This window comes from Saccharopolyspora sp. NPDC045839 (genome assembly GCF_056431645.1).
Window position 1 is genome coordinate 1 of record NZ_JBWKKH010000047.1, and the last position, 57,671, is coordinate 57,671.

A 57,671-nucleotide genomic window follows, 5' to 3' on the forward strand; every position below is an offset into this window, starting at 1 on the left:
GGAAGCCCACGACTTCATGCACGACGCCTTCCTCCAGCTAGGACACTGCATGATCCTCGCCCGCAAACTCACCCCATTCTGAAACGACCCCTTAGTGTCGTCAGAGCAGCACAAAGTACGCACGGGTCCTGAACCGCACCCGGGCGATGCTGGGCATGGGCAAGCTCGACATCGCGGCCCTGGAGGCCGCCGCCGAGGGCTGACCCCGCCGATCCGCGCATTCCTCCCCCGAAGTGGTGTCCGCTGCTGGCACACTGCCGGTGGCCGACACGAGGTGAGGGATGAGCGAGATTTCCGGGGAAGTGCGCGATCTCGGCGACATCGACCTGCTCCGGCGCCGCTGCGAGTTCGACGCGGCGCAACAGGCCGCCGACGCGGCCCTCGCCTTGGCGGACAGCGCCGAACTGCGCATCCTGCGGGGCCGGGTGGCGCTGGACCGGATCGCCGTCGGAACCGCGTTGATCGAGTTCGAGCGGGCGGTCGAACTCGAGCCGGATTCCGAACGCGCGCACGCCTGGCGCGTCGCCGCGTTGGCACGCGACTACCGCTACGACGAGGCGCTGGAATTCGCCGAATCCGGGATTGAGCGCTTCCCGGACGGCGTGGTCGTCCGTGTGGCGCTCGGACGCCTGCTCGTGGGGATGGAGCGCCCGGACGACGCGATGCGGCACCTGGAGAAGGCACTCGCGATCGCTCCGGATGACGTCAACGCCATCGAATGGCGATGCCTGGCATTGCATGCGGCCGGCGAGCTCGACGCCGCCGTGGCGGCGATGCGCGAAGCACTGCGACGGCTTCCCGACGAGGCGGATCTCCTGGATTCGCTGGCTTACCTGGAGATCGAGCAGCTCAGCTACGAGTCGGGGTTGCGCACCCTGGATCGCGCGCTCGAAGCCGACCCGTGGCACGCGCTCGCGCACGAGCGCAAGATCTCGCTCCTGAGGCTGCTGATCAGGTTCGAGGCGGCCGAACAAGCGGCCGCCGAAGCGCTCGCCCGGCTTCCGCGCTCGCCGGACCTGCTGATCGAGCACGCCCTGATCGCAAGCCGGCGAGGCCAGGACGAACTGGCCGTCGAGCGCATCGAGCGGGCCGTCGCGGTCGCCGCGGGCAACCCGCTCGTCGCGGACTGGCACGCGACGTTCCTCCGGGACGCGAAGCGGACCGAAGACGCCGAAACCGTGCTGGACGCGGCCCTGGCCGTGAACCCGGAATCGCCCCGGCTGCTCCTGGAACTCGCGTGGCTGCGCACCTCCCAGGACCGGCACGATGAGGCGGTCGAGTTGGCGCGGACCGCGGTGCGGATCGATCCGTACCGGACGTACGCCCGCGCCGTGGAGATCGGCGTGCTGCGCGGCGCGGGCCGGTTGGAGGATGCGGAGGAGGCGGCACGGTCCGCACTGCGGCAGTTGCCCTCCGGCGAGGACATCCGGCTCGATTTGGTCAACGTGCTCGGTTCGCAGGGCCGAAACGAGGAGGCGTTGCAGGAGTGCCTCCGCTTCCTGGACGACAACCCGCACAACGTCGACCTGATCTCCGCCAGGTGCAACCTGCTCGACCGGCTGAGTCGCTACGACGAAGAGCTGGCCGCGGCGCAGGACGCGCAGCGCCGGTTCCCCGACGTACCGGCACTGCGCTACCTGGTCGGCCGGATCCACCGGTCCCGGGCGGACTACGACACCGCACTCCAGTGGGTGGAGCGCACTCTCGACGTGGCGCCGGCCCATGTCGACGCACTGGAATCAAGGGCGTTGATCCTCCGCCTGACCAGGCGGTTCGATCAAGCCGAAGAGGCCGCCCGGGCGGGCTTGCGCAAGGTGCCGACCGCCCCCGAACTGCACGAGGAACTGTCCCTGGCCTTGTCCTGCCAGAGCCGGTACGACGACGCGGTCGCTGCGCTGGAGGACGGCCTCAAGGCGTGCGGTGAGACGTGGTACCTGTGCGAGGCGCTGATCGCGGAGTACACCCGGCAGGGTCGTCACGAGGAGGCTCTCCAGACAGCCGATCGCGCCTTGCGGCTGGATCCCGGGAACGTGTCGGCCCTGTTGGAGCGCTTCGACGCACTGATGGAGCTGCGCCGGTTCGACGAGGTCGACGCCCTCGCCGACCGGCTGGCCGCGGAGTTCGGCGAGAACGAGGACGTCATCCGGAAACTCGGTTGGCGGGAGTTGCTCCTCGGCCGTGTCGATGCGGCGATCGAGTTCTTCCGCCGCAACCGCGGCGGCAACAGTCCGATGGTCGCCGTGCAGGACCAGGTCAAGGTGTTGCGCATCGCCGATCGTTACGACGAGGCCGCCGCGTTGCTGCGCGAGGAGTTGGCGCTGGATCCGGATTCCCGGTTCCTCCTGCTGGAACTAAGCCGGACGTTCCGCCAGGCCGGCCGGTTCGAGGACGCCCTTCGGCTGGCACGCCGGGCGCAGCGGGTGGAGCCGCACTCCCGGGTCGCGGTGTGGGACGAGATCATCGCCCTGCAGCGGATGCGCCTGGCCGCGGAGGCCGAAGCGGCCACGCTGGCCGCGATCGAGCGATTCCCCCACGACCTGGACTTCCCGCGGCTGCTGAGCGAGATCTACGCCGACACCAACCGCCCGGACCAGGCACTGTCCTGTTTGGACAAGATTCTGTCGGTCAGCCCGTACAGCTCGGACGCCGTCGTGCTGAAGGCCGGTGTGCTGCGCAAGCAGCGCAGGCATCGCGAAGCGGAGCGCGTCGTGCTCGGTTACCTGCGGCGATATCCCCGTGACCGGTCGTTGCTGGTCGAGCTGGGCTGGATCCAGCTCGCGCAACGGCGGTTCACCGAGGCGGAGAAGCATTTCTCCGGGCTGCTCGACGACGTGTTCAGGCCAGGCGAGCGGATCAACCCGCTCCTGGGCCTGGGCTGGGTGTCGTTGCACGGCAACGACACCCAGAAGGCGCAACGGCATTTCCGGGCGGCGTTGGAGATCGACCCGCGCGACGACGAAATCAGGCTTTCGCTGGCCGCCGCCCTGCTGCGCGATGTGGGAACAGCACAGCACGACGAGGTGGAGCGGTTGTGCCTCGGTGTTCTGGAAGACGACCCGTGCGACGACGAGGCGCATGCGCTGCTGGGCGTGCTGAACTTCCGGCGCGGCGACCACGCCGCCGCCGAGCACCACCTGCGCACCGCCGTCGAACTCGTCCCCGGCGGTGGTCCCATCGTCGACCTCGCCGCGCTGTACAGCCAGCTCGGGCGCTTCGACGAGGCGGAGAAGCTGCTGGACCAGGCCGTCGAGCGGGACTGGTACGACGTGCAGGCGCACGTCGAGCTGGGCAACGTCTACCTCCAGCGGGACGTCGACGGCGGAGAGCCGGGCGAGTGGGCCGGGCAGGCGGCGCAGCAGTTCCGCCAGGCGACGGTCCTGGCTCCGGGCAACGGAACCGCTGCGATCGGGCTGGCCCGCTCGGTGGTGCGGTCCTCCGGCGACCTGGTGAGCGCGGAGGAGCCGCTGCGCTACGCGCTCGACCGGTCGGACTGCGACCTGCCGAAGTGGCGCCTGCAGGTCGAGCTGGCCCGGCTGCTGGTGCAGCGGGGCGACGCGACCGGCGGCGAGGACCTCTACCTGGAGGCGCTGGCGGTCGCCCGCGAGGCGATCGGCTCGGCCTCGGACCAGGCCGAACCGCACTTCGTGGCGGGTGTTGCGGCGTACAAGATCGGGGAGAGCGGAGATGTGCAGCTCTCGTCGCTGCACTTCCGCCGGGCGATGCGCTACCTGCGCCGGGTGGAGGAGTTCGACAGCCGGAACTCCGAGGCGCACCGGGTCCGGGTGCTCGCGCAGCAGCGCATCCGGCGGGCCCGCTCCAGCGTGGTCGGCAGCACCGCGCTGATCACCGTGTCGCTGGTGATGCTGGCCATGCTCTGGAGCGCGTTCTTTCTGCGGTACCAGGTGCCGACCGTGCTGCTCGGGACCTTGACGCCGGTGCTCGTCGCGATGGTGGCGATCGGGTTCCTGCTGCCGCTGCTGGTCCGGCTGAAGCTGCCCGGCGGCCTGGAAGCGGATCTTTCCGCGAGCCTGCACCAGGTTTCCTCCGGCCCGACCGGCGAGGTCACCCTCGGTTCCGGGCGCTACGGGAACCGGCCCAACGAGCAGGCGCGGTCCCGCCCGGCATCGCTGAGCGAAGGTCCGCGCGGCGAGCTCTCCGGCCGCAGCTGACGAAGGGGTCGTTTCAGGAGAGCTCGCCCCGGTCCCCGACAGGTTGGCGATTTCGCGCGTAATCGCCAACCCGCCCTCACGTGGAGCGCCGATTTCGCGCGAAATCGGCGCCCAGCGCACCCCTAAGCCAGGTCTTCCAGCGTCAGCGGTGGGATGAACTCGCCGATGCGGCTGCGGATCCAGAACGCGCCCGTTTCGCGGTGCTCGGCGCGGGTCGCCCAGCGGTAGCGGTAGAACTGCGCCCGGACCAGCCGCGGCGGCGACTCCGGGAACGGGTTGTACCGCAGCAGCCGGAGCACGTGCTCTTCGTTGCGCAGCAACGCTTTCACCAGGTTCGGCAGCCAGGGCCGGCCGTAGCTGGGGGAGATCGCGAGGAACCACATCAGCCAGTCCAGGCGGAGGTGGTACGGCGCCACCTGCGGCGGCCGCCGGTGCGGGTCGCCGGGCTTGCCCTTGAACTCGTACGCCAGCCACTCGCCGCCGGCGTCGGCCGCGCCCTCGATGATCACCTCGTAGCGGGTGCGCGTGACGCTGCCGAAGGCGCCGTAGGTGTTGCCCAGGTGCAGCCTGTTGAAGCTGCGGTTCATCACCTGCCGCCGCCCCAGCATGTTCCGCACCGGCCAGTAGCTGAGCACCACGAACACCACCGTCACGACGAGCACCGCGGCCACGAACCACGGCGGCGGCGCGGTCAGCGGCGGCGGTTCCGGCGTCACCCAGCGCAGCAGCCACGAGCCCATCGCCGAGAAGGCCAGCGTGATGGTCAGCCAGTTCAGCCACGCGAAGTTTCCGCTGAGCATCAGCCAGCCCTGCGTGACCACGACGACCAGCGCGGCCACCGTGGCGGCCGGCTGCGGCGCGAACAGCACGAACGGCACCACCAGCTGCGTGCCGTGGTTGGCCGCGACCTCGACCTTGTGCAGCGGGCGCGGCAGCCCGTGGAACCAGCGGCTGAGCGGGCCGGGCATCGGCTGCGTCTCGTGGTGGTAGTACAGCGCGGTGAAGTCGCGCCAGCAGGAGTCGCCGCGCAGCTTGATCAGCCCGGCGCCGAACTCCAGGCGGAACAGCAGCCAGGTGAGCAGCCACAGCACCGGCGCGGGCGGCGCGAGGGAACCGGGCCCGAGGAAGATCGCCAGGAATCCGGCCTCCAGCAGCAGCGATTCCCAGCCGAAGGAGTACCAGACCTGCCCGACGTTGACGATCGACAGGTACAGCAGCCACAACACCAGCCACAGCACGATCCACACCCACAACGGTGCGAAGTCGACGACCAGCGCCAGCACGCTGCCGGCGATGCCGACCCAGCAGACGCCCGCGAAGAACCGGTCGGAGTAGTGCAGGTGGAAAAGGCTCGGCGCGCCGCGGAACGGCACGCGCGCCAGGAACCGGGGGATCGGCGTGAGGCCGCGTTCGCCCAGCAGGCCCCGGAACTGGCGCAGCGCGCAAGCGAAGGCCACCAGGTATCCGACCGCGAGGAGGTGCTGCACCGCGAACCGCGCGGCCCAGTAGTCGGGAGCCGAGAACCAGTCCCACATCCTCCCCACCATCCCTGCCGGTGGACGGCTCCTAGAATCTCGTACCGACGGTGTGGAGGCGAGCTTGCTGGACGACGTGGTGGCGGTGCTGGCCTGTCCGCACTGCGGTGCGGACCTGAACAGGGCCGGGAACAGCCTGTGCTGCACGGCGAACCATGTGTTCGACATCGCGCGCCAGGGCTACGTGAGCCTGCTGCCGGGCGGGACGAAGGTCGTCGGTGACACGGCGGCGATGGTCGCGGCGCGAGCGGAGTTCCTCGAGGCGGGTCACTACGCGCCGATCGCCGACGCGGTGGCATCGGCGGTGGCCCCGCTCGACGGCTGCGTCGTCGACATCGGCGCCGGTACGGGCTACTACCTCGCCCGGGCCCTGGCGGGTTCGGACCGAGTCGGGGTCGCGCTGGATGTCTCCAAGTTCGCCTGCCGCCGCGCGGCGAAGGCCCACCCGCGCATGGGTGCCGCGGTGGCCGACGCTTGGCGAACGCTGCCGGTGCGCAGCGGCGCGGCGTCGGCGGTGCTGAACGTCTTCGCGCCGCGCAACGCGGCGGAGATGCACCGCGTGCTGCGCCCCGGTGGCCGGCTGGTGGTGGTCGTCCCGAACCCGGGCCACCTCGGTGGCCTGGTGTCGGCGCTCGGCCTGCTGAACGTGGACGAGCGCAAGCAGGAGCGGCTCACCGAACAATTGGCCGACCACTTCGACCTGGTCGAGCAGGAGACGTGCGAGTTCGGCCTGTCGCTGGCGCCGGAAGAGGCGGAGTCGGTGGTGGCGATGGGCCCCAGCGCCTGGCACGCCGACCCCGAAGACCTCCGCGCCCGCATCGCCGCCCTCCCGAAACCCCTCACCCCGACGGCTTCGGTCACCATCGCGTGCTACGAGCGGCGGGTTAACCCGCGCAGATTGGGCTGACACTGGGGTGATTTCGCGCGAAATCGACACTTGTTAAGCGTGCGGAGCGGTGATTTCGCGCGAAATCACCGCTCCGCCCACGCCAGGTGGCGTGCCCGCTCTGCGCGACCGGTTACTTCGGTTCGTGCACGGTTTGCGGGATTCCCCAGGGGTTTTCGTCGCGCAGCGCCTCGGGGAGGAGGTTCTGCGGGACGTTCTGGTACGTCACCGGGCGCAGGAATCGGTCGATCGACGCCGTGCCCACCGAGGTGAAGCGGGCGTCCGTCGTCGCCGGGTACGGGCCGCCGTGCTGCATCGCCGGCGACACCGCCACACCGGTCGGCCAGCCGTTGAACAGCACCCGGCCCGCGCGCTCGCGCAGGCGGCTCACCAGGGTCGCCGCGAACTCCGTGTCGTCCGGCTCGGAGTGCAGCGTCGCCGTGAGGTTGCCCTCGAACGCCTCGGCCGCGCGCCGCGCGTCGTCCTCCGAGGCGTAGGTGACCACAATGGACAGCGGGCCGAAGACTTCCTCGAGCAGCGCCTCGCGATTCGCCAGGAGCGTCTCGACGTCGGTGGCCAGCAGCGTCGGCACTGCGCCGTCGTCCGCGCTGCCTTCCGCCAGCACCCGCACGCCCGGCACCTCGGTGACGGCTGCCCGCCGCCCGCAGTAGCCCTCGTGCAGTCGCTCGTTGAGCAGCTTGTGCGCCGCGACGGTCTTCGACTCCGCCGCCAGCGTCTCGTCCAGGCCGTGGTCGGCGGGCAGGAACAGCAGTCCCGGCTTGGTGCACAGCTGCCCGGCGTTGCCCGAGTACGACGTCACGTAGCCCTTGGCGATCTCCTCGCCGCGGGCGCGCACCGCGCCGGGCGTGACGAACACCGGGTTCAGGCTGCCGAGCTCGCCGAAGAACGGGATCGGCGTCGGCCGCGAGTTGGCGATGTCGAACAGCGCGCGACCCGCCGGGACCGAGCCGGTGAAAGCCGCGGCCTTGATCCGCGGGTCCTGCAGCGCCGCGGTGCCGACCTCGAAGCCCAGCACGACGGCGAACGCACCGTCCGGAGCCCCGGCGGACCGCAAGGCCTCAACGATGATCTCGCCGGTGCGCACGGACAACTGCGGATGCCCGGGGTGGCCCTTGAGCACCACCGGGCAGCCCGCCGCGAGCGCCGACGCCGTGTCGCCGCCGGCGACGGAGAACGCGAACGGGAAGTTGCTCGCCGCGAACACCAGGACCGGGCCGACGGGCTGCAGGATGCGGCGCAGGTCCGGCTTGGCGCCCAACGGGAATCCGGCGTCCGCGCGGTCCAGGGTGGCCTGCAGGTAGCGGCCCTCGTCCAGGACCTCGGCGAACAGCCGCAGCTGGAACGTGGTGCGCTTGAGCTCCCCGGTCAACCGCCCCTCGGACAGGTTGGACTCGGCCATCGCCAGCGGCACCAGCTCGCCGGACGCGGCGTCGAGCGCGTCGGCGATGGTGCGGAGCTGCCGGGCGCGGGCGGCGGGCGGCTGCGCGCCGAAGGCCTCGGCGGCGTCAGCGGCCCGCTGCAGGACGGTGTCGAGTTCGGCTCGGGTGGTGTCCGGGATCTCGGTCGCGGTCAACGTGCCCATCCTTTGCGCGTTGCGAGTGCGGTCACCAACACCGTAGTACGCCCGATAAACGACAGGTCGGACGACGTTCGAAATCACGCACCCAGTGAGGCCGGCTCGCCGTTGAACGGCAGCCGGCCCGCACGCTGCGGCCACGAGTGCATCAAGAGGAGCGGGGCATCACAGGCCGAGGGCCTGGGCGGCCAGCGCGGTTCCCCTCACCCGTGCGTCGATCTTGGCGAAGGCGAGATCGCGAGAGGTGGAGGTGTCATCCGCGAAGGGCGAGAAACCGCAGTCGTCGCAGGTGCCCAGCTGGTCCACCGGGATGTAGCGAGCTGCGAGCAGCACGCGGTCACGCACCTGCTCCGGCGTCTCGGTGACCGGGTCGATCGGGTCGGTCACGCCGACGAACACCCGTATCCCCGGACGCAGTTGGTCGGCGATGATGCGGAGCACGCGTTCGGGGTCGGCCTCGCTCGCCAGCTGGACGTAGAAGTTGCCGACCTGCATGCGGAAGAGCTTGGGCAGCAGGTCCGCGTAGTCCACGTCCAGGCTGTGGGCGGAGTCCTGGTCCCCGCCAGGGCAGGTGTGCACACCGAGCCGGGCGCGTTCGTCCGGCCCGAACCGGCCCAGCACCTCGTTGTTGAAGGCGATGAAGTCGTCGAGCAGTCCGCCCGAAGGGTCCAGCTTGAGCGACAGCCGACCCTCGGTGAAGTCCAGTTGGACGCAGTACGCGCCTGCACCCAGGCAGCCGCGGATGTCGGCCTCGGCCTCGTCTGCGAGGTCGCGGCGAAACGTCTCGCGGGAGTAGTCGCCGATGGGCTCCGCCGGGTAGAGCAAGCTGAGCGCGGACGGTGCGATGACCGCCTGCTTGATCGGGAGGTCGGTGTGGCTCCGGGCGTTGCGCAGGTACGCCTCGGCGTGGGCCTGGTAGCGGAACGGCCCCGAGGTCAGGTGGGGCAATTGCCGGGTGTGCCCGTCGGCGAAGGGGATGACCACGCCGTCCGGGGCGAGGGTGCCGAGTCCGGCGAGCGGGTAGGTGACGAAGCTCGGCTTGCCCTGTTCTCCGTCCACCAGAACGGGGCAGCCCAACGCTTCCAGCTTGGCCAACGTGTCGGCGACGGCCTGCTCCTGCAGTTTCGCCAGTTCTGCGTCGCCTATTCGTCCTTCTGCGTGCTCGGCGATGGCTGTTTGAAGTGCGCGCGGCCGGGGAATGCTGCCAATTGGCTCGGTGGGGATCATGCTTCGGACAATAGGGATGCGAGTTCGGCCGCCCGGGGCGCGCCCGCAAATTTCACTCAATTAGTCGATTCGGATAGTGAATTCCGGCGAAATTGCGGACGTTGTCAAGTCTACGAGCGCCACCCGTTCGGCGGATGTGCGCCGGGTGCCCGGTGCGGGACGGGGCGAGTTGGTCGCAGCCCTGACCGGGCGGCGTCCCCACAGCCGTGCTGCCAGACCTTCCCAGAACGAGGTGTAGTCGTAGGCGGGGAACAGCTTCGGGAGGGCCTCCAGCATGTTGCGCAGATTCCCCACGATGTCGCGTAAGTCTGGCTTCCAGAGCTAAACAAATCGATCTCGCCGAAGACGCGCGGAAGCGATTCGATCGTAACGCGCGCGATGTAGAACTTTTCGAACCGAATCTGCTGGGAAACCAACTCCCCGGTTGTCGCGCCTCGCCATATGAGTGAGCGAAATGAGTGAGGGGCGTGCTTTGCCCACCTGCTCGGCGAAGCACGCCCCTCAGGCCGAAAAGATCACTCGGCGCGGGAGATCTGCACCATCTCCTCGCGCGGCACGACCTTGACGCGCTCGCGGCCCTGGGCCTCGCCCAGCGCCTTCTCGTGCGCGTCCAGGCGGCCCCAGCCCTCCCACGTCGTGTACTCCACGCCGCGCTCTTCGAGCAGCCGCAGGATGCTGTCGTTCGCCGGCTCCTCCGCCTGCGGCATCGTCGGCAGGTCGGCGAGCAGGTTGTTGATCGTCTCCAGCGCGTCGCCCTTGGTGTGGCCGATCAGGCCCACCGGTCCGCGCTTGATCCAGCCGGTCGCGTAGACGCCCGGGATGTGCTCGCCGTCCAGGTCCAGCACCCGGCCGCCGGCGTTGGGCACCGTGCCGGTGCCGTGGTCGAACGGGATGTCCGCCAGCGGCGAGCTCAGGTAGCCGACCGCGCGGTAGACCTGCTGCACCGGGTAGGTCTCGTACTCGCCGGTGCCGCGCACGTTGCCGTCACCGGTGAGCTCCATGACCTCGACCTTGAAGCCCTCGACCCGGTCGGTGCCCTGCACCTCGACCGGCGACCGCAGGAAGTGCAGGTGCAGCCGCCGCGCGGTGTCGTGCTTCGGGTCCCGCAGCGCCCAGTCCTGCAGCGTCTTGACGATCGTCTTCACCTGGTTGTTGGTGCGGATCGCCTCCTCGCTGGCCTCGTCGAGCTCGAAGCCCTCGGGGTGCACGATGATCTCCACGTCGGCCTGGTGGTCGAGCTCGCGCAGTTCCAGCGGGGTGAACTTCGCCTGCGCCGGGCCGCGGCGGGCGAACAGGTGCACGTCGGTGACCCGGGAGTCCTTCAGGCCCGCGTGCACGTTCTCCGGGATCTCGGTGCTCAGCAGGTCGTCGGCCTGCTTCGCCAGCACCCGGGCCACGTCCAGCGCCACGTTGCCGGCGCCGATCACGGCGACCTTCTCGCCGTCCAGCGTCCAGTCGCGCGGGGCCTCCGGGTAGCCGTCGTACCAGTAGACGAAGTCGGCCGCGCCGTAGCTGTGCGGCAGGTCGATGCCCGGGATGCCCAGCGCCCGGTCCTTGTCCGCGCCGGTGGCGAAGATGATCGCGTCGTAGTGGTGGCGCAGGTCGTCCAGCTTGACGTCCACGCCGTAGTCGACGTGCCCGACGAACCGGATCCCGGGCTTCTCCAGCACCCGGTGCAGGGCGCTGACGATGCCCTTGATGCGCGGGTGGTCGGGGGCCACGCCGTAGCGGATCAGGCCGTAGGGCGCGGGCATCCGGTCCAGCAGGTCGATCTCGACCGGCGTCTCGGACTTGGTCAGGATGTCGGCGGCGTACACGCCGGCCGGTCCGGCCCCGACGATCGCTACCCGCAGTGGGCGAGTCATTCAATCTCCTCCTGCGCCCGCTCCGGGCCGAACGGGGGTCGGCCGGATGGCGGCGCTTGCTTGCTGGCCACGACTGGGCCCGGTGGCCGTCCACCAAGACCCCACCAGCTTAGGTATCCCTTACCCCGGATCCCGCGATGCGGACGGTGACAATGGTCATACCGGTTCCGCGGGCCCTGGAGCGGCGACGCTGAGTGCGTGACTAGACGCCCTGCGTGACAGTAGGATCGCCGCTTGATCAAACGCTCCGGTCGCGGCGACGTCGAACTCGAACGTTCCAGATGATCCTGATCACGGCCGTGCCTCGGGGTGCCGGAAGACCGAGCTTGGAGGTCCCGCGGATGCAGCGGCCGGACTGGATACCCGAAGGCGTCGACCTGGAGAAGCCCAGTGCCGCGAGGTGCTACGACTTCTACTTGGGCGGAGCGCACAACTTCGCCGTCGACCGCGAGCTCGGCCGCAAGGTGATGGAGGTCGTGCCCAACGTGCAGGAGGTCGCGGTGAACAACCGCGCGTTCCTGCGCCGCGCGGTCCGGTACTGCCTGGACCAGGGCGTGCGGCAGTTCCTGGACATCGGATCCGGCATCCCCACCGCGGGCAACGTGCACGAGATCGCCCAGGCCGTCGACCCGGGCACCCGCGTGGTCTACGTCGACAACGAGCCGGTCGCCGTCGCGCACAGCCGGTCGATCCTCGGCGACAATAAGAACGCCACGATCGTGCAAGCCGATCTGATCGACGTCGAGGACGTCCTGGACGCGCCGGAGACCCAGCGGCTGCTCGACTTCTCCCAGCCCATCGCGGTCATGATGGTCGCGCTCGTGCACTTCGTCCCGGACAGCAGCAAGCCCCACGAGGTCATCCGCCACTACTACGACCGGTTGCCGGCCGGCAGCTACCTCGGCTTCTCCCACGTCACCGGCGACCACTACCCGGAAGGCGTCCAGGGTCTGGTCGAGCTGTACAAGAGCAGCACCAACCCCGTCACCCTGCGCACCCGCGACGAGGTGGCCGGGATGCTCGACGACTTCGAGCTCGTCGAGCCGGGCGTGGTCTACGTGCCCGACTGGCGCCCCGACACCGCGGACGACGTGTGGGAGAACCCGGCGCGGTCGATCGTCTACGGCGCCGTGGGGCGCAAGGTGTGACCCGGATGCCAGGTATGGGGGGACCGGCGGACGGGCAGCCACGAGCGGACGAAGTGGTCCGGCAGTGGGCCGGCCAGATCATCAACACCAGCTACGTCCCGATGGGCCGCCGCGATCTCGAAGCCTTCCTGGGCAAGTGCTTCGAGGAACTGCTGGGCGCGCTCGACGGCGGCGGGGTGGCGGCCGCGCGCGACGTCGGCGAGCGGCTCGTCGGCGCGCACCTCACCAACTCGATGGCCCTGGCGCGCACGCTGCGGCACCTCGCCGCGGAACTCCCGCAGTTCCGCGAGGCCGAGCCGGCGAGGCTGACCGCAGTGCTCGGCGAGCTGGCCGCCGGGTACGCCGGTGCGCTGCGGGAGCAGACGCTGTGCGAGCAGGAGGTGATCCAGCGCGCCGTCTCCGACGCCCGCGACACGGCGGAGGAGGCGCTGCGCGCCAGCGAGGCGCGCTCGCGGGCAGTGTTCACGGCGTCGGCGCTGGGCATCGCGATCGTCACGCTGGACGGGGTGATCGAGGAGACCAACCCGGCGCTGACGCGGATCTTCCGGCGGCCGGCGGGTGAGCTCGTCGGCGGCACGGTGTACGAGCTGGCCGACGAGGGCTGGCTGATCAAGCTCGCCGACACCGTCGCCAAGCTGGCCACGGGCGACACCGACCAGGACTTCCTGGACATCCGCTTCACCGAGCCCAACGGCTCGCACGTGTGGACCCAGCTGTCCGGGTCGCTGGTCCGCGATGCCCGCGGCGAACCGGACTACCTCGTGCTGCTCTACGAGGACATCACCGACCGGCACATGCTCCAGGAGCACTTCCGCCGGCAGGCCGTCCGGGACCCGCTGACCGGCCTGGGCAACCGCACCAAGCTGGAGTCGAGCCTGGCCGCCGCGCTGGAACCGAACCGCCCGGATCGCCGGGTCGGGCTGTGCTACTTCGACCTCGACGGGTTCAAGGCGGTCAACGACAGCCTCGGCCACCCGATCGGCGACCGGCTGCTGCGGCAGGTCGCGCAGCGCCTCGAAGCGCTGGCCGCCGAGGCCGGTGCCGAAGCGGCGCGGATGGGCGGCGACGAGTTCGTGGTGCTGGTGCCCGACGCGTCCGGGGCCGGGCCGGTGATCGACCTGGTGGAACGCCTGCTGCGGGAGATCACCCGGCCGGTGCTGATCGGCGCGCACGAGCTCCGCGCTTCGGCCAGCGTCGGCGTCGTGGAGCGAGAGGTGGCCGGCACCGACGCCGAGGCGCTGCTGCGGGACGCCGACATCACCCTCTACCGGGCCAAGAGCGACGGCCGCGCGCAGTGGGTGCTGTTCGACCCCGAGCGCAACGCCGAGGCGCGCGACCGGTTCAGGCTCTCGGCGGAGCTGCCCGCGGCCGTGGACCAGAACGAGCTGTTCGTCGAGTACGAGCCGATCTCGGACCTGGCCACCGGGGCGCTGGCGGGCGCCGCCGCGGCCGTGCGCTGGGACCACGCGGAGTTCGGCGAGCTTGGCGACGAGCAGTTCCTCGGGCTGGCCGAGGAGACCGGGCTGATCGTCCGGCTCGGCAGCTGGGCGCTGGAGCAGGTGTGCGAGCACGCGGCGCGCTGGGTGCGGCAGCTCGGCGCGGACGCGCCGGTGCCCACGGTGAACCTGTCGCTGCGGCACTGCCGCGACCCCGAGCTCGTCGCCGACGTGCAGGAGATCCTGCGGCACACCGGGCTGCCGCCGGGCGCGCTGGCGCTGGGGCTGCCGGAGTCGGCCCTGTTCGACCACCAGGGCGACCCGGTCGACACCCTGGAGATCTTCGCCGACATGGGCATCAAGCTGGTGGTCTACGAGTTCGGCGACGACTACGCGCGGCTGGGCCGGCTGCGCGGCCTGCCGCTGGCCGGGGTGCGCATCGACGGGCCGCACCTGGCGAGCCTGGCCGATCCGGACGGCCCGGACCCGCTGGACCGGCACCTGGTCCTCGCCGCGGTCGGCGGCGCGCAGCTGCTGGGGCTGCCGGCGCTCGCCACCGGCGTGCGCACCGAGCTGCAGGCCGACCGGCTGCGCGAGCTCGGCGTCAGCAAGGTCCAGGGCCCCTACGCGGGGGACCGCGCTTCGGCCTTGGAGATCGAGCAGTTCGTCGCGGCGAGGAGCTGAACGTCGCGGGCAGCCTGCTCGGCCGCAGTGGCGTGAACCACGCTCCCTTTTCCGCCACGCGCGCACCTCGCGCCGCCGCGGGTTCTCAGAAGTCGTCCGCGCGGGCAGACGCGTGCCGGGGATCCCACCGCTACCTGCGCCGCTGCGGGGAGCGGCCGAAAACGGGTCGCGACTGGCCGATAGCATCGGTATCCGAAGAGTATCCGCGCCGGTCCGCGGCCGGCCCAGCCTAGGAGTGATCGTGTCCGTACAGCCTTCCCAAGCTCAACAAGCTCTCCGGGTGAAGGTTCCGGCGGGCACTACTGCGGGCGCGGCGGTCGCCGAGGCAGGGCTGCCGTCGAAGGGGCCGGACGCGATCGTGGTGGTCCGCGACGCCGAGGGCGACCTGCGCGACCTCGCGTGGGCGCCGGACGCCGACGTCGAGGTGGAGGCGGTCGCCGCCGACACCGAGGACGGCCGCAGCGTCATCCGGCACTCCGCGGCGCACGTGCTGGCCCAGGCGGTGCAGAACCTCTTCCCCGACGCGAAGCTGGGCATCGGCCCGCCGGTCCGGGACGGCTTCTACTACGACTTCGACGTCGACCGCCCGTTCACCCCGGAAGACCTGCAGGCGCTGGAGAAGCGCATGAAGCAGATCATCAAGTCCGGGCAGAAGTTCTCCCGCCGCCGCCTGGAGTCGGTCGAGGCCGCCAAGGAGGAGCTGGCGAACGAGCCGTACAAGCTGGAGCTGGTGGACATCAAGTCCGATGTGGACACCAGTGAGGTGATGGAGGTCGGCGGCGGCGAGCTGACCGTCTACGACAACATCGACCGGCACGGCGAGGTCGCCTGGGGCGACCTGTGCCGCGGCCCGCACGTGCCGCACACCCGGTTCATCCCGGCGGTCAAGCTGATGCGGGTGGCTGCCGCGTACTGGCGGGGCGACCAGAACAACCAGCAGCTGCAGCGGGTCTACGGCACGGCCTGGGAGTCCAAGGAGAAGCTCGACGAGCACCTGGAGTGGCTGGCCGAGGCCGAGCGCCGCGACCACCGGCGGCTCGGTGCGGAGCTGGACCTGTTCTCGTTCCCGGACGAGATCGGTTCCGGGCTGCCCGTGTTCCACCCCAAGGGCGGCATCATCCGGCGCGAGCTGGAGGACTACTCGCGGAAGCGGCACGAACAGGCCGACTACGAGTTCGTCTACAGCCCGCACATCACCAAGGACACTCTGTTCAAGACCTCCCGGCATCTGGAGTGGTACCGGGACGGCATGTTCCCGGCGATGCACCTCGACGAGGAGCGGGACGCCGACGGCGAGCTGCGCAAGCCCGGCGTCGACTACTACCTCAAGCCGATGAACTGCCCGTTCCACAACCTGATCTACCGCTCGCGCGGGCGCTCCTACCGGGAGCTGCCGCTGCGGCTGTTCGAGTTCGGCTCGGTCTACCGGTACGAGAAGTCCGGGGTGGTGCACGGGCTGACCCGGGTGCGCGGCATGACGCAGGACGACGCGCACATCTACTGCACCCCGGACCAGCTGCAGGACGAGCTGAAGTCGCTGCTGGCCTTCGTGCTGGACCTGCTGCGCGACTACGGCCTGGAGGACTTCTACCTCGAGCTGTCGACCCGCAACGAGGAGAAGTACGTCGGCAGCGACGAGAGCTGGGCGGTGGCCACCGAGGCGCTGCGCACGGCTGCCGAGGACTCCGGACTGGAACTGGTGCCCGACCCGGGCGGTGCGGCCTTCTACGGCCCGAAGATCTCCGTGCAGACCAAGGACGCGCTGGGCCGCAGCTGGCAGATGTCGACCATCCAGGTCGACTACCACCTGCCGGAGCTGTTCAACCTGGAGTACACCGCGCCCGACGGCAGCAAGCAGCGGCCGATCAAGATCCACCGCGCGCTGTTCGGCTCGATCGAGCGGTTCTTCGGCGTGCTGACCGAGCACTACGCGGGTGCCTTCCCGGCCTGGCTGGCGCCGGTGCAGGTGGTCGGCATCCCGATCGCCGACGAGCACGTCGAGCACCTGCAGCGGGTGGCGAAGACGTTGCGCGCCAAGGGAATCCGCATCGACGTCGACACCAGCGACGACCGCATGCAGAAGAAGATCCGCACCCACACCACGCAGAAGGTGCCGTTCCTGCTGCTGGCCGGCGGCAAGGACGTGGAGGCCGACGCGGTGTCGTTCCGGTTCCGCGACGGCAGCCAGATCAACGGCGTGCCGGTGGACGCCGCGGTGGCCGCGCTGGAGGACTGGATCGGGCGCCGCGAGAACGCCTCGCCGACCGCGGAGAACTTCCAGGCGGAGCGGGCGTGAGCGGAGTTCGCGGCCCGGAGGGCGTGGAGCTGACCGAGCAGTCGGGTGTCGGGGTGCCGGACGCGTTGCAGCGGCTGTGGACCCCGCACCGGATGGCCTACATCCAGGGCGAGAACAAGCCGGAAGGCGACGACAGCGACGGCTGCCCGTTCTGCCGGCTGCTCGAGTCGGGGCAGCCGGACGACGAGACGCTGATCGTCGCGCGCGACGAGCTGGTCTTCGCGATCCTCAACCTGTACCCGTACAACCCTGGGCACCTGATGGTGCTGCCGTACCGGCACGTGGCCGACTACACCGAGCTCAGCGCGGCGGAGACGGTGGCGGTCGCGGAGTACACGCAGCGGGCGATGCGGGTGATCCGGCGGGTTTCCGCGCCGCACGGGTTCAACATCGGGCTCAACCAGGGGCCGGTGGCGGGGGCGGGCATCGCTGCGCACCTGCACCAGCACGTGGTGCCCCGCTGGGGCGGCGACTCGAACTTCATGCCGGTCATCGGCCACACGAAGGTGCTGCCGCAGCTGCTCGGCGAGACCCGCCGGCTGCTGGCCACCGCCTGGTCCGAAGTGGACTGAGCCCTGGGTTTCCCGATTTTGCCTAAAATTGGGAAACCCAGCGCACGGACGAAGGCTCCCGATTTTGCCTAAAATTGGGAGCTTCCCGCACGGCCACAGCGAGGTGGGTTCCATTTTGCCTAAAATTGGACGGAGCGAGGGCCCGGGGACGTGTTCCCCGGGCCCTCGTCGTGGTCTTGCGGGCAGGCTCAGCCGCGGAGCCTGGCCTCGATGTCGAGCGTGATGGTGATCTTCTCGCCGACCATCGCGCCGCCGGCCGGGCCGACGCCGAAGTCGGTGCGGTTGAGGACCACCTTGGCCGACAGGCCCAGCAGGCCGTCCTCGGTGAAGCCGCCCAGCTCGGTCTCCAGCGACACGGGCTTGGTGACGCCGTGCAGGGTGAACTCGCCGTCGATCACGAAGTCCTCGCCGTCCTGGCGGACGCCGGTGGAGCGGAAGGTCGCGGTGGGGAACTGCTCCACGTCGAGGAAGTCGGCGTTGCGCACGTGCGCGTCGCGGTCGGCGTTGCCGGTGTCGATCGACGCGGCGTCGATGGTGGCGGTGACGGTCGACTCCAGCGGGTCGGCCGCGGTGACGATCTCGCCCTGGAACGCGCCGAACCGGCCACGGGACTTGCCGACGCCCATGTGCCGCACGGTGAACTGGATGTCCGAGTGCACGGTGTCGATGTCCCAGGTGCCCGCGACGTAGCCGGGGATCTGCGCGGTTGCGGTCATGCTGCCTCCAGGGGTGAACGAGGTGGAAGTCTCGCCCGAAGAACAAGATTGAAAGTTCAATTATTCCGCCTGTGTTCGCCGTCACGGCACCCGGCTGTTCCCGCACATCTGCCGTGCGATTGATCAGCTGCGGCTAATCTGCAGGAAACGACACTCGGTGCACAGGCGGCTGACACTTCACGCAATGCTCAACATCTTCGCGCGGGCTTCCATTTCGCGACTGACCGACCCGATCGGCGCGGGGTTGGTCCGCCTCGGGCTGTCGCCGAACGCGGTCACGGTGACCGGCACGGTCGCCAGCGCCGGGGCGGCGATGTGGTTCTTCCCGCGCGGCCAGCTGTTCGTGGGCACCGTGGTGGTCGCGGTGTTCCTGCTCTTCGACATCCTCGACGGTGCGATGGCGCGGGCCGGCGGCAAGGCGACGCGGTTCGGCGGCGTGCTGGACGCGAGCTGCGACCGGCTGGTCGACGGCGCGTTGTTCGGCGCGCTGGTGTGGTGGGCGCTGGTCGTCGACGTGAACCACCTGCGCGGCCTGGCGTTGCTGATCTGCCTGGTGAGCGCCCAGGTGATCTCCTACGTGAAGGCGCGCGCGGAGGCCAACGGCCTCAGCGCCGACGGCGGCCTCGCGGAGCGGGCCGAGCGGTTCCTCGTGGTCCTGGTCGGCACCGGCCTGCACGGCCTGGGCGTGCCGTACGTGCTGGACGTCGCCGTCTGGCTGCTCGTGGCCCTGTCGCTCGTCACGATCGCCCAACGGCTGATCGCGGTGCACACCTCCTACCGCAACCGCTGACCCGGCCCCGCCGTCGGCGGTTCGCCGCAATTTCAATGGAAATCGAAGGTCTGATTTCCATTGAAATTGCGGGACCACACGTCCGGGTGGTCACTTCTGCGGGACGAGGGACTCCGGCATCGGCTCGTAGCTCTCGAACTGCCGCGTGAAGGTCGCGCTGCCGGAGCTCAGCGACCGCACGTTCACCGTGTAGCGCACGAGCTCGCTCGCGGGCACGTGCGCGCGCACCACGGTCCACCCGCTGTCCTCCGGCTCCGTGCCGACGACCTTGCCGCGCCGGCTGGACAGGTCGCCCAGCACCGCCCCGAGGTGCTCGTCGGGAATGCGGACCGCGACCTCGTCGACCGGCTCCAGCGTGACCAGCCCCGCCTGCTCGGCGGCGGCCTTGAGCGCCAGCGCGCCCGCCGCCTGGAACGCCGCGTCGGAGGAGTCGACGCTGTGCGCCTTGCCGTCCACCAGCGTGACCCGCACGTCCACCAGCGGGGCGCCCTCGTTGATGCCCTTCTCGATCTGCGCCCGCACGCCCTTCTCCACGCTCGGGATGAACTGCCGCGGCACCGCGCCGCCGACCACGCGCTCGGTGAACTCGATGCCGGAACCGCGCGGCAGCGGCTCCACCTCGATGTCGCACACCGCGTACTGGCCGTGCCCGCCGGACTGCTTGACGTGCCGCCCGTGGCCCTTGGCGGGCTGGGCGAAGGTCTGCCGCAGGGGCACCCGCACCGGCACCGTGTCGACCTCGGCGCCGCCCTCGCGCAGGCGTTGCAGCACCACCTCCGCGTGCGCCTCGCCCATGCACCACAGCACCAGCTGGTGCGTCTCGCTGTCGCGTTCCAGCCGCAGGCTCGGGTCGGCGGCGATCAGCCGGTTGAGGTTGCGCGCCAGCGCGTCCTCGTCGCTGCGGGTGTGCGCGGTGACCGCGATCGGCAGCAGCGGTTCCGGCATCGGCCACGGCTTGAGCAGCAGCGGGTCGGACGGATCGGACAGCGTGTCGCCGGTCTCGGCCGAGCCGATCTTGGTCAGCGCGCACAGGTCGCCCGCGATGCAGTGCGACACCTCGCGCAGGTTCACGCCCAGCGGCGAGTAGAGGTGCGCCACCCGTTCGTCCTCGTCGTGGTCCGGGTGCCCGCGCTCCGCCATCCCGTGCCCGGAGACGTGCACCGGGCGCTCCGGGCGCATCGTGCCGGAGAACACCCGAGCCAGCGACACGCGTCCCACGTACGAGTCGACCGAGGTGTGCACCACTTCGGCCGCCAGCGGCCCCGCCGGGGCCGGGGTGAGCGGGTGCGGATCGCGGCCCTGCGGGTCGGTGAACTCCGGCAGCGGGTGCTCCAGCGGCGACGGGAAGCCGCGCCGGATGCCTTCGAGCACCTCGTGGATGCCGACCCCGGTCAGCGCGCACACCGGCAGCACCGGGTGCAGGCCGCCCTTCGCCACGGCCTTCTCCAGGTCGGCGATCAGCGTGTCCTCGTCGATCTGCTCGCCGTTGAGGTACCGGTCCATCAGCGACTCGTCCTCGCTCTCGGCGATGATCGCCTCGATGAGCTCGCCGCGCGGCCGGTCGATCTGCTCGCGCAGCCGCTCGTCGGCCGAGACGGTGCCGCCGAGCTCGTAGATCTGCTCGGTGAGCAGGCCGATCAGGCCGAAGAACTCGCCGTCGGAGTCGAAGTGCGGCAGGTACAGCGGCAGCACGCCGGAGCCGAACGCGTCCTGGCAGCTCAGCAGCGCGGTGTCGAAGTCGGCGCGCGGCTGGTCCAGCCGGGCGATGAGCACGGCTCGCGGCATGCCGACCGCGGCGCACTCCTGCCAGATCGCGCGGGTCGCGGCATCGACGCCTTCGGTCGCCGAGACGACGAACAGGGCGGCGTCCGCCGCGCGCAGCCCGGCGCGCAGCTCGCCGACGAAGTCCGCGTAGCCGGGCGTGTCGATCAGGTTGATCTTGACGTCGCCGTGGTTCATCGGCGCGATGGCCAGGCCGATGGACCGCTGCTGCTCGATCGAGGCGGGCTCGTGGTCGCACACCGTGGTGCCCTCGGTGACCTTGCCCGGTCTGGGAATCGTCGAGGTGGCGGCCAGCATCGCCTCGGCGAGCGTGGTCTTGCCGGCGGCCGACGGGCCGACCAGCACTACGTTGCGGATCTTCGCGGGATCTGAGGGGGCCGGTATCGCCGGCCCTCCTACTGTGCCGCTTTGCTTCGTGCCCATGAGTACTCCCTGCGAGCTCCCGGCGACCGACTGTGTCTCCGATCACACACCTCGTGTTCGGGTCGTGCAAGGCCGGTGGTCACCTGGCATGGGAGTGATGTCGCCACCGGGCAAGTGGACTACCGGAAATCGCGGTTAGTGGACCGTGGAAATGGTCCAGTTCGGGAATAGCCTGGTCGCGGCAGAGCAGGACGACAGGAAGGCCGAAGGTGACTACCGTCGACGCCAAGGACACCGCCAACAACGCCCGGACCGGCACTGACGGTGTCAAGCGCGGCATGGCAGAAATGCTCAAGGGCGGCGTGATCATGGACGTGGTGACGCCCGAGCAGGCCAAGATCGCCGAGGCCGCCGGTGCGGTCGCGGTCATGGCGCTGGAGCGGGTGCCCGCCGACATCCGCGTCCAGGGCGGCGTGGCCCGGATGTCCGACCCGGACATGATCGAGGGCATCATCGACGCCGTCTCCATCCCGGTGATGGCCAAGGCGCGCATCGGCCACTTCGTCGAGGCGCAGGTCCTGCAGTCGCTGGGCGTGGACTACATCGACGAATCCGAGGTGCTCACCCCGGCCGACGAGGTCAACCACATCGACAAGTGGGCCTACACCGTGCCGTTCGTGTGCGGCGCGACCAACCTCGGCGAGGCGCTGCGGCGGATCTCCGAGGGCGCGGCGATGATCCGCTCCAAGGGCGAGGCCGGCACCGGCAACGTCGTGGAGGCGACCCGCCACATGCGGCAGATCCGCGCCGACATCCGGCGGCTGTCGGTGCTCGGCGAGGACGAGCTCTACGTCGCGGCGAAGGAGCTGCGCGCCCCGGTGCAGCTGGTCCAGGAGATCGCCAGGACCGGGAAGCTGCCGGTCGTGCTGTTCACCGCGGGTGGCATCGCGACCCCGGCGGACGCGGCGATGATGCGCCAGCTGGGCGCGGAGGGCGTCTTCGTCGGCTCGGGCATCTTCAAGTCCGGCGACCCGGCGAAGCGCGCCGAGGCGATCGTCAAGGCGACGACGTTCTACGACGACCCGGACGTGATCGCGAAGGTCTCCCGAGGCCTCGGCGAGGCGATGGTCGGCATCAACCTCGACGACCTCACCGAGCAGCAGCGCTACGCCCAGCGCGGCTGGTGACCCCGGCGCGGCCGGGGCGCCTCCGGGTGCCCCGGCCGCGCGTCAGGCGTGCTCCATGACGAGGACCGCTCGGGTGGCCGGTTCGAGGGCTTCGTACATGTGGGGCACGTCGCCGGAGAACGAGATGTAGTCGCCGACCTCGAGCTCCACCGGGTTCTCCTCCGGGCCTGCCAGCAGGCGTCCGGAGGTGAGGACGACGTGCTCCACCGATCCTGGGATGTGGGCGTCCGCGTGGCGGACCCCGCCCGGCTCCAGTTCGAGGACGTAGAGGTCTCGGCGGGCCCCGGAGCGGCCGGAGGACAGCAGCGCTGCGGCGTAGGTCGATTGCTCCGAGCGCACGAGCGGGACCTGTCCGGCCCGCACGACCCGCACCTGCGGCGTCGGCGGGTCGACGAGGCGGCTGAAGGGCACGCCCAGCGCCACGCCCAGCGCCCAGAGCGTTTCCACGCTGGGGTTCCCGGTGCCGGATTCGAGCTGCGACAGGGTGGATTTCGCGATCCCGGCGCGCCGGGCGAGTTCGGTGAGGGTCAGCCCGGCGCGGTCGCGTTCGCGGCGCAGGGAGGCGGCGATGGTCTCCAGCGGCGGTGCGGCCGCCGTGTTCTCGGTCTCACTCATGCCTGTTCGCTCTGTCGGTCCTTGAATTCGGTTTGACGAACAACGCCCTTGGTGTTCAGGATAGCGAACGTGAGTACGTTAGAGCGAACACGAGCGGGATTCTGGCGGGACGCGCTGGTGCGCGACGTGCTGTCGATGGCCCTGGCGATGGCCATCGTCGGCGCGTCGCTCGGCGCCATCGCGGTGAGCAAGGGCGTGCCGCTGTGGATGATCACGCTGATGGGCGCTGTGGTGTTCGCCGGCGGCTCGGAGTTCATGGTGGTCGGCCTGGTCACCGCCGGCGCCGCCCCGGTCACCGCGGTGCTCGGCGGCCTGATGCTCAACGCCCGCCACCTCCCGTTCGGCATGGCGGTCGGCGGCCTGCTGGACCGCGGCTGGCCGAGCCGGCTGCTCGGCAGTCACCTGATGGTGGACGAATCCGTCGCGTTCGCGCTGGCGCAGGGCACCACGGCGCAGAAGAAGCGCGCGTACTGGCTGACCGGCATCGCCCTGTACTGCGCCTGGGCCCCCTCGGTGTTCCTCGGCGGCCTGCTCGGCCAGAGCGTCGGCGATCCGGGGGCCTTCGGCCTGGATGCGGCGATGCCCGCGGCCCTGCTGGCCCTGATCATGCCGTCGCTGCGGGAGTTCCGGACCCTGCGGGCGGTCGCGGTGGGCGCGTTCGTGGCCTTGCTGACCACGCCGGTGCTGCCCGAGGGCCTGCCGGTGATGGCCGCGCTGGTCGGCCTCGCCGCCGCGCTGCCGCTGCCGAAGCGACTGGTGGGGGAGGAGGCCCGATGACTCTCGGCGTGATCTTCGCGCTGGCCGCCGGCACCTACGCCATGCGGCTGGCCGGCCCGCTGCTGCGCGGCCGGATCCAGATCTCCGAGCGGTTGGAGCAGCTGCTGTCGATCGCCGCGATCGTGCTGCTCGGCGCGTTCGTAGCCACCAGCACCGCGTTCGAGTCCGGTGGCTTCGCCGGCTGGGCCCGTTTCGCGGGCGTCGCGGTCGGCGGCGTGCTGGCCTGGCGGCGGGCGCCGTTCGTGTTGGTGGTGGCCGCCGCGGCAGCCACCACGGCCCTGCTGCGGCTCACCGGCCTGGCGGGGTAGGCCGCCGCAAGTTCAATGAGGTTTTCCAGCCTCGTTTTGGGTGGCGGTGCGGGTGGCGGAACCTCAGAGGCTTCCTGGTCTGTGGGTGCCCTGACTGATGTATGTCCAGCTCAATGGAAATTGCGGCAGTCGGACTGCCGGGGCCTGAGGGCCGCGCATCCCGGCCTTCGGTTGTGGACGGAAGTGCAGGAGAATCGGAACCGTGACGAAACCCGTGATCGGAGTCCTCGCTCTGCAAGGCGGCGTCGCCGAGCACCTGGCCGCGCTGGAGCGCAGCGGGGCCGATGCCCGGCCGGTTCGCCGAGCGGAGGAGCTGGCGGCGGTGCAGGGCATCGTGCTGCCGGGCGGCGAGTCGACCACCATGACCCGCCTGCTCGACACCTTCGAGCTCTACGAGCCGCTGCGCGAACGCCTCGCGGCGGGTCTGCCCGCGTACGGCTCGTGCGCCGGGATGATCATGCTCTCCCGCGAGGTGCTCGACGAGGACCGGGAACTGCCGGCGGTCCGCCCGCTGGGCGCGCTGGACGTCGTCGTGCGGCGCAACGCCTTCGGCAGGCAGGTCGATTCCTTCGAAACGGACCTGGAATTCGCCGGCATTCCGGACGGCCCGGTGCACGCGGTGTTCATCCGCGCACCATGGGTGGAGAAGGTCGGTGCGGACGTCGAGGTGCTGGCCGCAGTGTCTGACTCGGGGCCGGAATCGGGGCCCGACTCGGGGCCCGATGACCCGGACACCACCGGGCGGGATGCGGCCGCCGGTAGGATCGTCGCGGTTCAGCAGGGACCGGTGCTCGCCACCGCTTTCCACCCGGAGCTGGTCGGCGGGGACGAGCGCGTGCACCGCTATTTCGTACAGATCGTCCGCGCGCGGCTTGGTTCCACGGCGCAGGCGTAGAAAGACGGAGGAGAGATGAGCGGCCACTCCAAGTGGGCCACCACCAAGCACAAGAAGGCCGCCCTCGACGCCAAGCGCGGCAAGCTCTTCGCGAAGCTGATCAAGAACATCGAGGTTGCCGCTCGTACCGGTGGGGGCGATCCCGAGGGCAACCCGACCCTGTACGACGCCATCCAGAAGGCGCGCAAGAGCTCGGTCCCGATGGACAACATCGAGCGCGCCCGCAAGCGCGGCGCGGGTGAAGAGGCCGGCGGCGCCGACTGGCAGACGATCATGTACGAGGGCTACGGCCCCAACGGCGTCGCAGTGCTGGTGGAGTGCCTGACCGACAACCGCAACCGCGCCGCGGGCGAGGTGCGCACCGCGATGACCCGCAACGGCGGCTCGATGGCCGACGCGGGCTCGGTGTCCTACATGTTCAACCGCAAGGGCGTCGTGCTCCTGCCGAAGAACGGGCTCAGCGAGGACGACGTGCTCTCCGCGGTGCTGGAGGCAGGTGCCGAGGAGATCAACGACCTCGGCGAGAGCTACGAGATCCTGGCCGACCCGGCCGACCTGGTCGAGGTGCGCAAGGCGCTGCAGGCGGCGGGCATCGAGTACGACTCGGCGGAGTCGAACTTCCTGGCCTCGGTCAACGTCGAGCTCGACGCCGACGCGGCCCGCAAGATCTTCAAGCTGATCGACGCCCTCGAGGACTGCGACGACGTGCAGAACGTCTTCGCCAACTTCGACGTGTCGGACGCCGTGCTCGAAGAGGTCAACGCGTAGAGCCTGTTTCCAGGCTCGTTTTGCGTGGCGGTGCGGGTAGCGGCCCCCCTGCGGGAATTACAGGCGCCGTCTGGCTGTGGGATCCCCGATTTGTGTATGTCCAATACGCGACTTCGGGGCTGTCCTCGCCAGACGACGTCTGAGAACCCGCGGCGGTGCCGGTTGCGAGGCTGGGCTAAGCGGCTGCGCCGCTTCAAGGAAAAGCCCGCCTTACCACGCCCAACTGCACCACTTCCCCGCCGACGGGAAGGCGCGAAGTCGGGACGCGCCTGGTTCCGCGTGTCCGCCGAGGTCATGGCGGACACGCGGCGTGCCCGGCCCGCTCCCGCCGGTGTCCACAGTGGCCGACGCCCGGGTGGCGGCGGGGGTGGATCTGCTCCGCAGGCAGAATGGCGCCGTGGTCGACACGGATGAGGCTCTGCGCAAGTGGATGGTGAACACCGCGGACAAGCACGGGGCCGCGGTGATGCACGTGGCGGGCGACGACAGTGGCGCGGCGTACGCGTTCTCGGTCGGCGCGTGGCGGCGCTTCGGCAAGCCCGAGGTCGTCGTGATCGGTCTGCCCAAGGAGGTCGCGCACGCGGTGGTCAACACCTACGTGCAGCGGGTCGGCGGCGGCGAGCGGTTCCAGCCGGGGCAGCTCTACGACGGCTTCCTGCAGGGTTGCCCGGTCACCTTCGAGAAGGTCGCGCTGCAGCACTACCCGGAGTACCTGGGCAGCGCGTTCCTGGTCTACAACGGGCCGGACTTCCCGGCGGTGCAGCTGATCGCCTCCAGCCCGGACGACGGCAAGTTCCCGTGGCAGCCCGACGCGCCGGGCGGTTTCCGCGAGTACCAGCCGGTCCTGACCGACAGCGGCCTCCCGGAATCCTGGACGCCCGGGAACGACGGTCCCTGACCGGCGAGGACGCCGCGCGATCTGACCCGGTCGGGTGAGGCGCGTGCGTGTCGGTGTGGTCGCGGGCGCCGGCGGTTCGATAGGGTTCGAACGAGTGTTCATCAGGCGGGAGCAGGTGGCGTCGTGCGCGTGCTGGGAGTCGACCCCGGGCTGACCCGCTGCGGTCTCGGCGTGGTCGACGGCGGCCGCGGCCGCGAGGTCGCCTGCGTCGCGGTCGGCGTGGCGCGCACCCCGCCGGAGGACGAGCTGTCCAGCCGGCTGCTGGCGGTGTCCGAAGTGGTGGAGCAGTGGATCGACGCGCACCGCCCCGAGGTGGTGGCGATCGAGCGGGTCTTCAGCCAGCACAACGTGCGCACCGTGATGGGCACCGCGCAGGTCTCGGGCATCGTGGCGCTGGCGGCCGCCCGCCGCAAGCTGCCGGTCGCCTTCCACACGCCCAGCGAGGTCAAGGCCGCCGTCAGCGGCTCCGGCCGCGCCGACAAGCGCCAAATCACCATGATGATCACCAAGATCCTCGGGCTGGCCGAAGCGCCCAAGCCGGCCGACGCCGCCGACGCGCTGGCGCTCGCGGTCTGCCACATCTGGCGTGCCCCGATGGCCGCCCGGCTCGCCGAGGCGGAGGCCAGGGCGGCCGAGCTCGCCCGGAACCACCGCGCCAGGCTGAAGGCCGCCGCGCAAGCCAACCGAAGATCGTGATGTTCGTCCGCGAAGCGGCGAAGCCGCTCGGCCCACGTGCGCGGGTGACCACCGGCGGGTTCTGAGGTTCCGCTGAGCGACCACCTGCGAACTGGCTCATGAACAGGTTTGGAGGGATTTCCCGATGATCTCCACGGTCCGGGGTCCGGTGCTGTCCATCGGGCTGGACCACGCCGTGATCGAAGTCGGCGGCGTGGGCATGGCGGTGCACGCCACCCCGGTGACGCTGGCCGCCCTGCGTCGCGGCGAGGAAGCGCGGCTGTGGACGTCGCTGATCGTGCGCGAGGACTCGCTGACGCTCTACGGCTTCGCCGACGCCGAGGCCCGCGACCTCTTCGTGCTGCTGCAGACGGCCTCCGGGGTCGGCCCGCGGCTCGCGTTGGCCACGCTTGCGGTGCTCACGCCCGACCAGCTCTGCCACGCGCTGGCCGACGGCAACCTGACGGTGCTCACCCAGGTGCCCGGCATCGGCAAGAAGAGCGCCGAGCGGCTGATCCTGGAGCTGCGCGACAAGGTCGGCGTGGTGGCCGGGACCGCGGCCGGACCGGCTGCCTCGGTGGATCGCGGCCGGGTGCGCTCCGAGGTCTCCGAGGCGCTGGTGGGGCTGGGCTTCTCGGCCAAGCAGGCCGAGCAGAGCGTCGAGGCGGTGCTGGCCGCCGGCAACGGCGACCTGGACACCTCGGCGGTGCTGCGCAAGGCGCTGGCCACGCTGGGCCCGAAGTGAGGCCGACCTGATGCACGAGGACAACGACGAATGGCCGCCGTCCGCTGACGGCGTCGCCCTGACCCCGCAGCAGGACCTGGGCGATCAGGACGTCGAGACGACGCTGCGCCCGCGCAAGCTGAGCGAGTTCGTGGGTCAGGCCCGCGTGCGCGAGCAGCTGGAGCTGGTCCTGCACGGCGCGCTCAAGCGCGGCGAACAGCCCGACCACGTGCTGTTCTCCGGCCCGCCCGGGCTGGGCAAGACCAGCCTGTCGATGATCATGGCGACGGAGCTGGGGGCCTCGATCCGGGTCACCTCCGGCCCGGCGCTGGAACGTCCCGGCGACCTCGCGGCGATGCTGTCCAACCTCGCCGAGGGCGACGTGCTGTTCATCGACGAGATCCACCGGATCGCCCGGCCCGCCGAGGAGATGCTCTACCTGGCGATGGAGGACTACCGGGTGGACATCGTGGTCGGCAAGGGACCGGGGGCGACCAGCATCCCGCTGGAGCTGGCCCCGTTCACGCTGGTCGGGGCCACCACCCGGTCCGGCGCGCTGACCGGGCCGCTGCGCGACCGGTTCGGCTTCACCGCGCACATGGAGTTCTACTCCGCGGCGGAGCTGGAGCTGGTGGTGCGCCGCTCGGCCGGGATCCTGGGCGTGGACCTGCGCGACGACGGGGCGACCGAGATCGCCCGCCGGTCCCGGGGCACGCCGCGGATCGCCAACCGGCTGCTGCGGCGGGTCCGGGACTTCGCGGAGGTGCGCGCCGACGGCGTGGTCGACCGCGAGGTCGCGCGCGCCGCGCTGGCCGTCTACGACGTCGACGAGATGGGCCTGGACCGGCTGGACCGGGCGGTGCTCGCCGCGCTGGTCAAGTCGTTCCACGGCGGCCCGGTGGGGGTTTCGACGCTGGCGGTCGCGGTCGGCGAGGAGCCGAGCACGGTCGAGGAGGTCTGCGAGCCCTACCTGGTGCGCGCGGGCATGATCGCCCGCACCCCGCGCGGCCGGGTCGCGACGGTCGCCGCGTGGCAGCACATGGGCCTCACACCGCCGCAGCACGCGCCCGGCGAGGCGCAGACCGACCTCTTCGCCGAGTGATCCAATAGTGACAAATCGCCGATACTGTGTGCGTGGCCCAGCCATCGGCTCGCAGCCGGGGTGCTGGTCCGTGCTTGCGGCGTGACGTTATCCTCCTCACGTCCCGCTCGGTGGTGGTGAACCGCGCGAGGCGGCACCGCCGGACGGGTGGTGAGCCGCGCGGCAGTCACGAACCGCGCCCCGCACGAGTGCGGGGAGACTCTCCTGGTTCCCAGCGGGAGAGGACGTCGACCCGAGTTGACCTGGCACACTGGGGCAGAACATCCGAACAATTCGGGCGCAGTACTGCGAGGGCTGGGCCCCGAAGCGTCCGCTGAACGGAGCACGATGGACCTCCAATCCCTGATTCTTCCGCTGCTGATCGTCCTGCTGGCGGTGCCGCTGTTCCTGCAGGCCCGCAAGCAGAAGCGCGCCGTGGCCGAGCAGCAGAAGCTGCAGAACTCGATCGAGCCGGGCGACAAGGTGATGACCACCTCCGGTGTGTTCGGCAAGGTCGTCGCCACCAGCGACGACACCATCGACCTGGAGCTCGCCCCGGGCATGACCACCACCTGGGTGCGCGCCGCGGTCCGCGAGAAGGTCACCACCGACAGCGCCCCGGCCGTCGAGGCGGTCGAGTCGACCGAGTCGGCGAAGACCGAGGAGGCCCCGGCCGAGGCCGAGGTCCCCGAGTCGAAGGCCGAGATCGCCGAGCCGATCGAGAAGCAGAAGACCAACTGACAGCAGGCGCAACGCCTCCCCCGGGCGCCGCAGGGCGCCCGGCGGGCGGGTTCGCCGCAGCCAGGTCGTGACGCGGGCACCGGGTTTCCGGGCCCGCGTCCGTGCGTAGTCGTCGATCGACGCACGGTCGCCACCCGGAGCGCCGGAGCCTGCGCCCGGCCTGTCAGACTGGACCGAAGGAATTCGGCGATCCGCCACCGGTGGTGGCGAAGATCGCCAACAGATCGCGCCGATCGGGGAACCTGGCGAGCCCGGCTGTAGGTTGGCGTCGAGCGGGCGGAACCGCTCGCCTCAGCTTGCGCAGTTCGGTAGGCGACGCCTACGCGAACCGACCGCGCACCCGATACGGACCGTGGACAGGAGACTGACGCACCGTGGCACCTCCGGCCGGGCAGATTCGCCCAGGGCGTTATCTGGCGATCTTCGCGCTGATCGTCGTGGGGCTGTACGCACTGGTGTTCTTCACCGGTGACGGCAAGCCGACGCCGAAGCTCGGGATCGACCTCCAGGGCGGCACCCGCGTGACGCTGACGGCCCGCACGCCGGACGGTCAGCCGCCCACCAACGAGGCGCTGAACCAGGCGCGGCAGATCATCGAGACCCGCGTCAACGGCATGGGCATCAGCGGTTCCGAGGTGACCCGGGACGGCAACAACCTGGTGATCACCGTGCCGGGCGAGGGCGGCGAGCAAGCCAAGCAGCTGGGGCAGACCGCCGAGCTGAACTTCCGCAAGGTCGTCACCGCGGTGCCCGCGGCGCAGCCGCCGGCGGGGACCACCCCGCAGGTCGCGCAGCAGCAGGGCCCGGGCGACCAGCAGAAGGCCATCGACGAGGCGAAGGCGCTCCGGCAGAGCACCGACCAGAACGTCCAGATGCAGGCGCTGCAGACGCTGAACTGCGCCGCCGAGGACCCGCTGCGCGGCAACGACGACCCGAAGTTGCCGCTGGTGACCTGCGACCGCGAGGGCCAGCAGAAGTACCTGCTGGAGCCGGTGTTCCTGCCCGGCAAGGAGATCGCGAACTCGCAGGCCGTGCCGCCGAACCCGCAGGCCGGGCAGCCGGGCTGGACGGTGTCGCTGGACTTCAAGAGCGAAGGCGCCAAGGTCTGGGCCGACTTCACCTCCGCCAACGTCGGCCAGCAGGCCGCGTTCGTGCTGGACACCGAGGTCGTGTCGGCGCCGCAGATCCAGCAGGCGCTGCTGGGCGGCAACGCAAGCATCAACGGGCAGTTCAACCAGGAGACCGCGACCGACCTGGCCAACATCCTCAAGTACGGGTCGCTGCCGCTGGCCTTCGACCAGTCCGAGGCCGAGACGGTTTCGGCGACCCTCGGGGTGGCCTCGCTGGAGGCCGGCCTGATCGCCGGTGGCATCGGCCTGATCCTCGTCGCGGTGTACTGCCTGCTCTACTACCGGCTGCTGGGCATCCTGACCATCCTGTCGCTGGTGCTCTCCGGCGGCGTGGTCTACGGCGTGCTGGTGCTGCTCGGCCGCTGGGTCGGCTTCACCCTCGACTTGGCCGGCATCGCCGGTTTCATCGTCGCGATCGGCATCACCGCCGACTCGTTCATCGTGTTCTTCGAACGGCTCAAGGACGAGATCCGCGAGGGCCGCACCTTCCGCTCGGCGGTGCCGCGGGCCTGGGTGCGGGCCCGGCGCACGATCCTGTCCGCCGACGCGGTCAGCTTCCTGGCCGCCGCCGTGCTGTACGTGCTCGCCGTCGGCCAGGTGAAGGGCTTCGCCTTCACCCTCGGCATGTCGACGGTGCTGGACCTGGTCGTGGTCTTCCTCGTCACGCACCCGCTGGTGGCGGTCGCCTCGAAGAACAAGTTCCTGTCCAAGCCCTCGGTCTCCGGCCTGGGGGCGGTGCAACGGCTCGGTGACCGGAACCGGGCCGCCCGCAAGGCCGCCGCGACCACCGCCAAGGAGGCGTGAAGGTGACGACTCCAGGAACCGAAGGCGCACGGCGCGAAAGCGTCTTCCAGCGCCTCTACACCGGTACCGGGGCCTTCGACATCATCGGCAAGCGCGCCCGGTGGTACATCTCGCTGGGCCTGCTCGTGCTCGTCTGCCTCGGCGCCATCGGGTTCAAGGGCTTCAACCTCGGCATCGACTTCGAGGGCGGCACCAAGATCCAGCTGCCCGCCGTCGGCGCCCAGGGCCCGATCCAGACCGACCAGGTGCAGAACGCGTTCCAGGACGCGGTGGGCCACCCGGCGGAGACGGTGCAGATCGCCGGTGCCGGCGCCAACCAGAGCATCCAGATCCGCTCCTCGTCGCTGACCCCGGAGCAGGTGGCTGCCGTCAAGCAGTCCCTGTTCGCCGAGGTGCAGCCGCTGGACGCGCAGGGCAACCCGAGCCAGCAGGTGATCAGCGACAGCGCGGTCAGCGGCACCTGGGGCGGCGAGATCACCCAGCAGGCATTGATCGCACTGGCCGTGTTCCTGGTGCTGGTGACGATCTTCCTGGCGTTCTACTTCGAGAAGTGGATGGCGGTGGCGGCGCTGATCGCGCTGTTCCACGACGTCCTGGTGACCGCGGGCATCTACTCGCTGGTCGGCTTCGAGGTCACCCCGGCCACGGTCATCGGCCTGCTGACCATCCTCGGGTTCTCGCTGTACGACACGGTGGTGGTCTTCGACAAGGTCAAGGAGAACACCCGCGGCCTGCTCGGGCTGACCCGCCGCACCTACGGCGAGGCCGCGAACCTGGCGGTCAACCAGACGCTGATGCGCTCGATCAACACCTCGGTGATCGCGTTGCTGCCGGTGCTCGGGCTGCTCGTGGTCGGCGCCGGGCTGCTCGGCGTCGGCGTGCTGCAGGACCTGGCGCTGGTGCAGATGGTCGGCATGATCGCCGGCGTGGTGTCGTCGATCTTCCTGGCCACGCCGCTGCTGGTGGACTTCAAGATGCGCGACCCGAAGTACCGCGAGCACGCGGCGAAGGTGCGGCAGCGCCGCGAGCGCGCCGCCGCCAAGGCAGCGGGCGAGGACGTCCCGGCCGAGCCGAAGCACGCGGTCGCGGCGGGCACGGCCCCGCGCGGCGGGCGTCCCGGCGCCAAGGCGGGCCGCCCGTCCGGGAAGAGGCGGCGTTGAGCGCGGTGGAGGAGACGGCCATTTCCGTGCAGGTGACCGATGCGACCGACGATGCGCTCCGGCAGGCGGTCGGGCTGATCCGCGAGGTGCCGGACTTCCCCGAGCCGGGGGTCCTGTTCCGCGACATCAGCCCGCTGCTCGCCGACGGCGCCGGGCTCAACGCCGTGGTGTCGGCGCTGGGCCGGGACATCGAGTTCGACGTGGTGGCCGGTGTGGAGGCGCGCGGTTTCCTGGTCGGCGCGGCGGTCGCACAGGAGTTCGGCACGGGCGTGATCGGGCTCCGCAAGCCCGGCAAGCTACCGGTGGTGGCGGACCGGGTCGACTACACGCTGGAGTATGGCCAGGCCACGCTCGAACTCCCGGCGGACACGCTGCGCGCCGGTCAGCGGGTGCTGATCGTGGACGACGTCCTGGCCACCGGCGGAACCCTGGGCGCGGCTTGCCGACTGGTCCGCCAGGCCGGTGCGGAGGTCGCGGCGGCGGCCGTCGTGCTCGAACTCACAGCCCTCGAAGGCCGCGACAAGATCATGGGCGAATCCGTCCGAGCCTTGCTGCAGGCCTGATCAGACGAGGTGAGCGCCGCCCGCGACCCGGTCACCGGGACGCGGGCGGCGCTTTCGTCGCTGATCGGTGCGGCTGAAGTTCGGTCGTCTTTCACCTGCGCCGAGTGACCGCTGGGCGTATCACACCCACACCAGGGAAGGTCCGTCGCTCGGATGGCGTTATTCTCAGTGTCCGGGTCCCCCGGACCTGGGACGAGAGCAACACGAGCCCGGGAGCGTGCGGTGAGCCAACACGTCGAATCTCCTGCATCGGCAGCCGACCCGGCTGCCGAGCCGCGGGCGGCCTCTGCGACGCGTCGCGTCCGAGCCCGGCTGGCCAGGAGGATCACGGCGCAGCGGGCCGCCGCGGTCAAACAGGTGCTGGAGCCGCTGGCGACGGTGCACCGGGAGCTGCACCCGCAGGCCGACCTCGCGCTGCTGCAGCGCGCCTACGACGTCGCCGAGGAGAAGCATCGCAGTCAGCGGCGCAAGTCCGGCGACCCGTACATCACGCATCCGCTGGCGGTCGCGACGATCCTCGCCGAGCTCGGCATGGACACCACCACCCTGGTCGCCGGCCTGCTGCACGACACCGTCGAGGACACCGACTACTCGCTGGAGAAGCTCGGCGCCGAGTTCGGCGACGAGGTGGCGCACCTGGTCGACGGGGTCACCAAGCTGGACAAGGTCAAGCTGGGCGCCGCCGCCGAGGCCGAGACCATCCGCAAGATGATCATCGCGATGGCCCGCGACCCGCGGGTGCTGGTGATCAAGCTCGCCGACCGGCTGCACAACATGCGCACCATGCGCTTCCTGCCGCCGGAGAAGCAGGCCCGCAAGGCGCGGGAGACCCTCGAGGTCCTGGCGCCGCTGGCGCACCGGCTGGGCATGGCCACCATCAAGTGGGAGCTGGAGGACCTGGCGTTCGCCATCCTGCAGCCCAAGAAGTACGACGAGATCGTGCGCCTGGTGGCCAACCGCGCGCCGTCCCGGGACACCTACCTGCGCACCGTCATCGACGAGCTGTCGCACCAGCTCGACACCGCCCGGCTGGCCGCGAAGGTGCAGGGCCGCCCCAAGCACTACTACTCCATCCACCAGAAGATGATCGTGCGGGGCCGCGACTTCGACGACATCCACGACCTGGTGGGCGTGCGGATCCTGGTCGACGAGGTCCGCGACTGCTACGCGGCGATGGGCGTGGTGCACGCGCTGTGGCAGCCGATGCCCGGCCGCTTCAAGGACTACATCGCGCAGCCCCGGTTCGGGGTCTACCAGTCGCTGCACACGACGGTGATCGGCCCGGAGGGCAAGCCGCTGGAGGTGCAGATCCGCACCCACGAGATGCACCGCACCGCCGAGTACGGCATCGCGGCGCACTGGCGGTACAAGGAGACCAAGGGGCGCAACGGCGCCGCGCAGTCGGCCGTCGAGGTCGACGAGATGGCGTGGATGCGGCAGCTGCTCGACTGGCAGCGGGAGGCCGCGGACCCCGGCGAGTTCCTGGAGTCGCTGCGCTACGACCTGGCGACCAGGGAGATCTTCGTCTTCACGCCGAAGGGCGACGTGATCACGCTGCCGTCCGGCTCGACCCCGGTGGACTTCGCCTACGCGGTGCACACCGAGGTGGGCCACCGCTGCATCGGCGCCCGCGTCAACGGCCGGCTGGTGGCGCTGGAGCGCAAGCTGGAGAACGGCGAGGTCGTCGAGATCTTCACCTCCAAGGCGGAGGGATCCGGCCCGAGCCGCGACTGGCTGTCGTTCGTGGCCTCGCCGCGGGCCAAGGCGAAGATCAAGCAGTGGTTCGCCAAGGAGCGCCGCGAGGAGGCGATCGAGTCCGGCAAGGAGCTGATCGCCAAGGAGATCCGGCGGCTGGGCCTGCCGGTGCAGCGCTTCGTGTCGGCGGAAACGCTCGGTGCGGTGGCCCGCGAGCTGCACTACGTGGACGTCACCGGCCTGTACGCGGCGGTGGGGGAGAAGCAGCTCTCGGCGCAGCACCTGGTGCAGCGCCTCGTGGCGTTCATCGGCGGCCCGGAGCAGGCGGCCGACGAGATCGCGGAGCGGTCGACACCGTCGACGTTGCGCGGCAAGCGCCGCAGCAGCGGCGACTCCGGCGTCGTGGTCAAGGACGCCGGGGACGTGTGGGCGAAGCTGGCGCGCTGCTGCACGCCGGTCCCGGGCGACGAGATCCTCGGCTTCGTGACCCGCGGCGGGTGGGTCAGCGTGCACCGCACGGACTGCACCAACGCCGACGACCTGCGCCGCACGCCCGAACGGCTGGTCGAGGTGCATTGGGCGCCGTCGGCGTCGTCGGTGTTCCTGGTCGCGATCCAGGTGGAGGCCCTGGACCGGCACCGGCTGCTCTCCGACGTGACCAAGGTGCTGGCGGACGAGCGGGTGAACATCCTGTCGGCGTCGGTGACCACGTCGAAGGACCGGGTGGCGGTGAGCCGCTTCTCCTTCGAGATGGGCGACCCGAAGCACCTGGGCCACGTCCTCAAAGCGGTCCGCAACATCGAGGGCGTCTACGACGTCTACCGCGTGACCTCCGCGGCATAGCCCGCGTTTCCGCTGTTCAGGCCAAACGGTACTGGCTGTGCAACGAAAAAGGGCGCAGCCCGCAGGCTGCGCCCCTCTCGCGGTCAGGTCAGGTCAGGCCTGGACGTCGACCGACTCGAACTTGACCTCCTGCTTCGGGTGGCCGCCGCCCGGCGACGGCTCGAACGCGCCGTCGTGGCCCGCGCGGGCGATGCCGTCGATGACCTTCAGGCCATCCTCCGAGATGGTGCCGAACACGGTGTAGTCCGGCGACAGCGGAGCCTCGCCGAAGACCATGAAGAACTGGCTCCCGTTGGTGTTCGGGCCCGCGTTGGCCATCGCGAGGTAGCCGCGCCCGTACTGCAGCTCCGGGAACGTCTCGTCGGCGAAGCTGTAGCCCGGGCCGCCGGAACCCTTGCCGGTCGGGTCACCGCACTGCAGCATCTGCAGGCCCTCGGTGCCGATCCGGTGGCACGCGGTCCCGTTGTAGTAGCCCTGCTTGGACAGGCTGATGAAGCTGTTCACGGTGCACGGCGCCAGCGCGCGGTCGAGCGTCAGCGGGATCGCGCCCTGGCTGGTGTTGATGGTGGCCTGCACGGTGCCCTTGGAAGACACCTCGCCGTTGGCCGGCGGCTGCACCGGCTTGCTCGGACCCTTGCTGTCCGGCGGGTACTGGCAGGACACCGGATCCGCCAGCGGCGTGGGCCGGGCCGGCGGCGGCGCGAGCTCGGTGGGGATCTGTACCTCCGGCTGCGCCTGCGGCGGCTGCTGCTGGGCGGTGTCGTCGCCGGTGCGGGTGAAGTAGAAGACGCCCACCACGACCGCGATGACCACGACGATCGTCGCGCCGATGGTGATCATCCGGCGTCGCTTGGCCTGCTCCGCCCGGCGCTGCAGTTGGCGTTCGAGCTTCCGCTTGGCCGCCTGGCGACGTTGCTCGTTGCTGGGCACCTGCTCCCTCCCCGGATTCGGTGAACCTGATGTTGTTCCGGGGAGTTTATGGGGTCGGTCGCGGACCGTTCCTGAGAGCCTGCGCATCGTGCCTGCCGCGCGCGAAGGCGCACGTGGGCGGGACGATAACCTTGGGGGACCGACCCGCCCCATCGGGTGTCGCCGCAACGAAAGGTCGCGCTTCGTGCTTGTCCTCGGGTTCCCGGTAGGACCGCTGCAGGCGAACTGCTACGTGCTCGCGCGCGGGGAAGGCGAGCCCTGCGTCGTCGTGGATCCCGGCCAGGACGCCGTGGCGCCGCTGGACGAACAGCTGCGCAAGCACCGCCTCGCGCCTGCCGCCGTGCTGCTCACCCACGGGCACTTCGACCACGTCTTCTCCGCCGGTGAGGTCTGCGCCGCGCACGACGTGCCCGCCTACGTCCACCCGGCCGACCGCTTCATGCTCGCCGACCCGGGCGCCGCGCTCGGCCCGGCCGGGCGGCAGCTCTTCGGCGACGGCCCGGTGATGGACGCGCCCGCCGACGTCCGCGACCTCGCCGACGGCGACGTGCTGGAGCTCGCCGGGCTGCGCTTCGACGTCACGCACACCCCGGGCCATACCGGCGGATCGGTGCTGTTCGGCGTCGGGACCGACGAGGGTGGGCGGCTGCTGCTGTCCGGCGACACCCTCTTCGCCGGCGCCATCGGGCGCACCGATCTGCCCGGCGGCGACCACGGCCGGATGCTCGAGTCGCTGAGCACCAAGGTGCTGCCGCTGGACGACGAGATCGTCGTGCTGCCGGGCCACGGACCGACCACCACCATCGGGCGCGAGCGCGCGGGCAACCCGTTCCTGCAGGGCCTGCCGGCTTCCGACGCCATTTCCTGACGAGGACTGAACCACCACTCATGACCACGTTCACCGCACCCAAGGGCATCCCCGAGTACTACCCGCCGGAGTCGGCGGGCTTCCTGGCGGTCCGCGACACCCTGTCCGACGCCGCGCGCCGCGCCGGCTACGGCTACATCGAGCTGCCGGTGTTCGAGGACACCACGCTGTTCGCCCGCGGCGTCGGGGAGTCCACCGACGTCGTCAGCAAGGAGATGTACACCTTCGCCGACCGCGGCGGCCGGTCCGTGACGCTGCGCCCGGAGGGCACGGCGGGTGTGATGCGCTCGGTCATCGAGAACGGCCTGGACCGCGGCCAGCTGCCGGTGAAGCTCTACTACAGCGGCGCGTTCTTCCGCTACGAGCGGCCGCAGGCCGGGCGGTACCGGCAGCTGCAGCAGGTCGGCGTGGAGGCGATCGGGGTCGACGACCCGGCGCTGGACGCCGAGGTCATCGCGATCGCCGACGAGGGCTACCGGCGGCTGGGGCTCAGCGGGCACCGCATCGAGATCACCTCGCTCGGCGACAACACCTGCCGCCCCACCTACCGGGCGAAGCTGCAGGAGTTCCTGCGCGGGCTGCCGCTGGACGAGGAGACCCGGCGCCGTGCCGAGCTCAACCCGCTGCGGGTGCTCGACGACAAGCGGCCGGAGGTGCGGGAACTCGTCGCCGACGCGCCGCTGATGGTCGACCACCTCTCGGCGGAGTCGAAGGAGCACTACGAGCAGGTCAAGGCGCACCTGCTCGACCTCGGCGTGGCGTTCGTGGAGAACCCCCGCCTGGTGCGCGGCCTCGACTACTACACCAAGACGACCTTCGAGTTCGTCCACGACGGACTCGGCGCGCAGTCCGGCATCGGCGGCGGCGGCCGCTACGACGGCCTGATGGCCGAACTCGGTGGCCAGGAGTACTCCGGCGTCGGCTTCGGGCTCGGCGTCGACCGGACCCTGCTGGCCTGCCAGGCCGAGGGGCTGCAGGTCGGTGACCAGGCGCGCTGCGACGTGTACTGCGTGCCGATGGGCGAGACGGCCAAGCGCCGCCTGGTGGCGGCCGCGGGTGGGCTGCGGGCGGCCGGGGTCCGCGTCGACGTGGCCTACGGCGGCAAGGGCCTCAAGGGCGCGATGAAGGCCGCCGACCGCTCGGGCGCGCGGTTCGCGCTGGTCCTCGGCGAGCGGGACCTCGAAGCCGGCACCGCGCAGCTGAAGGAGCTGGCCAGCGGCGAACAGCGCGCGGTGTCGCTGGATTCGCTGGAGGCCGAGGTCCGGGACGCGGTCGCGGAGCCGAGATGACCGGAGCAGAGGCGGTTCCGCTGGATCTGCTGGACCGCAAGACGGTCCGGGCGAGGGCTCGCAACGTCGCGATCGCCGCGCTGATCGTCGCCGCCGCGATGGGCGGCATCGTGAGCCTGTTCGCGGGGTCCACGGGCTTCGCGATCACCGCGGCGATCGTGGGAATCCCGTTGCTGCTGCTGGCTTTCGCGGAGTCCCGCAAGACCATCGAGCTGCGCGGCGGCGAGCTGGTGGCCCGCGCGATGGGCGCCCGCGTGGTCGACGTGAAGAACGCGGATCGGTTCGACCTGTTCGTCACCGACCTGCGCGGTGCGCGGACGGTCAACATGCTGGTCGGCGGCCCGCCCAAGGGCAAGGCGATCAGCGTGTCGCTGGCGCTCTACGCGGGCACCGGCGGCCGGGAACTCGGGATCTACGCGCTGCGTCGGCTGGCGGACACGCTGGCCGGCTCGGCCGACACCCGGGCGCTGGTGCTGTCGCAGCTGATCGTGGCCCAGCTGCGGGCGGAGGCGCGTGGCGACGCGGCCCCGGACCGCCCGCTGTACCGGCTGGCATCGGTCGCGCCGGCCGGCCGGATGGCGCAGCGGCTGCATCCCGACGCGGTCGCGAGGTTCGTCGCCGCACTGGGCTAGGCGCGCACCTCACCGACTGCTCAAGCCCGCAATTTCCATGGAAGTTGCGGATCATCGGCGTGTCGGACACAACACGCCGACGTCTGTGGACAACTTCCGCAATTTCAATGGAAATCGGACCTTCGATTTCCATTGAAATTGCGGACCACCGGGCCGAGGGTGGGTGGACCACCGGGTCGAGGGTGGGTGGACCACCGGGTCGAGGGTGGGTGGATCAGCGGGTCGAGGGCGGGTGGATCAGCGGCCGGGCCTGAGGTGCGGCGGCCGTCGGCGCACCGTCGGGGTTTCCGCGCTGGTGGCGGCCGCTCGCCCCACGCGGTCCGCGACCGAGCCCCCGCTGCGGCCGGAGCTCTTCGCGGGCTCCCGGACCGCCACCGCGGCGGCGATCGCCGTGGTGATCGGCACCGCGGCGACCAGGCCGATGCTGCCGACCAGCGTGCGCACGACCTCCTGCGCCACCGCCTGCGAGCTCACCACCTCGCCGAAGGTCCGGCCGGAGAGCGTGTACGCCAGCAGCAGCGGCAGGGCCGCGCCCGCATAGGCCAGGACCAGCGTGTTCACCGCCGACGACACGTGGTCGCGGCCGATCCGCTGGCCCGCCTTGTAGAGCTGCCGCCAGGACAACGACGGGTTGGCCTTGCGCAGCTCCCACACCGCGCTGGTCTGGGTGACGGTCACGTCGTCGAGCACGCCGAGCGCGCCGATGACGATCCCGGCCAGCAGCAGGCCGCGCGCATCGATCGGCGTGCCGAGCACTCCCATCAGGCTCGACGTGTCCTCGTCCAGCCCGGTCAGGCTGGTGGCCGCCGAGAAGACCACGCTGAGCAGGCCGATCAGGGCGAGGCTCAGCAGGGTGCCGAGCACCGCGGTCGAGGTCCGCGCGGAGAAGCCGTGCGTCAGGTAGAGCACCACGAACATGATCAGTCCGGCTCCGACGACCGCCACCAGCAGCGGGTCCTCGCCGGCGAGGATGGCGGGCAGCACGAAGCCGATCAGCACGACGAAGCTCAGCCCGAGCGCGACCAGCGCGGCGACGCCCTGCCAGCGGCCGAGCACGATCACCGCGGCGGCGAACACGAGGGCCAGGACCAGCAGCGGCATGCCGCGCTGGAAGTCGACGACCTGGTAGGACGACGGGTCGTCGGGGTTGGCCCCGGCGTAGCTGAGCACCACGTGGTCGCCGACGGCGAATCGCGGCGTACCGGGGTCCGTCGGCACCGTCTGCTCGATCGTCCGGTCGGGGCGCGGCCCGTCCTGCATCTGGACTCCGAGCACCACGCAGCCGCTCTCGTCGGGCGAGCCCTGGGTGCACGAGCCCGCGGCGGCGGAGACGATGACGGCGTTGACCGGGTACTGGCCGAAGCCGAGGTCGGCGCCGGTGCGTTGCTGGTGGTCGAACGGGTAGAGGAGCAGGAAACCGACGATGGTGGCCAGCGCGAAGGGCGCCAGCGCGATCGCGAGCACCCGCCTGACCTGCTTGGACGCCGGTTCGCCGGGGCCGTGACCGTGACCGTGCCCATGGCCGTGACCGTGCCCGGTGCCGGGGCCGTCGTCCCGTCGCGGGCCGGGGTTCGCGCGGCGACCGCCCTGCGGCCGGTCCGCGGCCGGTTGGGCCTGGTCGGCGGTGCGGCGGTGGCGAGCACGATGGCCGCCTCCGGGCTCGGGAGGCTCTCCGGTGGGGCGGCGGTCGGTCACCGGGCAATTATGCGGACCGCCTGCCGCGGCCCGAAGCGGGGCGTTCGGCCGGGCTCGCCCACCCGCGCCACTCGATCGGCGGACATGAGGAAACGGCGCTCGACATGATGTCGAAACTATGTTCGAATTGATTCATGCGATGGGAACAGCAACGGGTCAAGCCACCGGTCGGGGGTGCGCCGGAGCTCCCGCTCGAGCTGCCGGAGCCGCCGCCGCGGTCCGGCGGGCGCGCGGGGCTGCGATTGCCGGAGCCGGTGCCGATCGAGGCGGGCACGGCCGAGGCGTACGCGATCGAGATCCACGCGAAGTCGGTGCTGAACCGGGTGCCGGGCGAGTCGCACGTGCCGTTTCGCTGGACGGTGAATCCTTACAGAGGTTGCACCCATGCTTGCATTTATTGTTTTGCGAGACGCACTCACACGTACCTGGACCTGGACGCCGGGCACGACTTCGACAGCAAGATCGTCGTCAAGGTCAACGCCGGGGCCTTGCTGCGCAAGGAGTTGGCCGGCCCTCGCTGGGCGGGCGAGCCGATCGCGATGGGCACGAACACGGATCCCTACCAGCGTGCCGAGGGACGCTATCGGCTGATGAGGGAAATTCTTGCGGCACTGCGGGATCACGCGAACCCGTTCTCGATCCTCACCAAGGGCACGCTGATCCTCCGAGACCTGGATCTGATCACTGAGGCTGCGCAGCGGACCAAGGTCTCGGTGGCGGTGTCGGTGGGGTCGGTCGACGAGCGGCTCTGGCGGGCTGTCGAGCCGGGGACGCCATCGCCGCTGCGGCGTCTCGACGTTGTGCGACGGTTTACCGAGGCGGGCATCGGGTGCTCGGTCTTGATGGCGCCGATTCTGCCCGGACTCAGCGACTCGCCGGCCGAGATCGATCGCACGGTGGCCGCGATCGCCGAGGCAGGCGCGACGAGCGTGACGCCCTTGATGCTTCATCTGCGTCCTGGGGCACGCGAGTGGTACCATGAGTGGCTGCGCGGTCAGCGGCCCGAACTGCTCCCGTTGTACGAGCGGCTGTACCGCAACGGCGCCTACGCCCCGAAGTCGTACCAGCGTGAAGTCATGCACCTGGTGGAGCAGGCCAAGCGCCGGCATGGGTTGGCGCACCCGCAGCGACCGGAGAACTTCCGGACGCAGCAGCATGATCCCCCGCAGTCCGATGCGGACCGGGATCGGGCGCGTCAGCTCGCCCTGTTGTGACGTGGGGTCGACGAGCCGGTCAGCGGTCGAACCCGCCGGCTTCGGCCTGGGAGAAACGCCGCCCATGTCATGACGCGCTACCAAGGCCTTCCGCGCCCGGGGACCTCCTTGCCGCGATGCGGCTCATGGCCGCGGTCGGCCAGCCGTTCCGCGTGATCCTGACCCTCCAGGCACCCGCGATGCCCGTTCGAGCAGTGGAACCGAAGTGGTGATCGTTTTTGCCGACTGCTGACAACCGCCGCGGTCCCGGCACGTCTGTCTGATCGAAGAGTCGGAAACAACCCGGTTGCAGGAGAAACAAATGCGCAAGATCAGCCGTATGGCCGCTCTGATCCCCGGCGGGCTGCTGGCCGCAGTGGTGCTCGTGAGCGGGTGCACGTCCCCGGCCGGGCAGTCGGCATCGCCCCCGCCCGCACCGGCGGCAGGTGCCGCGAGTGCCGGGAGTACTGCCAACTCCGCGACGGGCGCCGGGACAGATGTCATGGCCCCGAACATGCACACCGTCGACATTGCCGTCGATCTGGAGTTCGCCGAGAACAACGGGAGCCGGATGGTCTCCTACGTCGAAGGCAAGTGGGACGACTCCTCCATGGGGGCACCCCACCCGGTCAGCGCAGGCGGACCCCGCCTGGTGGCCGCACTCGCCCCGGATGCCCAGTTGCTCAGCCCGTTCGAAGGCGCCACACCGATCGACTCGCCCCAGCTCGACTCGGAGGGGCTGGGGGTAGTGCCGATCACCTTGGACGACTTCATCCAGCAGAACAACCAGTCGGCCAAGATCTGGCTCGATGAGAGCGGCCAGGTCGCCAAGATCGCCGCGCGTTACCAGCCCTGACCCGGACCCGTCGCGGCGAGCTCGTGCCGCCCCGCGCCGGGAAGAGCGCGAGCTGATCACCCTGATCGCCAGGCGGTGCCTGCACGTAAGCCGACCGGGTCGTGACCAGTGCCCCGGTGCCCGACGAGGTCAGCTGAGGCCGGAAGCGCGTATCGCGGCTTTCTCTGGCGGTCGGCGTTCCGCGACGCCGGGGCCGGTGCCGCCCGGTCCGTCGCCGAGGAGGAGCGAGTGCGTCAGCTCAGCCTGTTGTGAGCCCCGTAGGCGACGATCGGGGAGTCGTTCCGGGAAATGCATATCATTTTCGATTGGGATAGGACAATGTTAAGGAAAACGATTTCTGACAGTCTGGAAACTTCGCCGTTCGTTTCGGGTTGTAAAAGCCGCCGATGATGTTGATAATTCGGTCGCGCCTCGGCGCGCCCGCCGATTCATGGTTACCTACCGTGCTGGAAGGCGATCGGCGCTTCCCCGGATCGGGTCAACGTGTCGTGGTACGCGAAGAGGTGCTGGAACCCAGCTGCTCCTCGGGCTGCCATCGAACGCCGAAGACGCCCATGCCGAAGTCCAGCGCCACCGCGTGCGTGCGGCCGAACCGGTCGACGGTCAGCGGCTTCGGGGGCTCCACCTCCTGCGTGGTGGAGTCGCCGACGTAGCTCTCGCACCGGGTCGGCGGGTGCGCCGGATCGAACTGCAGCTCCACCACGTACTGGCGCACGGGCAGCCGGAACAGCCGGCAGAAGCTGTGCTCGGCCTCGTTCGGGCCGGTCGGCGGGTCGATGATCTCGTACTCCAGCAGCAGCGTCTCGCCGCGCGCCAAGGCCCGGTCGAACAGCAGCTCCGCCACCACCAGATCGCGGGCGTGGTCGGTGAGGACCTGACCTAACCGGCAGGACCGGATCGGCCGGATTATCGGGGGCGTTTCGCCGGAGGAGGCGCCGTCGAACATGATCACCCAGCGGTCGACGCCGTTGGTCTCGGCCCGGACCAGCTTGCGGGTGCGGATCTTGCGCAGCTCGCCGCGCTGGTCGACGTGCACGACGTCGTGGTGGCTCAGCCTGGCGAGCTTGCTGTCGTGGCTGGTGTCGATCTTGGTGAGAAGCTCGGCGGCGGACTCGTTCTCCGACCAGAGCGCGCTCAGCGGCGGCGCCTCGGCGGGGGCCTGCCGGGTGCGGCCGCGCGGGCGCGGCGGGCCGAGCAGGGCCGACAGCGAGCTCTCCGGCACGCCGAGCACCTGCTCCAGCTGCTGCAGGGCGAGCAGCGAGTCGGGGCGCTCGGGACGCCGGCGGCCGGACTGCCAGTAACTCAGCGCGGTGATGCTGACCGGGGTGCCGCGGGCGCGCAGTCGGTGCTGGATGCGTTCCAGGCTCAGCCGGCTGGCCCGGATCGCGGTGCGCAGGGCGGCCTCGAACGGGCCGGTTCGGAGCAGTTCGGAGAGTTCGGCAGACAAAGCGTTCGCTCCTTGCTGCGTGCCGCGGACGGCCGGGTGGGTGGCCGGGCGAGCCTCGGTTTTCGGGCCGGTCATCGTTACTCCTCGTGTCCGCCGAATTCCGAACTTACGCTAATCAGTGGGGTCTACGTTGCGCAACGACCGAGTTCAGGTAGGCGTCTACGACTAAAGGAGGAACTTGGGTGTGCTTAAGGCGGGAATCAACTCCTTCATCGCTTCGTGGACGCCTGGCAATGCCGCTGCGTGATCGTCGGTCGCGCCTCGAATCAGTTGAATTGTGGACCAGCTGCGGCAAAATTGGTATCGACCATTTGGTGTCGCTCCGGCGAACGGGCGAACCAAGGGGCGTGAGCAGGCGGCCGGGTGGGGGAGGTCGCGGCCGGGAGGTGCGGTCACGCTCCGCGGCGGCGGCCGGACGCGCGGCACCTGCGCGATGCGCTCCCAGGTTCGTTGGCTAGCCTTAATGTCTTGCGTCCCAGCTGCTGAACACCGTGATCGACAGACGTCCTGCCGATCGGGAGCGGCGAGGATCGCCGACAGCTACACCGTCCATACCGTCAAGCGCTGAACAGCGGAAGAAGGAGCTCAGTACCCGTGATGCGCACGCACGAGGCCGGATCGCTTCGCTCCGGTCATGCCGGGCAGACCGTCACCCTCGCCGGGTGGGTGGCGCGCCGTCGCGATCACGGCGGGGTCATCTTCATCGATCTGCGCGACGCCTCGGGCGTCGCACAGGTCGTCTTCCGCGAAGGCGAGATGGCCGAGCGCGCCCACCGGCTGCGCGCCGAGTTCTGCGTCCGGGTCACCGGCGAGGTCATCCGCCGCCCGGCGGGCAACGAGAACCCGGAGATCGCGACCGGCGAGATCGAGATGACCGCCACCGAGCTGGAGGTCCTGTCCGAGGCCGCGCCGCTGCCGTTCCCGCTGGACGAGCACCTGGAGGTCGGCGAGGAGGTCCGGCTCAAGCACCGCTACCTGGACCTGCGGCGCGCCGAGCCGACCCGGATCATGCGGATGCGCAGCGACGTCAACCGGATCGCCCGGGACGTGCTGCACGGTCGCGACTTCGTCGAGGTCGAGACGCCGACGATGACCCGATCGACGCCGGAGGGCGCCCGGGACTTCCTCATCCCGGCCCGCCTGCAGCCCGGCAACTGGTACGCGCTGCCGCAGTCGCCGCAGCTGTTCAAGCAGCTGCTGATGGTCGGCGGCCTGGAGCGCTACTTCCAGATCGCGCGCTGCTACCGCGACGAGGACTTCCGCGCCGACCGGCAGCCGGAGTTCACGCAGCTCGACATCGAGATGAGCTTCGTCGAGCAGGACGACGTGATCGAGCTCGGCGAGGCGCTCCTGACCGCGCTGTGGGGCAAGCTGGCCGACCACGAGATCCCGCGCCCGATCCCGCGGATGACCTACGCCGATGCGATGGCCAAGTACGGCACGGACAAGCCGGACCTGCGCTTCGGCCTCGAACTCACCGAGATGACCGAGTACTTCAAGGACACCACGTTCCGGGTGTTCCAGGCGCCCTACGTCGGGGCGGTCGTGATGCCCGGCGGCGCCGACCAGCCGCGGCGGCAGCTCGACGCCTGGCAGGACTGGGCCAAGCAGCGCGGGCACAAGGGCCTCGCGTACGTGCTCATCGGGGCCGACGGCACGCTGTCCGGCCCGGTTGCGAAGAACCTGTCCGACGCGGAGCGCGAAGGGCTCGCCAAGGCGGTCGGGGCCTCCCCGGGCGACTGCGTGTTCTTCGCGGCCGGTCCGCGCTCGGCGGCCCGCGGCCTGCTGGGCGCGGCGCGGCTGGAGATCGGTGAGCGCTGCGGCCTGATCGACCACGACGCCTGGTCGTTCGTCTGGGTCGTCGACGCCCCGATGTTCGAGCCGGTGGACGAGACCGACGACGTCGCGGTCGGCACCGGTCGGTGGACGGCGGTGCACCACCCGTTCACCTCGCCGAACGCCGACTGGATCGACACCTTCGACCAGGACCCGGAACACGCGCTGGCCTGGGCGTACGACATCGTCTGCAACGGCAACGAGATCGGCGGCGGCTCGATCCGTATCCACCGCTCCGAGATCCAGGAGCGGGTGTTCGAGCTGCTCGGCATCTCGCAGGACCAGGCGCAGGACAAGTTCGGCTTCCTGCTCGACGCGTTCAAGTTCGGCCCGCCGCCGCACGGCGGCATCGCCTTCGGCTGGGACCGGATCTGCATGCTGCTCGCCGGCGCCGACTCGCTGCGCGATGTCATCGCCTTCCCGAAGAGCGGCGGCGGGTTCGACCCGCTGACCGGCGCGCCGTCGCCGATCACCATCGAGCAGCGCAAGGAGGCCGGGATCGACGCCAAGGCCGCGGCGCAGGTCGGGGACCAGAGCATCTCGGTGTTCCCGCCCGGCGTGGTGGAGAAGCAGGGCTGACCGGAGCGCGGCGGGCACGACGTGCTGCACCTGCGGGTCATCTGTCCGGCCGAGCACACCGATCGGGTGCTCGCCGATGCCCGGTCGCACCCGGGCACGGCGCACCTGGTCGTCGTGCGCGGCGGCGCGCTCGATCCGGCGGGTGATCTCGTCGAGTTCGACGTGGCCCGCGAGGCCGCCGACGACGTGCTCGCCGCGATCGGCGCTTCCGAGCTGGCGGCGGTCGGGGCGGTGACCATCTCCGAGGCGGGCACCATGCTGTCGCAGCGCGCCGAGCGGGCGGAGGAGGCGGCTCCCGGCGATGGCGACGACGCGGTGGTCTGGGACGAGCTGATCGCCCGCACCGGCGAGGAATGCCGGCTGAACGCCACGTTCCTGGCGTTCCTCTCCATCGCGTGCGTGCTGGCGGCGGTCGGCGTGGTCACCGATTCGCCGGTGACGATCGTCGGCGCGATGGTGGTCGGCCCCGAGTTCGGGCCGCTGGCCGCCATCGCCGTCGGGCTGGTGTCCCGCCGCTGGCTGCTGGTGCGCCGCGCGTCGGCGGCGCTCGCGGTGGGCTTCCCGGTGGCGATGGTGGTGACCGCGGCGGCCGCGCTGCTCGGCGAGTGGACGGGCCTGATCGACCGGCTCACTCTGCCCGCCGTCAGCCAGGTTGCGTTCGTGTACCAGGTCGGCTGGTCGTCGCTCATCGTGTCGTTGCTGGCCGGTGCGGCCGGGATGCTGTCGCTGACCTCGGCCAAGTCGGCGGTGCTGGTCGGCGTGTTCATCTCGGTCACGACGGTGCCCGCCGCCGGCTATGCGGTGGTGGCGGCGACGCTCGGCGACTGGGCGCAATGCTTCGGCTCGGTCGCGCAGCTCGTGGTCAACCTGGTGGGCATCGTCGTGTCGGCGGCCGCGGTGCTCGTGTTGCGGCGCAGGCGGGCCGGCCTGGCCGACCGGGTGCCGACGCGGGAAATGCGGTGAAGAAGCCCAATCTTCGCCGCCGTGCAACGCCGCCGCAGCTTTGTTCCGTCAGCGTCTAGGGGGCGACTGACGTCCGGCGGATCGTCGAGAGTGGGAGCGTGTTGTGCCCAGGTGAACACGCTGCGATTACGGGTGTTGACCGGTTGTGTGTCACTTGACCGGTAATGCCCTATCAGGTTCATGTTGTGGGGGTAGTGTCTGGAGACGATGAGCGTGGAGATCACCACCGGTCCCCCGGAGGTTCGCGTCCCGGTCAGCGCCGAGGCGACCGATACCGTAGGGACCGCGGAAGCCGTGCTGAGCAAGCGGACCGGAGCAACGGTCCGGCTTGCCGATGCGGAGGATCTCGGCGGCAGCGACCGCTCCGTCGTGATGCGGGTCCGGATCGCCGAATCGCCGTTCGAGCTGCCCCGCACCGTCGTGGTCAAGCACTACGGCGAGTGCCCGGAGGAAGCCCGGTCTGACCCGTTCGCGCACGAGGCGGCGAGCTGCCAGCTCACCACCGCGCTGCCGCCCGAGGCCCGGATCGGCCCCGAACTCATCGCGCACGACGCTGCCGAACGCCTGCTGGTGCTGGAGGACCTGGGCCGCGGCTCCACCCTGGCCGACGTGCTGTTCGCCGACGATCCGCGGATGGCGGAGCGGGCACTGCTGGCGTGGGCGCGGGCGCTGGGCCGCCTGCACAGCACCACGGCGGGGTGCGAGGCGGACTTCGACGCGCTGATGCGCCGGCTGGGCGCGAGGTCGTGGACCGATCCGGTCGCCGACGACATCACGCGATCGGTGGGCGAGCTGCCGGAGCTGCTGTCGCAGACCCTCGGCGTGGACACCCCGCCGCGCATGGTCGAGCGGTTGACCGGCGCCTCCGAACTGCTGGAGTCGAGCCGGTACCGGTCGTTCAGCCCGTCGGACATCTGCCCGGACAACAGCCTCGTGACGGGCAGCGGCGTGCGGTTCATGGACTTCGAGTGGGGCTGCGTGCGCGACGTCGCGATGGACGCCGCCTACCTGCAGTACCCGTTCCCGTCGTCGTGGTGCTCCTACGCGCTGCCGGACAACCTGGCGGAGAGCATGTTGTCGACGTGGCGTTCGGAGATCGTCGAGGTCTGGCCGGAGCTGGACGACGACGAGGTGCTGATGCCTCGGCTGTTCAACGCCCAGCTGCTGTGGGTGTGGGTGTCGACCTGGTGGTTCCTGCCGCGGACCGGCGAGACCGACCGGCCGATCGACCTGCACATGCCTTCGCCGCGCCGCAGCACGGCGCTGGTGGACCGGTGGCGGCACCTGCGCTCGGACGCGGAGAAGGCCGACATGGCCGACATCGCGGAGTTCGCGGACCGGGTGATCGACGCGCTGGTGGACCGCTTCGGGGCCGGCGCGCTGCACCTGCAGCCGTACCCGGCGTTCCGCACCGCGTAGACACACCGGCCGAAAGCCGTTGAGGGACCACCCGTCCCGTGGTTGGATGCATATACGAGTTTTTGCATGGTATGCATCGGGAGGCGTGGCGTGAGTTCCGTCGAGTCGGAGATCGAGCGGGCCGCCGTCGCCACCTGGCCCGCTTCGACGGTCGAGCACGCCGACGGCTGGGTGCTGAGGCACTGCGGGCTGCTGAACCGCAAGCGCTCGAACTCGGCGCTGCCGCCGGAGGTCGTGCCGGACCCCGATGCCGCGGTCGAACGCGTGGAGAAGTTCTACGCGGCGCGGGAGGCGGCGCCGATCGTGCAGGTCAGCCCACTGGACCGGCACGCCGAGCTGGATGCGTTCCTGGCCGGCCGGGGCTATCGCGTGGTCGGCCGCACGTCGGCCATGTTCGCCGACTGCGATCGGGTGCTCCGCGCGCCGCAGGGCTTCGAGGTGCGGCTGGAGCCCGGCCCGCAGCCGTCCTGGCTCGTCGCCGCCGAGGCGGTGGGCCGCAAGCCGGAACCGAGCCTGGATCGCATCTCGCAGCCGGTGCGGTTCGCCATCGCGCTGCGCGACGGCCTCCCGATCGGCGTCGGGACGTTCGCCGTCTCGTCGGGCTGGTGCGGGATCTACGGCATGGCCACGAGTCCCGACTGGCGGCGTCGCGGCGTCGCCGGCGCGATCCTGCGCGCGGGCGCGCGGTGGGCATCCGGTGCGGGGGCGACGCGGCTGTTCCTCCAGGTGGAGGACGACAATCCCGGAGCGCGGTCGTGCTACGAAGCGCTGGGTTTCATCCCCTCGCACGGCTACCACTATCGGGTCCGCTAAGCTTTCCTGTTTCCGGCGCGTTGCGTGGGCGAGTATATTTCAGGTTTCAAGCTGACTCGATGCGGTAATTCTGATCACATCTCGAGTACTTTGCGTAGTGAACATCGTTTACGCAACGCAGTGACGGGCCTCCTGTCCACCCGGCATACGGGTGAACTACCAGGCCGAACCGAGTTGTATTAGAACATCTTCATCTGTTTCCCGGTCGACTCCACCGGATCTGCGACTTGCGCATCCACCGCTGTTGTCGGATACCTTGAGTTCAGCGTTTCGCTACTTTCCCCCGCTACCGTCGATGCCGCCGGATGGGGATCGGCTGCTCTATTACGGGAGGCATTCGTGCGCGGCAAGGCGTGGCAGATCACGAGGGCGGGCCTGTTCCTGCTCTTCGCGGTCCTGCTCGCCGTGCTGGGTCCGCTGAGTGCCGAAGCCGGCCCGCAACTGCGCACCGGACCTGCGGAAACGAAGTCCGAGACCAGTGAGCACAGGGATAGCGAGAAGCTGCGCGAAAGGATGCCGGGAATCGCGCTGCACCGGCGCAGCGTCGAACGGCGGGAAGACCGCCGCCCACTGTTGCCGCGCAGCTTGCAGGGCATCCCGCGCGTCGAGAATCAGGTGGCGGCCGAGCAGCTCCCAAATGCTGGGAGCAAACCGCACCCTGCATATGCCAAGCTCAAACATTCGCCCGCCACGCTCCAGGTCATCCGCCACTGATCGGCGGCTCGCGACGTATTCCGAGCCGACGACCAGGAGAGACGACAATGAGCTTCGAACATTTCGTGCGACACGCTCGGCGACACCCGAGCATGCTTTCCGCTGACCGCCGCCGGCAGCTCGCCGCAGGTCAGAAACCGGCCGCGCTGTTCATCGGTTGCTCCGATTCGCGGGTGGTCCCATCGCAGATCACCGGTGCCGAGCCGGGCAATCTGTTCGAACTGCGGACCGCGGGCAATGTGGTCCCGAAATACGCGCCGGATTCGGCGTCCAGCGAAATGGCCACCATCGAGTACGCCGTGCTGCAGCTGCGCGTGCCGGAGATCATCGTCTGCGGGCACTCGCACTGCGGTGCCGTGACGGCGTTGACCCTGGCCGGGCGCGGCCTGGAAGAGCTGCCGGCACTGCGGGGCTGGCTCGGCACCGACGGCCTGAACGGCGTCGAGCCGGACGATCCGAGCGTGCGCGCCGAGAGCAAGCGGCACATCCACGCGCAGCTGCAGACGCTGCGCGAATACCCGTTCATCCAGGACCGGATCGCCGCCGGCGAGCTGCGGTTGCACGGCTGGTTCTACGAGATCGACACCGGCCTCGTCTTCGCCTGCCCGCAGACGCTGGAAGAAACCGACTTCCTGCCGCTCTAAGACTGTTTCCGGACTCGGCCTGCTTGGCGGTGCGGGTGGCGGCCCCCTGCGGGAATTACGGTCGCCTTCTCGCTGTGGGCCCCCGACATCATGAATGCCAATTCACCACGTCGGGGCTGTCCTCGCTGGGAGAACCCCGGAGGGGTGGGCACCGTGAACCCGCGGCGGTGCGAGCTGAGTCCCGCACCGCAAGCGGCTGCCGCCGCTTACAGAAGCTGGCCCTAACACCGCCCACCGGGTCGACGCCCGCACCGCCAGGTGCGCGGCGCGATACCCGTTTCCCGCATTTCGACCTGCCCTGGAGGGCATCGTGATATCTCGACTCGAAACGCCTCGCCCGGCGCGCCGGAGGCTCGGCGCGCCGCGCTGGCCGAAGGCCACCTTCGGCGCCGACCTGGGGGCCTCGCTGGTGGTGTTCCTGGTGGCGGTGCCGCTGTGCGTCGGCGTGGCCGTCGCCTCCGGCGTTCCCGCCGAACTGGGCATCGTCACCGGCATCATCGGTGGGCTCGTGGTCGGTCTGCTGCCAGGCAGCACGATGCAGGTGAGCGGCCCCGCCGCGGGCCTGACGGTGCTGGTGGCCTCGGCGGTGGACCAGCACGGGCTGGCCGCGCTCGGCGTGATCGTGCTCGGCGCCGGCGTGGTGCAGATCGTGCTCGGGCTGAGCAGGCTCGGCACCTGGTTCCGCGCCATCTCGCCGTCGGTGGTGCAGGGGATGCTCGCCGGCATCGGGCTGGTGCTCATCCTCGGCCAGATCTACCCGGTGGGCGGGCTCGCGCAGCCCGAGTCCACCTGGGCGAAGTTCGCCGAGATCCCGGACCTGCTGATCGCGGCGACGACCACCGCGGAGGGCATCGGCGGCCTCGTGCTCGCCGTGCTTGCCCTGGGGATCATGAGCGGCTGGAAGAAGATGCCCGCGCGGCTGCGGCTCGTGCCCGGCGCGCTGATCGCCGTCGTGGCCACCAGCGCGCTGGCGGTGATCTTCGCGATGCCGGTGCACAAGGTCGAGGTCGGCTCGCTGCTCGCGGCGCTGAACATGCCGACCGCCGAGGCATGGGGCGGGCTCATGACGCCCGCCGTGCTCGGCTCGATCCTGACGTTCGCGCTGATCGCCTCGGCGGAAAGCCTGTTCAGCGCCGCCGCCGTGGACCGCATGCACGACGCCCCGAAGACCCAGTACAACAAGGAGCTCGTCGCGCAGGGCGCGGGCAACGCGCTCTGCGGTCTGCTCGGGGCGTTGCCGATGACCGCGGTGATCGTGCGTAGCGCCACGAACGTGCAGGCCGGCGCCAAGACCAAGCTCTCCCGCGTGCTGCACGGGTTCTGGCTGCTGCTGTTCGTGGTGCTGCTGCCGGGCGTGCTGGCCTTCATCCCGACGGCGGTGCTCGCGGCGCTGCTGATCCAGGCCGGCTGGAAGCTGCTGGAGCTGCGGCAGGTCGTCGCGCTGGTTCGGGAGCACCGCTCCGAGGCGTTCGTGCTGGTGCTGACCGCGGGCATGATCGTGGCCACGGACCTGCTGATCGGCACGCTGACCGGACTCGCGGTCGCCATCGTCAAGACCGCGATCGAGGTGTCCCGGCTGTCGGTGCGCGCCGAGCACGGCGACGAGCACGTGCGGGTCGAACTGGGGGGCAACGCGACGTTCCTGCGGCTGCCGCGGCTGCTGGACCACCTCGAACAGCTGCCGACGGGCAAGCACGTGCACTTGGACCTGACGATGGTCCGGCACCTCGACCGCGCTTGCCACCAGGCCGTCGAGCACTGGGCGGCGCAGCGCCGCCGCGGCGACTGCACCGTCGAGGTGGCGCTCCCCGCCCGCGTGGGCTGAGCGCAGCCGGTGACAGGATCGCGCCGCGCCTCCTGGCAGGTGGAGTGGTCGGTGGTGCCCGGTAGCGTCGGGGTGTGAGCGAGGGCTTGTTCGACGAAGGGCTGTTCGGCGCCGACACCGAGATGCGCGCGGGCGAGAAGCTGGCCGAGAACGCGCCGTTGGCGGTGCGGATGCGGCCCCGCTCGCTGGACGAGGTCGTGGGCCAGCAGCACCTGCTGGGGGCCGGGGCCCCGCTGCGTCGCCTGGTGGAAGGTGCGGCGCCGGCATCGGTGCTGCTCTACGGGCCGCCGGGCACCGGCAAGACCACGCTCGCCAACCTCGTCTCGCTGGCCACCGGCCGCCGGTTCGCGGCGCTTTCCGCGCTGTCCTCCGGCGTCAAGGAGGTGCGCGCGGTCATCGAGGAGGCGCGTCGTCGGCTCGGCCGCTCGGGCGAGGCGACGGTGCTCTTCATCGACGAGGTGCACCGGTTTTCCAAGACCCAGCAGGACGCGCTGCTGGGCGCGGTCGAGGACCGCACCGTGCTGCTGGTGGCGGCCACCACGGAGAATCCCCACTTCTCCGTGGTGGCCCCGCTGCTGTCGCGGTCGCTGGTGCTGCAGCTGCGCAGTCTGGAGGAAGACGACATCCGGACGCTGCTGCGCCGGGCGGTCGGCGAGGAGCGCGGCCTGGGCAGGACCTTGCGCTTGGAGGAGGACGCCGAGGCGCACTTGGTCGCGCTCGCCGGTGGCGACGCGCGGCGGGCGCTGACCGCGCTCGAAGCGGCGGCGGAGTCGGCGACCTCGACCGGCGCGGACGCCATCGACCTGGCGACGGTCGAGGCCACCGTGAACCGCGCCGCGGTGCTCTACGACCGGGGCGGCGACCAGCACTACGACGTGGCGAGCGCGTTCATCAAGTCCATCCGCGGGTCCGATGTGGACGCCGCGCTGCACTACCTGGCCCGGATGGTGGAGGCGGGGGAGGACCCGCGGTTCATCGCCCGGCGGCTCGTCGTGCACGCCAGCGAGGACATCGGCATGGCCGACCCGACCGCGCTGCAGGCCGCCGTCGCGGCGGCGCACGCGGTGCAGTTCATCGGGATGCCCGAGGGGCGGATCGCGTTGGCGCAGGCCACGATCCACCTCGCCACCGCGCCGAAGTCGAACGCGGTGATCACGGCCATCGACGAGGCGCTGGGCGACGTCCGGGCGGGCAAGGCCGGCCCGGTGCCGCCGCACCTGCGCGACGGCCATTACGCCGGGGCGGAGAAGCTCGGCAACGCCAAGGGCTACCAGTACCCGCACAGCAAGCCGGAAGGCGTGCTCGCCCAGCAGTACCCGCCCCGCGAGCTGGTGGGCCGCGACTACTACCAGCCGACCGGCCGCGGCGCGGAGCGCACGCTCAGCGACCGGGTCCCGAAGCTCCGCAGCATCATCCGCGGCGAGGACTGAGCCGGCGGCTCGCGGTTTCAATAAGGTTTTTCCAGCCTCGTTTTGGGTGGCGGTGCGGGTGGCGGAACCTCAGAGGCTTCCTGGACTGTGGGTGCCCCTCCTGATGTATGTCCAATACACGGCGGAGGGGCCGTCCTGCCGGGAGAACCCCGGAGGGGTGGGCACGGTGAACCCGCGGCGGTGCGAGTGTCATAGGTGGGCTATGCGCCTGCGGCGCATGCGACATCTCATCGGGGTGCGGCTTTGCGGTCCGCGGCTGCGGGCCGATCAGGATGAAAACGCTCAGTTGAAACTCGGCCTGCTGGACACCTGGCCCACGCCGTGGGGTCCGCGGTTTCAATTGAAACTGCGAGCGGGGACCGTGGGGATGGTGGCGGTCGACCGGTGAGGCCGGGGTGGAGCGGCAGGTAGATTCCGGCGGGGTTCTCGTCGCGAGGAGGTCGTTGTGGACAAGCGGATCGTGGTCAGCCGGGTTGTTCCGGAGTCCGCGCTGGACGTGCTGCGCGAGGTCGGCGACGTGCACGTCTGCCCGCAGGACCGGCCACTGACCGCGCCCGAGCTGCGCGAGGCGGTGCGCGGCGCGCACGCGCTCGTCACGATGCTGCACGACAAGGTCGACGCCGAGCTGGTCGACGCCGCCGGCCCGCAGCTGGAAGTGGTCGCCAACGTGGCGGTCGGCTACGACAACGTCGACGTCCCGGCCGTGACCGGGCGCGGCGTCACCGTCACCAACACGCCCGGCGTGCTCGTCGACGCGACCGCCGACCTGACCATCGGGCTGCTGCTGATGGCTACCCGGCGGCTCGGCGAGGGCGAACGGCTGCTGAGGTCGCGCCGGCCGTGGACCTTCCACCTCGGCTTCATGCTCGGCGCCGGGTTGCAGGGCAAGACGCTCGGCATCGTCGGGCTCGGCGACATCGGGCAGGCCGTGGCGCGGCGGGCCCGCGCGTTCGGGATGGACATCGCCTACACAGGACGGCGTCGTGTCGCCGCGGACGTGGAGGCCGAACTCGACGCCCGCTTCCTGGCCAAGGACGAGCTGCTGCGCACCGCCGACGTGGTGTCCCTGCACTGCCCGCTGACCGAGCAGACCCGGCACCTCATCGACGAGGCGGCGCTCGCGGCCATGAAGCCGACCGCGTTCCTGATCAACACCAGTCGCGGCCCGGTGGTCGACGAGGGCGCGCTGGCGAAGGCCCTCCACGAGCAGCGGATCGGCGGCGCGGCCCTCGACGTCTTCGAGCGCGAGCCCGAGGTGGAGCCAGCGCTGCTCGACCTCGACAACGTCGTGGTGGTGCCGCACCTGGGATCGGCGACCACCGAGACGCGAACCGCCATGGCCGAGCTCGCCGCCCGCAACGCCGCCGCGGTCCTCGCCGGCCGGGAACCGCTCAACCCGGTCCGCTCGTAACACGATCGGTTCGAGATGCGCGCCCTTCGCCGAATTGTTCGGTGAAGGGCGCCGCTCGTTTCGCCGCTCGGAGCCCCGGTCCGGTGGGCGCGGTGCCCGGCGGTGCCCGTCGGCGGGCCGGGCCGACCGGGTGCGGGAGTGAGGATCGGGGCCGGTAACCTGACGCACGATCAACGGACCGGGCCGAGAGCTCGGTCCTACCGAATGACGTGGACATACGGGAGGGCACGTGACGCCCACGCAGATCGCCGCGCTGATCGCCGCCGGAGCGTTCGTGCTGCTGGTCGTGCTGCTGGCGATCCCGCTGATCAAGCTCGGCCGCACGCTGGACGAGGCGACCATCGCGATCCGCAAGGCGCACGAGAACTCCGATCCGCTGTTCACCGGGGCGAACTCGACCATCACGCACGTCAACACCCAGCTGGAGCGCGTCGACGGGATCACCGCCAACGCCAAGACGATCAGCGGCAACGTCTCGGCGTTGTCTTCGCTGTTCACGGCTACACTGGGTGGCCCGTTGGTGAAGACGGCGGCGTTCTCCTACGGGGTCAGCAAGGCGCTGCGGGCCCGCCGGAAGCGGCGGCAGGAGCCCGCTGGCCGGCACTTCCGCCGCAAGGGCAAAGGGGGGCGCAAGTGAGGCGCCTGTTCTGGTTCGGCGCCGGCGTCGCGGCCGGGGTCGCGGTGGCGCGCAAGCTCAACGAGACCGCCCGCAAGGCGACTCCGAGCGGCATGGCCGAGCAGCTGGGCGGCGCGGTCCGGGAGCTGGCCGGAGCCGTCGGCTCGTTCGGCGCCGAGGTACGCGCGGGAATGCAGGAGCGGGAGCAGGAACTGCACGACGTCGTCGAGCGCGGCAGCGTCGTCGACACGGTGCAGTTCCGCCGGATCGACGCCCCGATCGCCGACGAGGGCGCGGCAGGCGGCCGGCGAGCTCGCCGGGCGGGCCGCTGACGCCGGCGCCGAAGCGCCGCCAGCCGTCCGCCGGTACCCCAAGCCGTCTCCGTCACCCGAGTTCCGAGGACCCACCGTGCAGACCCACGAGATCAACAACCGGTTCACCGAACACTTCCGCGGCCGCGGCCACACCGTGGTGCCCAGCGCGTCGCTGATCCTGGACGACCCGACGCTGCTGTTCGTCAACGCCGGGATGGTGCAGTTCAAGCCCTACTTCCTGGGTGAGGCGCCGGCCCCGTACCCGCG

General features: G+C 70.6%; 49 protein-coding genes (1 of these 49 running past the window's edge). 39 read left to right on the forward strand and 10 right to left on the reverse strand.

Features of this window, described 5'->3' with window-relative positions:
• The first annotated feature begins 281 nt into the window (after positions 1-281).
• A complete protein-coding gene (locus AC07EQ_RS39230; RefSeq protein ID WP_478392884.1) occupies positions 282-4,169 on the forward strand; it encodes a tetratricopeptide repeat protein in 3,888 nt (1,295 codons plus the stop codon).
• A gap of 122 nt (positions 4,170-4,291) precedes the next feature.
• On the opposite strand, the gene AC07EQ_RS39235 is transcribed toward AC07EQ_RS39230, so the two are convergent.
• On the reverse strand, positions 4,292-5,704 hold the full coding sequence (locus AC07EQ_RS39235; RefSeq protein WP_478392885.1) for a lipase maturation factor family protein: 1,413 nt from the start codon (positions 5,702-5,704) through the stop codon (positions 4,292-4,294).
• Between the two features lie 64 nt (positions 5,705-5,768).
• On the opposite strand from AC07EQ_RS39235, the gene AC07EQ_RS39240 reads away from it, so the two are divergent.
• Positions 5,769-6,611 (forward strand): putative RNA methyltransferase, encoded by an 843-nt coding sequence (locus AC07EQ_RS39240; protein WP_478392886.1) that lies wholly within the window; start codon positions 5,769-5,771, stop codon positions 6,609-6,611.
• Positions 6,612-6,723: 112 nt separating this feature from the next.
• Here AC07EQ_RS39240 and AC07EQ_RS39245 read toward each other — a convergent pair whose 3' ends face one another.
• The 3 genes from AC07EQ_RS39245 to AC07EQ_RS39255 all read right to left on the reverse strand — a co-directional run bounded on the left by AC07EQ_RS39245 (position 6,724) and on the right by AC07EQ_RS39255 (position 11,279).
• Complete coding sequence (locus tag AC07EQ_RS39245; protein WP_478392887.1) at positions 6,724-8,184, reverse strand: aldehyde dehydrogenase (NADP(+)); 1,461 nt, start codon at positions 8,182-8,184, stop codon at positions 6,724-6,726.
• Positions 8,185-8,352: 168 nt separating this feature from the next.
• Positions 8,353-9,414 carry a cobalamin-independent methionine synthase II family protein gene (locus tag AC07EQ_RS39250; protein WP_478392888.1) on the reverse strand — a complete coding sequence of 354 codons (1,062 nt, stop codon included), beginning with the start codon at positions 9,412-9,414 and terminating at the stop codon, positions 8,353-8,355.
• A gap of 515 nt (positions 9,415-9,929) precedes the next feature.
• Positions 9,930-11,279, reverse strand: coding sequence for an FAD-dependent oxidoreductase (locus AC07EQ_RS39255; RefSeq protein ID WP_478392889.1), 1,350 nt, complete (start codon positions 11,277-11,279; stop codon positions 9,930-9,932).
• A gap of 341 nt (positions 11,280-11,620) precedes the next feature.
• On the opposite strand from AC07EQ_RS39255, the gene AC07EQ_RS39260 reads away from it, so the two are divergent.
• From AC07EQ_RS39260 to AC07EQ_RS39275, 4 genes are all read left to right on the forward strand, one after another.
• Positions 11,621-12,427: an SAM-dependent methyltransferase gene (locus AC07EQ_RS39260; protein ID WP_478392890.1), complete on the forward strand. Its 807-nt coding sequence runs from the start codon at positions 11,621-11,623 to the stop codon at positions 12,425-12,427.
• A gap of 14 nt (positions 12,428-12,441) precedes the next feature.
• Entirely contained in the window at positions 12,442-14,547 is a 2,106-nt protein-coding gene (locus AC07EQ_RS39265) for a putative bifunctional diguanylate cyclase/phosphodiesterase (RefSeq protein ID WP_478392891.1), read from the forward strand.
• 280 nt (positions 14,548-14,827) lie between these two features.
• Positions 14,828-16,843: a threonine--tRNA ligase gene (gene thrS, locus AC07EQ_RS39270; protein ID WP_478392892.1), complete on the forward strand. Its 2,016-nt coding sequence runs from the start codon at positions 14,828-14,830 to the stop codon at positions 16,841-16,843.
• Entirely contained in the window at positions 16,840-17,415 is a 576-nt protein-coding gene (locus AC07EQ_RS39275) for an HIT family protein (protein WP_478392893.1), read from the forward strand. Before thrS ends, AC07EQ_RS39275 begins: the two co-directional genes overlap by 4 nt.
• Positions 17,416-17,603: 188 nt before the next feature.
• Here the strand turns inward: AC07EQ_RS39275 and AC07EQ_RS39280 are convergent, their stop codons facing one another.
• Positions 17,604-18,131: a YceI family protein gene (locus AC07EQ_RS39280; protein ID WP_478392894.1), complete on the reverse strand. Its 528-nt coding sequence runs from the start codon at positions 18,129-18,131 to the stop codon at positions 17,604-17,606.
• A 184-nt stretch (positions 18,132-18,315) separates the two neighbouring features.
• Here AC07EQ_RS39280 and pgsA point away from each other — a divergent pair, with 184 nt between their 5' ends.
• The gene (gene pgsA, locus AC07EQ_RS39285; RefSeq protein WP_478392895.1) at positions 18,316-18,921 is read left to right on the forward strand and encodes a phosphatidylinositol phosphate synthase; all 606 of its coding nucleotides are present in this window, start codon (positions 18,316-18,318) and stop codon (positions 18,919-18,921) included.
• Between the two features lie 90 nt (positions 18,922-19,011).
• On the opposite strand, the gene AC07EQ_RS39290 is transcribed toward pgsA, so the two are convergent.
• Entirely contained in the window at positions 19,012-21,126 is a 2,115-nt protein-coding gene (locus tag AC07EQ_RS39290; protein WP_478392896.1) for an elongation factor G-like protein EF-G2, read from the reverse strand.
• Between the two features lie 209 nt (positions 21,127-21,335).
• Here AC07EQ_RS39290 and pdxS point away from each other — a divergent pair, with 209 nt between their 5' ends.
• Complete coding sequence (pdxS, locus tag AC07EQ_RS39295) at positions 21,336-22,253, forward strand: pyridoxal 5'-phosphate synthase lyase subunit PdxS (RefSeq protein WP_132483549.1); 918 nt, start codon at positions 21,336-21,338, stop codon at positions 22,251-22,253.
• Between the two features lie 42 nt (positions 22,254-22,295).
• Here pdxS and AC07EQ_RS39300 read toward each other — a convergent pair whose 3' ends face one another.
• A complete protein-coding gene (locus tag AC07EQ_RS39300) occupies positions 22,296-22,868 on the reverse strand; it encodes a helix-turn-helix domain-containing protein (RefSeq protein ID WP_397528114.1) in 573 nt (190 codons plus the stop codon).
• A gap of 69 nt (positions 22,869-22,937) precedes the next feature.
• On the opposite strand from AC07EQ_RS39300, the gene AC07EQ_RS39305 reads away from it, so the two are divergent.
• The 13 genes from AC07EQ_RS39305 (at position 22,938) to AC07EQ_RS39365 (ending at position 35,930) form a co-directional block, all read left to right on the forward strand.
• Entirely contained in the window at positions 22,938-23,645 is a 708-nt protein-coding gene (locus AC07EQ_RS39305; protein WP_478392897.1) for an AzlC family ABC transporter permease, read from the forward strand.
• On the forward strand, positions 23,642-23,953 hold the full coding sequence (locus AC07EQ_RS39310) for an AzlD domain-containing protein (RefSeq protein WP_358578540.1): 312 nt from the start codon (positions 23,642-23,644) through the stop codon (positions 23,951-23,953). Before AC07EQ_RS39305 ends, AC07EQ_RS39310 begins: the two co-directional genes overlap by 4 nt.
• A 202-nt stretch (positions 23,954-24,155) precedes the next feature.
• The gene (gene pdxT, locus AC07EQ_RS39315; RefSeq protein ID WP_478392898.1) at positions 24,156-24,848 is read left to right on the forward strand and encodes a pyridoxal 5'-phosphate synthase glutaminase subunit PdxT; all 693 of its coding nucleotides are present in this window, start codon (positions 24,156-24,158) and stop codon (positions 24,846-24,848) included.
• A 15-nt stretch (positions 24,849-24,863) separates the two neighbouring features.
• Positions 24,864-25,616 (forward strand): YebC/PmpR family DNA-binding transcriptional regulator, encoded by a 753-nt coding sequence (locus tag AC07EQ_RS39320; protein WP_397528115.1) that lies wholly within the window; start codon positions 24,864-24,866, stop codon positions 25,614-25,616.
• A gap of 430 nt (positions 25,617-26,046) precedes the next feature.
• Complete coding sequence (locus tag AC07EQ_RS39325; protein ID WP_478392924.1) at positions 26,047-26,514, forward strand: DUF4262 domain-containing protein; 468 nt, start codon at positions 26,047-26,049, stop codon at positions 26,512-26,514.
• A gap of 123 nt (positions 26,515-26,637) precedes the next feature.
• Complete coding sequence (gene ruvC, locus AC07EQ_RS39330; protein WP_358578546.1) at positions 26,638-27,210, forward strand: crossover junction endodeoxyribonuclease RuvC; 573 nt, start codon at positions 26,638-26,640, stop codon at positions 27,208-27,210.
• Positions 27,211-27,334: 124 nt separating this feature from the next.
• Entirely contained in the window at positions 27,335-27,934 is a 600-nt protein-coding gene (gene ruvA, locus AC07EQ_RS39335) for a Holliday junction branch migration protein RuvA (protein ID WP_478392899.1), read from the forward strand.
• Positions 27,935-27,944: 10 nt separating this feature from the next.
• On the forward strand, positions 27,945-29,015 hold the full coding sequence (gene ruvB, locus AC07EQ_RS39340; RefSeq protein ID WP_478392900.1) for a Holliday junction branch migration DNA helicase RuvB: 1,071 nt from the start codon (positions 27,945-27,947) through the stop codon (positions 29,013-29,015).
• Positions 29,016-29,342: 327 nt separating this feature from the next.
• Positions 29,343-29,735, forward strand: coding sequence for a preprotein translocase subunit YajC (gene yajC / locus AC07EQ_RS39345; protein WP_478392901.1), 393 nt, complete (start codon positions 29,343-29,345; stop codon positions 29,733-29,735).
• Positions 29,736-30,109: 374 nt separating this feature from the next.
• Positions 30,110-31,669 (forward strand): protein translocase subunit SecD, encoded by a 1,560-nt coding sequence (secD, locus tag AC07EQ_RS39350; RefSeq protein ID WP_478392902.1) that lies wholly within the window; start codon positions 30,110-30,112, stop codon positions 31,667-31,669.
• Positions 31,666-32,829 carry a protein translocase subunit SecF gene (gene secF / locus AC07EQ_RS39355; protein ID WP_478392903.1) on the forward strand — a complete coding sequence of 388 codons (1,164 nt, stop codon included), beginning with the start codon at positions 31,666-31,668 and terminating at the stop codon, positions 32,827-32,829. Before secD ends, secF begins: the two co-directional genes overlap by 4 nt.
• Complete coding sequence (locus AC07EQ_RS39360; RefSeq protein WP_478392904.1) at positions 32,826-33,392, forward strand: adenine phosphoribosyltransferase; 567 nt, start codon at positions 32,826-32,828, stop codon at positions 33,390-33,392. The genes secF and AC07EQ_RS39360 overlap by 4 nt, the downstream gene beginning before the upstream one ends.
• A 222-nt stretch (positions 33,393-33,614) precedes the next feature.
• Complete coding sequence (locus tag AC07EQ_RS39365; RefSeq protein WP_358578558.1) at positions 33,615-35,930, forward strand: RelA/SpoT family protein; 2,316 nt, start codon at positions 33,615-33,617, stop codon at positions 35,928-35,930.
• 93 nt (positions 35,931-36,023) lie between these two features.
• Here AC07EQ_RS39365 and AC07EQ_RS39370 read toward each other — a convergent pair whose 3' ends face one another.
• A complete protein-coding gene (locus AC07EQ_RS39370; protein ID WP_478392905.1) occupies positions 36,024-36,860 on the reverse strand; it encodes a peptidylprolyl isomerase in 837 nt (278 codons plus the stop codon).
• Positions 36,861-37,044: 184 nt separating this feature from the next.
• Here AC07EQ_RS39370 and AC07EQ_RS39375 point away from each other — a divergent pair, with 184 nt between their 5' ends.
• The 3 genes from AC07EQ_RS39375 to AC07EQ_RS39385 are packed head-to-tail and all read left to right on the forward strand — an operon-like array spanning position 37,045 to position 39,649.
• Positions 37,045-37,728 carry an MBL fold metallo-hydrolase gene (locus AC07EQ_RS39375; protein ID WP_358578562.1) on the forward strand — a complete coding sequence of 228 codons (684 nt, stop codon included), beginning with the start codon at positions 37,045-37,047 and terminating at the stop codon, positions 37,726-37,728.
• Positions 37,729-37,748: 20 nt separating this feature from the next.
• Positions 37,749-39,017 (forward strand): histidine--tRNA ligase, encoded by a 1,269-nt coding sequence (hisS, locus tag AC07EQ_RS39380; protein WP_478392906.1) that lies wholly within the window; start codon positions 37,749-37,751, stop codon positions 39,015-39,017.
• Positions 39,014-39,649 carry a hypothetical protein gene (locus tag AC07EQ_RS39385; RefSeq protein ID WP_478392907.1) on the forward strand — a complete coding sequence of 212 codons (636 nt, stop codon included), beginning with the start codon at positions 39,014-39,016 and terminating at the stop codon, positions 39,647-39,649. Before hisS ends, AC07EQ_RS39385 begins: the two co-directional genes overlap by 4 nt.
• Positions 39,650-39,886: 237 nt before the next feature.
• On the opposite strand, the gene AC07EQ_RS39390 is transcribed toward AC07EQ_RS39385, so the two are convergent.
• Entirely contained in the window at positions 39,887-41,344 is a 1,458-nt protein-coding gene (locus AC07EQ_RS39390) for a YibE/F family protein (RefSeq protein WP_478392908.1), read from the reverse strand.
• Between the two features lie 134 nt (positions 41,345-41,478).
• Between AC07EQ_RS39390 and AC07EQ_RS39395 the strand changes: the two genes are divergently transcribed.
• Together AC07EQ_RS39395 and AC07EQ_RS39400 are read left to right on the forward strand one after the other, a co-directional pair.
• A complete protein-coding gene (locus AC07EQ_RS39395; protein ID WP_478392909.1) occupies positions 41,479-42,558 on the forward strand; it encodes an Rv2578c family radical SAM protein in 1,080 nt (359 codons plus the stop codon).
• A gap of 301 nt (positions 42,559-42,859) precedes the next feature.
• Positions 42,860-43,393: a hypothetical protein gene (locus AC07EQ_RS39400; RefSeq protein ID WP_478392910.1), complete on the forward strand. Its 534-nt coding sequence runs from the start codon at positions 42,860-42,862 to the stop codon at positions 43,391-43,393.
• A 478-nt stretch (positions 43,394-43,871) separates the two neighbouring features.
• Here the strand turns inward: AC07EQ_RS39400 and AC07EQ_RS39405 are convergent, their stop codons facing one another.
• Positions 43,872-44,915, reverse strand: coding sequence for a hypothetical protein (locus AC07EQ_RS39405; protein WP_132483583.1), 1,044 nt, complete (start codon positions 44,913-44,915; stop codon positions 43,872-43,874).
• Positions 44,916-45,434: 519 nt separating this feature from the next.
• Here AC07EQ_RS39405 and aspS point away from each other — a divergent pair.
• The 13 genes from aspS to alaS form a co-directional block, all read left to right on the forward strand.
• Positions 45,435-47,255, forward strand: coding sequence for an aspartate--tRNA ligase (gene aspS / locus AC07EQ_RS39410; protein WP_478392911.1), 1,821 nt, complete (start codon positions 45,435-45,437; stop codon positions 47,253-47,255).
• 21 nt (positions 47,256-47,276) lie between these two features.
• Complete coding sequence (locus AC07EQ_RS39415; RefSeq protein ID WP_478392912.1) at positions 47,277-48,218, forward strand: DUF389 domain-containing protein; 942 nt, start codon at positions 47,277-47,279, stop codon at positions 48,216-48,218.
• 207 nt (positions 48,219-48,425) lie between these two features.
• Positions 48,426-49,637: a hypothetical protein gene (locus AC07EQ_RS39420; protein ID WP_478392913.1), complete on the forward strand. Its 1,212-nt coding sequence runs from the start codon at positions 48,426-48,428 to the stop codon at positions 49,635-49,637.
• A gap of 90 nt (positions 49,638-49,727) precedes the next feature.
• Complete coding sequence (locus AC07EQ_RS39425) at positions 49,728-50,450, forward strand: GNAT family N-acetyltransferase (protein WP_478392914.1); 723 nt, start codon at positions 49,728-49,730, stop codon at positions 50,448-50,450.
• A 339-nt stretch (positions 50,451-50,789) separates the two neighbouring features.
• Positions 50,790-51,164, forward strand: a complete 375-nt coding sequence (locus AC07EQ_RS39430; RefSeq protein WP_478392915.1) for a hypothetical protein — start codon at positions 50,790-50,792, stop codon at positions 51,162-51,164.
• A 47-nt stretch (positions 51,165-51,211) separates the two neighbouring features.
• The gene (locus tag AC07EQ_RS39435) at positions 51,212-51,808 is read left to right on the forward strand and encodes a carbonic anhydrase (protein WP_478392916.1); all 597 of its coding nucleotides are present in this window, start codon (positions 51,212-51,214) and stop codon (positions 51,806-51,808) included.
• 310 nt (positions 51,809-52,118) lie between these two features.
• Entirely contained in the window at positions 52,119-53,633 is a 1,515-nt protein-coding gene (locus AC07EQ_RS39440) for a SulP family inorganic anion transporter (RefSeq protein ID WP_478392917.1), read from the forward strand.
• A gap of 74 nt (positions 53,634-53,707) precedes the next feature.
• Positions 53,708-55,063, forward strand: a complete 1,356-nt coding sequence (locus tag AC07EQ_RS39445; protein ID WP_478392918.1) for a replication-associated recombination protein A — start codon at positions 53,708-53,710, stop codon at positions 55,061-55,063.
• Positions 55,064-55,265: 202 nt separating this feature from the next.
• Positions 55,266-55,451: a hypothetical protein gene (locus AC07EQ_RS39450; protein WP_478392919.1), complete on the forward strand. Its 186-nt coding sequence runs from the start codon at positions 55,266-55,268 to the stop codon at positions 55,449-55,451.
• Positions 55,452-55,508: 57 nt separating this feature from the next.
• Positions 55,509-56,474: a 2-hydroxyacid dehydrogenase gene (locus tag AC07EQ_RS39455; protein ID WP_478392920.1), complete on the forward strand. Its 966-nt coding sequence runs from the start codon at positions 55,509-55,511 to the stop codon at positions 56,472-56,474.
• A gap of 229 nt (positions 56,475-56,703) precedes the next feature.
• A complete protein-coding gene (locus AC07EQ_RS39460) occupies positions 56,704-57,111 on the forward strand; it encodes a DUF948 domain-containing protein (protein WP_010311092.1) in 408 nt (135 codons plus the stop codon).
• Positions 57,108-57,422: a hypothetical protein gene (locus AC07EQ_RS39465; RefSeq protein ID WP_132493841.1), complete on the forward strand. Its 315-nt coding sequence runs from the start codon at positions 57,108-57,110 to the stop codon at positions 57,420-57,422. Before AC07EQ_RS39460 ends, AC07EQ_RS39465 begins: the two co-directional genes overlap by 4 nt.
• 76 nt (positions 57,423-57,498) lie before the next feature.
• Positions 57,499-57,671, forward strand: the beginning of a protein-coding gene (gene alaS, locus AC07EQ_RS39470; RefSeq protein WP_478392921.1) for an alanine--tRNA ligase. 2,500 nt of this gene lie beyond the right edge of the window; the window shows 173 of its 2,673 coding nt (coding positions 1-173); it begins with the start codon at positions 57,499-57,501; the stop codon falls past the right edge of the window.

What these genes read in the sequence shown, in the direction of transcription:
- pgsA (WP_478392895.1), top strand. Translation starts at nt 18,316, where the DNA reads ATGCTCAACATCTTCGCGCGGGCTTCCATTTCGCGACTGACCGACCCG.
- ruvA (WP_478392899.1), top strand. Translation starts at nt 27,335, where the DNA reads ATGATCTCCACGGTCCGGGGTCCGGTGCTGTCCATCGGGCTGGACCAC.
- AC07EQ_RS39260 (WP_478392890.1), top strand. Translation starts at nt 11,621, where the DNA reads ATGCAGCGGCCGGACTGGATACCCGAAGGCGTCGACCTGGAGAAGCCC.
- AC07EQ_RS39395 (WP_478392909.1), top strand. Translation starts at nt 41,479, where the DNA reads ATGCGATGGGAACAGCAACGGGTCAAGCCACCGGTCGGGGGTGCGCCG.
- AC07EQ_RS39290 (WP_478392896.1), bottom strand. Translation starts at nt 21,126, where the DNA reads ATGGGCACGAAGCAAAGCGGCACAGTAGGAGGGCCGGCGATACCGGCC.
- hisS (WP_478392906.1), top strand. Translation starts at nt 37,749, where the DNA reads ATGACCACGTTCACCGCACCCAAGGGCATCCCCGAGTACTACCCGCCG.
- ruvB (WP_478392900.1), top strand. Translation starts at nt 27,945, where the DNA reads ATGCACGAGGACAACGACGAATGGCCGCCGTCCGCTGACGGCGTCGCC.
- AC07EQ_RS39325 (WP_478392924.1), top strand. Translation starts at nt 26,047, where the DNA reads ATGGTGAACACCGCGGACAAGCACGGGGCCGCGGTGATGCACGTGGCG.
- AC07EQ_RS39265 (WP_478392891.1), top strand. Translation starts at nt 12,442, where the DNA reads ATGGGGGGACCGGCGGACGGGCAGCCACGAGCGGACGAAGTGGTCCGG.
- AC07EQ_RS39420 (WP_478392913.1), top strand. Translation starts at nt 48,426, where the DNA reads ATGAGCGTGGAGATCACCACCGGTCCCCCGGAGGTTCGCGTCCCGGTC.
- AC07EQ_RS39320 (WP_397528115.1), top strand. Translation starts at nt 24,864, where the DNA reads ATGAGCGGCCACTCCAAGTGGGCCACCACCAAGCACAAGAAGGCCGCC.
- AC07EQ_RS39255 (WP_478392889.1), bottom strand. Translation starts at nt 11,279, where the DNA reads ATGACTCGCCCACTGCGGGTAGCGATCGTCGGGGCCGGACCGGCCGGC.
- AC07EQ_RS39450 (WP_478392919.1), top strand. Translation starts at nt 55,266, where the DNA reads ATGCGCCTGCGGCGCATGCGACATCTCATCGGGGTGCGGCTTTGCGGT.
- AC07EQ_RS39300 (WP_397528114.1), bottom strand. Translation starts at nt 22,868, where the DNA reads ATGAGTGAGACCGAGAACACGGCGGCCGCACCGCCGCTGGAGACCATC.
- AC07EQ_RS39435 (WP_478392916.1), top strand. Translation starts at nt 51,212, where the DNA reads ATGAGCTTCGAACATTTCGTGCGACACGCTCGGCGACACCCGAGCATG.
- yajC (WP_478392901.1), top strand. Translation starts at nt 29,343, where the DNA reads ATGGACCTCCAATCCCTGATTCTTCCGCTGCTGATCGTCCTGCTGGCG.
- AC07EQ_RS39405 (WP_132483583.1), bottom strand. Translation starts at nt 44,915, where the DNA reads ATGACCGGCCCGAAAACCGAGGCTCGCCCGGCCACCCACCCGGCCGTC.
- AC07EQ_RS39400 (WP_478392910.1), top strand. Translation starts at nt 42,860, where the DNA reads ATGCGCAAGATCAGCCGTATGGCCGCTCTGATCCCCGGCGGGCTGCTG.
- AC07EQ_RS39385 (WP_478392907.1), top strand. Translation starts at nt 39,014, where the DNA reads ATGACCGGAGCAGAGGCGGTTCCGCTGGATCTGCTGGACCGCAAGACG.
- AC07EQ_RS39280 (WP_478392894.1), bottom strand. Translation starts at nt 18,131, where the DNA reads ATGACCGCAACCGCGCAGATCCCCGGCTACGTCGCGGGCACCTGGGAC.
- AC07EQ_RS39230 (WP_478392884.1), top strand. Translation starts at nt 282, where the DNA reads ATGAGCGAGATTTCCGGGGAAGTGCGCGATCTCGGCGACATCGACCTG.
- AC07EQ_RS39250 (WP_478392888.1), bottom strand. Translation starts at nt 9,414, where the DNA reads ATGATCCCCACCGAGCCAATTGGCAGCATTCCCCGGCCGCGCGCACTT.
- AC07EQ_RS39310 (WP_358578540.1), top strand. Translation starts at nt 23,642, where the DNA reads ATGACTCTCGGCGTGATCTTCGCGCTGGCCGCCGGCACCTACGCCATG.
- AC07EQ_RS39235 (WP_478392885.1), bottom strand. Translation starts at nt 5,704, where the DNA reads ATGTGGGACTGGTTCTCGGCTCCCGACTACTGGGCCGCGCGGTTCGCG.